We start from the raw sequence: 56,592 nt of genomic DNA, 5'->3' as shown, positions 1-56,592 counted from the left end.
GCTCCTTCGTCGCTCTCTCCTGCCGAGCTCCTCCGCTCGTGTTCATGGTCGCGGCCGCTTCGGCACTCGTTGGCTCCTTCGTCGCTCTCTCCTGCCGAGCTCCTCCGCTCCGGGGTCCAGCGCGTTGCGCAGCCCCTCACCCAGCACGTTGAACGCGAACGCCGTCACCAGGATGGCCAGCCCTGGGAAGGTGACCACCCACCAGTTCGTGGTGAAGAGCGTCTGCCCCTGCTGCACCATCAGCCCCCACTCCGCCGTCGGCTCCTGCGCGCCCAGCCCCAGGTACGACAGCGCTGCCGCGGTCAGAATGACCCCGCCCGCGTCCAGGGAGATCTGGACGAGGACGGGCGTGAGGGAGTTCGGGAGCACGTGCCGCAGGATGATCAGCGGCGCGGGCACACCGAGGCAGCGGGCCGCGTCCACGTAGCTCCGGGTGGCGATCGACGCGGCCGAGGCGGCGGCCAGCCGGGCGTACCACGGCCACCACGTCACCGCGATGGCCAGCACGACCGTGCTGACGCCCGGCTGCAGCACGACCGCCAGCGTCAGAGAGAGCAGCAGCGCGGGGAAGGCCAGGAACACGTCCGTGACCCGCATGATCACGTCTCTGAGCCAGCCGCCCGCGTATCCGGCCACCACGCCCAGCGTGACGCCGGCCAGCGCCGACACCGCCAGCACGGCCACGGCGATGAACAGCGAGGTGCGGCCGCCGTACAGGATCCTGGTGAGGACGTCCCTGCCGACCAGGTCGGTGCCGAACCAGTGGGCGGCGCTCGGCGGCTGGAGCTGCTCGGCCGGGTTCAGCTCGTCCACCGGGTACGGCGCCAGCCACGGCGCGAGGACGGCGGCCAGCACCACGACCACGATCAGCACGGCGCCGAACGCGGCGAACCTGTCGGGGATCCGCGGCAGCGTGCGGCGCAGTGGCGCGGCCGCCTGGTTCACCTCTGTCATCGGGACCTCGCTCGCGGGTCGACGAAGCCCTGGAGGACGTCCACGACCAGGTTGGCCAGGGTGTACACCAGGGCGACCAGCAGGGTGACGCCGGCGATGGCGGGCGTGTCCAGCGACCGGATCGAGTCGGCGGCGTAACGGCCCAGGCCGGGCCAGTTGAACACCGCCTCGACCAGGAAGCCGTTGACGATCGCGTACGCGAAGACGAGGGCGATCAGCGACAGCACCGGGCTCAGCGCCGGCCTCAGGGCGAACTTCGTCAGGATGGACGTCTCGCCGAAGCCGAGCGCGCGTCCGAGCCTGGCGTGGTCCTGGCCGGACTCCTCGATGAGCGCGGCCCTGGTCATCTGGGCGATGACCCCCATGGGATAGGCGGCCACGACCAGGGCGGGCAGGACCAGGTGTTCGAGGGTGCTGGTGAAGATGGGCCAGTTGCCGGTGATCAGGGCGTCGACGACGGTGATGTTCGTCCAGAGGGTGAGGGGGCTGGTGGTGTCGAGGGAGGAGTCGTACTCACCGGCCACCGGGAACCAGCCCAGGTTGCTGGCGAACACCACCTGCAGCGTCAGTGCCAGCCAGAAGACCGGTACGGAGACGGCCAGCATGCTGGTGAAGCGTACGCCGAGGTCAGGCAGCCGCCGCTGGTGACGGGCGGCGAGCACGCCGACCGGGACGCCGACGGCGACCGCGAGGACCAGGGCCGTGCCGACCAGCTCCAGCGAGGCGGGGAAGGCCAGATAGAGGTCCTCCCGCACCGGCTGCCTGGTGTGCAGGCTGGTCCCCCAGTCGCCGGTCAGCAGGTCGCGTACGTAGTCGAGCAGCTGCACGGGCAGCGGGTCGTCCAGCCCGAACCGCTCGCGCGCCGCGGCGAGCTGCTCGGGCGTGGCCTTCGGCCCGGCGAACGCGACCGCCGGGTCCCCAGGCACCAGCCGCATGATCGCGAACGTGAGCACGACCACGCCGGCCACGACCAGGAGGGCCTGGCCGAGCCGCTGGGCCAGATAGCGGAGCATGGTCAGCTTGCGCGCTTGAGGTCGTAGAAGAAGACCACGTTGGGATAAGCGGGATTGTCCACATATCCCTGCACATCGGCAGTCAACGCGCGCTGGTATGTCTGCACGTACGGCACCGCCACCGCCGCCTCCTCCTGGATGATCTTCTTCTGCAGGTCCTCGTACTCCTGATCGGCCGCGAGCTTGTCGGTGGCCGTGAGCTCGGGCAGCTTGTCGATGGCCGCGTCGATGTCGGCGTTCTTCAGGTACGACAGGTTGAACTGCGGCTCGTCAGCGCTCTTGAACACGTTGAGGAACCAGGAGTAGGCGTCCGGATAGTCCGGATACCAGTACATGACGAAGATGTCCTGGCCCTGCTTCTTGCCCAGGTCCCACTGCGCTCCCCAGGTCATGGGTCGGGCCCGCAGGGTCACGTTGAGGCCCTTCAGCGCCGTGCTGAGCAGCGTGACCAGCAGCTTCTGGTCGTCGTCACCCTGGGCGTAGGTCAGGGTCAGCTCCAACTCGGGGTTGTCGGGGCCGTACCCGGCCTCCTGGAGCAGCGCCTGGGCCCTGGCCAGGTCCTGCTTGGGCGCCAGCTCCGCGGCATGGCCGAGCAGCCCCTGCGGCACCAGGCCGCTGGCCTTCTGCCCGGAGCCCTTGAGCGCCGCCGCCAGCCCGTCGTAGTCGATCGCGAGCTGCAGCGCCTGCCGCACCCGGACGTCCTTGGCCGGCCCGTCGGCGGTGTTGAACAGCAGGAGCAGGTTCTGGAACGACGGCGACTGCGTGGTCTGCACGCCCTCGGTCGTCCCGGCCTGGGCGTAGAGCTGCGGGTTCAGCCGTTCCACGAAGTTCACCTCGCCGCGCTGCAGCAACTGCCACGCGGTGGTGATCTCGGGCGTGACCCGGAAGGCGACCTTCTTGTACTGCTCCGGCTTCCAGCCGCCCCAGTAGCCCTCGAACGCCTTCAGCGTGAGCTCGGTCTCCTTGCCCTTCTGCCAGGAGTCGATCGTGTACGGGCCGGTGCCGGCGGTCGTCTTCCCGTCCGCGTCCACGGCGTCGACGTCGTAGATGTAGGCGGCGTAGCCGGAGGAGGCGACCAGGTCGAGCGGGGCGGCGTACTTGAGGGTGAACCTCAGCGTGGCCGCGTCCACCGCCTCGATCTCGTCGACCGGGTCCCAGATGTAGGCCGCGCCGCCCTTCTTCTCGATCGTCCGCTCGATGGCCTTCTTGGCGGCCTCGGCGTCGAGCGTGGCGCCGGAGTGGAACTTCACGCCCTGCCGCAGCTTGAACGTCCACTCCTTGCCGTCGCCCGAGGAGGTCCACTCGGTGGCGAGGAGCGGCACGGCCTCTCTGGCCTCGGCGTCGTACCTGGTCAGGCCCTCGTAGATGTTCGACATGGCGACGATCTCGTTGGAGTAGGAGGTCGCCGGGTCCCAGTCGGTGACCACGTCGAGGTTGGGCGCGTAGACGAACGTGCTGTCGTTGGCCTGCCCGGCCTGGGTGGCCGCGCTGCCGGCGGTCTGCGGCTGGGGCGTCCCGCCGGCGCCGCGTACCTGGCCGCCCGCGCACGCGGTCGCGGTCAGGGCCAGGGCGCCGGTGAGCCAGGCGACGAGCAGGCGCTTGTGCCAGCGCATGGTGGGGGGATCCTTTCGATCTGTCACCGGGCGAGGGGTCCGGCGGCTTTGACGTGTACCCGCACGGCGGGCTCGGAGAGGTAGCTCAGCGGCACCTCGAGGAGATCGACGATCTCGACGCCGGAGGGATCCGCTCCCGCCGCGACGGCCCGCGCCGCCGCCTCCTCCTTGACCTTTCTTATCGCTTCCGACCGGCTTTCTCCCGCCGGCAAGATCGTATCGACTCTGCCGCTCGCGAGGGCGATGGCGGCGCCCACGGCGTTGGCCACCTCGGCGTGCTCAGGACGGATCACCTCACTCGCCCCCGGGATGCGGCCTGGCAGCAGGAACGCGCCGCCGCCCACGGCGACCAGCGGTCTGCCCGACCTGCCGAGCGCCATCCTGTCCACGGCGTCGATGACCATCTCGTCGGCGACGGCCACCGCCTTCTCCATCCCCGGTGCCCTCTCCAGGCGCCACTCGGGGGCGTCGCGCGGGATCCGGCCCACCGCCACCGCCGCGTCCGTCATCGTCGTCGTACGCCCCCCGAACACCAGCGCCTCGTTGACGATCCGGTAACCCACGGAGTCCGGGCCGATGCCGTGCTCCCGCACCACGGTGCCGCCGCCGAGCGCGATGGCCAGGATGTCCGGCATGCGGAAGTTCGTCAGCACGCCGCCGATCTCGACGGCCGCCGCGGACTCGCGCGGGAAACCCCCGGTCAGCACGCCCAGGTCGGTGGACGTGCCGCCCACGTCGACCACGATCGCGTCCGCCACGCCGGACAGGAACGCCGCTCCGCGCAACGAGTTCGCCGGGCCGGAGCCGATCGTCGAGACCGGCAGTCGCGCGGCGTGCTCCACCGTCATGAGCGTGCCGTCGTTCTGCGCCAGGTACGGCGTCGCGCCCAGCCCCCGCTCGGCCAGCGCGGCGACCAGGGCGCCGGTCACGTGGGCGGCGACGCCGTAGAGGGCGGCGTTGAGCACGGTGGCGTTCTCGCGTTCGAGCAGGCCGAGCGAGCCGATCTCGTGGCTCACCGAGACCGGCAGCCCGTACTCGGTCCTGATCAGCTCCTCGACGCGGCGTTCGTGCTCGTCGCCCGCCGGGCTGAACACGCTGGTGACGGCGACCGCATCCGCGCGCACGCCGTCCAGGAAGCGGCGGACCGCGCCGAGGTCCGGCGGGCTGATCTCGCGGCCGTCCACGTAGTGACCGCCGGGCACGATCGCCTCGCCGGCGGAGACGGCCTCGCGCAGGTCGTCAGGCCAGTCGGAGAGCGGGGGCACCGAGGTGGTCGCGGGCGCGCCCAGCCGCAGCACGGCCACCCGGCCGAGGCTCCTTCGCTCCAGGATCGCGTTGGTCGCGTGCGTGGTGCCCAGCATGACCCGGGCGATCCGCTCCTGTTTCGTGTCCAGCGCCGTCAGCACCGCGTCCAGCGCGGCCGTCAACCCCTCGGTCACCTCGGGGGTCGTCGGCCGCTTGGCCTTGGCGACCACCCTGCCCGCGGCGTCGAGGACGACCGCGTCGGTGTTCGTGCCGCCGACGTCGATCCCGATCCGCAGATCACCCATGCGCCATCAGCTCCTCGACGGGAACGTAGTCCAGGTCGTACCCGAACGCGCGCGGCCCGGCCGTCTCCAGGCCCCTGGGGGTGCGCCAGAGCGGGTCGCACGGCCAGGCGAGCACCGTGACGCGCTGGCCGTACCTGAGGCTCTCGGTCTGTACGGCCCCGGCGGTCTCCGTGTCGACGACCGTGATCAGGTCGGGCACCATGGCCAGCGTCCTGCCCTGCTCCCTGGCCACCAGGTTCTCGTTCTGGAGCTCCATGGTGAGCGTACGGCCGCGGTCGTCACCGGTGCCCTCGATCGTGGCCGTCCCCCGGACGAACCCGCCCGTGGTGCGCCGCTCCACGTCGGTCAGCTTGCCGGTGATCAGCCTGGCGGCCCCCAAACGGGCCTGGAGCGCCCCGAGCGGGTCCCTGGCGCCCTCGGTGGCCCTGCCGATCTCGAGAGCGCGCGTGACCGTGCCCTCGATGACCGCCCCGCGAGCCTGGGCGGCGGTGAGCACGTAGTCGGCCATCAGCGCGCTCGAGCCCGCCGCCACGCACACGGCCCTGGCAAGCCGTTCCGACCAGAGCCCGTCGACGGGGCGGATGGTCACCACGTTCCCCGCGACGTCGGACATGATCACCAGGTCCGCGGGCAGCCCCGCCACGTACATCGACACCATCTGGACCTCGGGGAACGCCCGGCCCATGCCGTCGGCGTCGAGCAACGGCAACCCGAGCCCGGCGGCCCAGGCGACGGGCGCGACCCCGTTGGAGCCCCCGATCTCGGAGGACATGACCGCGCTCGGCGGCCGGCCGAACAGCCGCTCGATCTCGTCCGCGATGCGTCCGGGCTCGTCCACGCTGTGGATCATCTCGTGGCTGACGGTCGGCGCCCCGATCCCGGACAACGGCACGACGAGCGCGTCTTCGGGCAGATCTCCCAGCCCGACCAGCTCGACCGCGCCATGCTCCCTGATCGCCCGTACGGCGGCCAGCGACCCGGTACGCACGTCTCCCCCGCCCCCGGTGCCCAGGACCGCGCATCCCCGGGCGAGGGCCGGAATGTCGCTCACATCAATAGTCATATGGCGACACAACCAAGCACATACCACCTCAATGCGCTAGTCCCGGCTCCTGTGGCCAGGAGTAAATCCGTTGCGCCACCCGATCTGCCACGGGCAAGATCGGATTCGGCAAAGGACCTCATCTCGGAAGGACATCCCATGGACGGGCGGCGAATGCGCATGCGGCGCCGTACCGGCGTGTCCTGGGATGCCCGAGCCTGACTCTCGGCGCCAGCCCAGGACGTTTCCTGAGGCGGGTGAGGGTGCTGGTGTGCCCGGCTGTTTCATACGCAGCTCCAGGCGGGTTCGATCCCCGCACCCGCCACGAGTCCCGTTTTCGGGTAGATGTGGGGGCGAGGAAGGGAGCGCGGATGCGGATCTCGGTGGCGGCCGACAGCAAGGACGGGGTGGCCGAGCTGGTCGTGGCGGAGTTGCGGCGCCGGGGGCACGAGGTGGTGGCGCACGGCGCGCTCAGCGACGACGAGCGCGACGACTGGGCGTGGGCCTGCGAGCTCGCCGCCAGGGACGTCGGCGAGGGGCGGGCCGACCAGGCGGTCGTCTGCTGCTGGACCGGGACGGGCGCGTCGATCGCGGCGAACAAGGTGCCCGGCGTGCGCGCCGCGCTGTGCGTGGATGCGTACACCGCCGACGGGGCCCGCAAGTGGAACGACGCCAATGTGCTGGCGCTCAGCCTCCGGCTCACCTCCGACGTGGTGCTGGCCGAGATCCTCGACGCGTGGCTCGCCGGCCGGCCGAGCGCGGACGCCGCCGACATCGCGAACATCATCCACGTGGACGAGATCTGACTACACTCGTGCGGCATGTCGTCATTAAGGTGTACGCATTGCGGGGAAGAGTCGCTTGAGACCGGGTTCATACTGGACACCGGCCAGAGCGCCTCGGGTTTCGCCGAATGGGTCGAAGGGCCGCTCCAACGCGGCGTCTTGGGCGGCGCCAAGATATTCCGCCGGCCGAAGTGGGAGATAGACGCCTACCGCTGCCGCCACTGCCACCACCTTGAGCTCTTCGCGAACCACCCGGCCTGATCCCGCCTCCCGCACCTCCCGACCCAGCACCAGCCTTGGCCCCGGTTTCGTCCCAGCCACCGGCCTTCGTCCCAGCCCCAGCCGCAGCCCCAACCCAACGAATGGGACCACTTTTTCGCTTTTGGGGCGCGCCGTTTGTCTGGATGGCTTGACGGATTGGGCACCGTCGCAGTTGACGCGCCGAAATCGTCGGTGCCGCCGTTTAGGGTGCTGGGCATGACCGACGTACTGCTCCGCGGCGGACGCCCCTGGGGCCTCGACGCGCCCGCCGACCTCCTGGTGCGCGGCGCCCGGATCGAGCGCGTCGCCCCGGGCATCGACGCGCCAGGCGCCCAGGTCGTCGGCGTCGAGGGGCAGCTCGTCCTGCCGGGCCTGGTCGAGGCGCACTGCCATCTCGACAAGACCCTCTACGGCGGGCCGTGGGTGCCCCACTCGGCCGACGACACGCTCGCCGGCCGGATCGGCGACGACCTCGCCCGCCGGGCCGAGCTGGGCGTCCCGAGCGTCGAGCGGATCGGCGCGCTGCTGGCGCGGATGAGCGCGGCGGGCACCACCCACGTCCGCACGCACACGGACATCGACCCCCTGGCCGGGCTGCGGGGTGTCGAGGCCGTGCGCGAAGCCGCCGCGACCTCCCCCGTGGACGTGCGCCAGGTCGCCTTCCCCCAGCACGGCGTGCTCACCAACCCGGGCACCGCCGAGCTGCTCGAAGAGGCGCTGAAGAGCGGCGTCGAGGCGGTCGGCGGGCTGGATCCCGCGGGCATCGACCGCGATCCTGTGCGCCACCTCGACCTGATCTTCGCCCTGGCCGAGCGCTACGGCGCGCATCTCGACATCCATCTGCACGACGGCGGCTCGCTGGGCGGGTGGGAGCTGGAGCTCATCACCGAGCGCACCAAGGCGCTCGGGCTGGGCGGCAGGGTGACGGTCAGCCACGCCTACGCGCTGGGCCAGCTCGACGAGCCCTACCAGGACCGCCTGGCCCAGGGCTTCGCCGAGGCGGGCGTCGCGCTGGCGACCGCGGCCGTCTACAGCTTCCCGGTGCCGCCGATCAAGAAGCTGCGGGCCGCGGGCGTCACGGTCGCCTGCGGCCACGACGGCATCCGCGATCTGTGGGGCCCCTATGGCAGCGGCGACATGCTGGAGCGGGCGATGCACGTGGCCTACCGCAGCACGTTCCGCAGGGACGAGAACATCGAGCTGGCGCTGGAGGCCGCCACCTACGGCGGCGCCCGCGCGCTCGGCCTGGAAGACTACGGCCTGGCCGCCGGCGACCGGGCCGACCTGGTCGTCGTGCCGTGCGGGGGGCCGGCGGAGGCGGTGGTCGTTCACCCTGCGCGCACTCTGGTCATGAAGGATGGCGTTGTCCTGCACAATTGACCGGCGGGACCATCGAAAGGCAGGCAAGTGCTCTCTATTCACCAGCGAATCGCGGAAGAGCTCGGCGTACGCGACGGGCAGGTGCGGGCGGCCGTCGAGCTGCTCGACGGCGGCGCGACCGTGCCGTTCATCGCGCGATACCGCAAAGAGGCCACCGGCACTCTCGACGACGCGCAACTGCGCACGCTCGAAGAGCGGCTGCGCTACCTGCGCGAGCTGGAGGAGCGCAGGACGGCGATCCTGGAGTCGATCGAGTCCCAGGGCAAGCTCGACGACGAGCTGCGCGAGCAGATCATGGCGGCCGAGACCAAGGCCAGACTCGAGGACATCTATCTGCCCTTCAAGCCCAAGCGGCGCACCAAGGCGCAGATCGCCCGCGAGCTGGGCCTGGAGCCGTTGGCCGACCAGCTGCTCGCCGACCCCTCGCTGGATCCCGTCGCGACGGCCGAGGGCTTCGTCGCCGAGGGCGTGGCCGACGCGGGGGCCGCGCTGGAAGGCGCCAGGGCCATCCTGATCGAGCGCTTCGCCGAGGACGCCGACCTCATCGGCGGGCTGCGGGAGCAGTTGTGGAGCCGCGGCCGGCTGGTGTCCAAGGTCCGGGAGGGCAAGGAGGAGGCGGGGGCCAAGTTCTCCGACTACTTCGAGTTCGGCGAGCCGTTCACGAAGCTGCCCTCGCACCGGATCCTGGCGATGTTCCGTGGCGAGAAGGAGGAGATCCTCTCCGTCGCGCTGGAGCCGGACGACAGTCCCGACTACGAGCTGCGCATCGCCTCCCGGTTCGGCGTCTCCGACCAGGGGCGGCAGGCCGACCAGTGGCTGGGCGAGACCGTACGCTGGGCCTGGCGCACCCGCATCCTCGTGCACCTCGGGATCGACCTGCGGATGCGGCTGTGGCAGGCGGCCGAGGACGAGGCGGTCAGGGTGTTCGCGGCCAACCTGCGCGACCTGCTGCTCGCCGCGCCGGCCGGCACCCGGGCGACGATGGGTCTCGACCCCGGGCTGCGCACCGGCGTGAAGGTGGCCGTGGTCGACGCCACGGGCAAGGTCGTCGAGACCGCGACGATCTACCCCCACGAGCCCAAGCGGCAGTGGGACAAGTCGCTCGCCGTGCTGGGCGCGCTCGCGCAGCGGCACGGGGTCGAGCTGATCGCCATCGGCAACGGCACCGCTTCCCGCGAGACCGACAAGCTGGCCGGTGAGCTGGTTCAGCACATGCCGTCGGTCACCAAGATCGTGGTCTCGGAGGCGGGGGCCTCGGTCTACTCCGCGTCGCCGTACGCGTCGCAGGAGCTGCCCGAGCTGGACGTGTCGCTGCGGGGCGCGGTCTCCATCGCCCGCCGCCTGCAGGACCCGCTGGCCGAGCTGGTCAAGATCGACCCCAAGTCGATCGGCGTCGGCCAATACCAGCACGACCTCGCCGAGTCCAAGCTCTCCCGCTCGCTCGACGCGGTGGTCGAAGACTGCGTCAACGCCGTGGGCGTCGACGTCAACACCGCGTCCGCGCCCCTGCTCACGCGCGTGTCCGGCATCGGGTCCACGCTGGCGGAGAGCATCGTCCGCCACCGTGACGCCAACGGCCCGTTCAGGACGCGCGGCGCGCTCAAGCAGGTGCCCAGGCTCGGCCCCAAGGCGTTCGAGCAGTGCGCGGGCTTCCTGCGCATTCCGGGCGGCGACGACCCGCTCGACGTGTCCAGCGTGCACCCGGAGGCCTATCCGGTGGTCCGCCGCATCCTCACCTCGGTCAAGACGGACCTCAAGTCGCTGATCGGCAACACGGGGGCGCTGCGCACGATCAGTCCGGAGGAGTTCACCGACGACACGTTCGGCCTGCCGACGGTCACCGACATCCTGCGCGAGCTGGAGAAGCCGGGCCGCGACCCGCGTCCCGGCTTCAAGACCGCCACCTTCAAGGAGGGGGTCGAGAAGCTCTCCGACCTGGTGTCGGGCATGATCCTCGAAGGCGTGGTGACCAACGTGGCCGCCTTCGGCGCCTTCGTGGACGTCGGCGTCCACCAGGACGGCCTGGTCCACGTTTCGGCCATGTCCCAAAATTACGTCAAGGACCCCCGAGACGTGGTCAAGCCCGGCGACATCGTGCGCGTCAAGGTGCTCGACGTCGACATCCCGCGCAAGCGCATCTCCCTGACCCTGCGTCTCGAGGACGAGACCGCCGCACAGGCTTCGGGCGACGGCCGCAAGGGGCCCGCCCGCCAGGGCGCTGGTCGCGGCGCGGACGGCCGCGGAAACGGCGCTCGCGGCGAGGGCCGCGGAAACGGCCCGCGCGGTGACGGCGCCCGTGGTGACGCGACTCGTGCTGACGGCGCCCGTGGCAATGGCGGTCGTGGCGAAGGCGGTCGTGACGGCGGTCGTGGTGACGGGCAGCGTGGTCGTGACGGCGGTCGTGGTGACGGGCAGCGTGGTGGAGGCCAGGGCGGTGGAGGCCAGGGTGGTCGCGGGGGCCGCGGTGAGGGTCAGCGCGGCGGCCAGCGCCGCCAGGACCGGCCGGCTCCGACGGGCGCCATGGCCGAAGCCCTCCGCAAGGCGGGCCTGACCGGCGACGACCGTTAGTCCGGCACACGCCCCTGGGCCGATGGTGTCCCTTGCGTGGCCGCTCGTTCGTCGTTCAGATGAGAGTCCACTGCCCCGGAGGTAGCGATGCAGTACGCCCTGATGATCTACAACGAGTCCGGCTACTTCGAGGCGCTGTCGGATGCGGAACGTGACGCGGTATACGCGGAGTATTTCGCGTTGGCCGACGACGAGCGCCTCGTCAGCGGCGCGCAGCTGCAGCCCGCCGAGACGGCCACCAGCGTGCGCGTGGCCGGCGGCCGGACGCTGATGACCGACGGCCCGTTCGCGGACACCAAGGAGGTGCTCGGCGGCTTCTTCCTGATCGAGGCGGCCAATCTGGACGAGGCGATCGAGCTGGCGGAGCGCATCCCGGCCGCCAGGCTCGGCGGGGCGGTGGAGATCAGGCCGGTGGTGCGGCGCTGACCACGCTGGAGGAGGTCTTCCGCGACGAGTGGGGCCGGGTGCTGGCCTCGCTGGTCGGGTTCCTCGGTGACTTCGACCGGGCCGAAGAAGCCGCGCAGGAGGCGTTCGCGATCGCGGCGGAGCGCTGGCCCGCATCGGGCATGCCGGCCAACCCGGGCGCGTGGCTGGTGACGACGGCCCGCAACCGGGCGATCGACCGGATCCGCCGGGAACGCACCCTTGCCGAGAAAATCCACCTGCTGCCGGTGCCGGAGACCGCCATGGAGGAGTTCGACGACGGCGTGATCAAGGACGAACGGCTGGAGCTGATCTTCACCTGCTGCCACCCGGCGCTACCGCTGGAGGGACAGGTGGCGCTCACGCTGCGGGCCCTCGGTGGCCTGGAGACCGCCGAGATCGCGCGCGCCTTCCTGGTCTCGGAGGAGACCATGAAGCGGCGCCTTTCGCGGGCCAAGGCCAAGATCAAGGCGACCGGGATCCCGTTCGCGGTTCCCGGCACGCATCTGCTGCCCGACCGCCTCGACGCGGTGCTGGCCGTGATCTACCTGATCTACAACGAGGGCTACCGCGGCCGGGTCGACCTCGGCGCCGAAGCCATCGGCTTGGGGCGAGTGCTCGCCGCGCTCATGCCGGACGAGCCGGAGGCGCACGGGCTGCTGGCGCTGATGATGATCCACCACGCCCGGCGGCGGGCCCGCTTCTCCGGCGAGGACCTCGTCCTGCTCGACGACCAGGACCGGTCGCTGTGGGACATGCGCCAGATCGCGGCGGGACGCGCGGTGCTCGACCGGGCGCTGGCGCTGGGCGGGCGCGGCGCCTATGTCGTCCAGGCCGTGATCGCGTCGCTCCAGACGCACGAGCGGATCGACTGGCCGCAGGTCGCCGCGATGTACCGGCGGCTGGTCGAACTCACCGGCTCCCCGGTGGTCGAGCTCAACCGCGCCGTGGCGATCGCCCAAGCCGGCGACCCCGCCGCGGCGTTGCACGCCGTCGACCGCCTCGACCTGGACGGCTACCTCTACTTCCACTCGACCCGCGGCGAGCTGTTGCGGCGTCTCGGTCGTGACGCCGAGGCCCGAGCGGCGTACCGCCGGGCGCTCGAGCTGACCACCTCGACCCCTGAGCGGCGATTCCTGACCCGGCGGCTCGAACAACTGTGACCCGGGCTGTCCCCCGGGCGGGTGCTCGTTCGTCGCCTGGGTGTGAGCGACAACCGTTCCTGCCTTCCGCCGGCCCGACGACGGCTGGGTCATCGGCCGCGAGCTGACGTCGCGCGGCGTCAGCAGGCCGATGGACGCCGTGGCGTCACGGCCGGCGACAAGGTGCCGATCAGCCTCGAGATCGAGGCTGTCTTCCAGAAGTGACCAGGCCCGGACGGGCTGCCGCAATCACCCGAATGTTCATCTCGCCCCGAGGAAGTCACATGTCAACAGCCCAGGCAGCAAGCAACAAAGCGACGTTCAGCCGCTTCCATGACGCCACGAACTCCCGCGATCTGGAGATCATCTCGAAGACGATCGACGAGCTCGTCGAGCCGGACGTGCTGTTCCACGCGCCGGTACCGAGTGATGTGACGGGGGCAAAGGCGCTCAAGCACGTGTGGACGGTGCTCCTTCGCGCGTTCCCCGACATTCACGTCGAGATCGAGGATGTGATCGCGGAGGGGGACAAGGTCGTCTGCAGGAACACGGTTACCGGGACCCACCAAGGCGAGTACCGGGGCCTCCCGCCGACCGGCAAGTCCGTCGCGTACAACGAGATCTTCATCGCCCGCTTCGCCGACGGCCGGATCGCTGAGATCTGGGGGGTTGTCGACGTCTTCACACAGCTGCGGCAGATCGGCGCCATTCCGGCCTAGCGCGGCCGGACTCGAGGTGACACAGATCACATTCCTTCCGTCCCATCGTGCGAGCTGTCTCGTCGGTGGGCTGTAACAACGAACACAACAGAGGAGTTCACCATGGACGCCCGTCTCGACTACTCCAGCAACCCGGTCATGGCCAAGCTCGTGAAGCACCTCGTCTCCATCTCCGCGAGCAAGGTCGTGCATGATTCGGCCCTGCCCGTCACGACGCAGGAGCTGGTGTCGCTCCGCGTCAGCCAGATCAACGGCTGCGCCGCCTGCATCGACATGCACACCAAGGACGCCGCGCACGCGGGGGAAACGTCGGTGCGCCTCAACCTGGTCGCGGCCTGGCGGGAGGCGACGGTCTTCACCGACGCCGAGCGGGCCGCCTTCGAGCTGGCCGAACAGGGCACCCGCATCGCCGACGCCGCCGGTGGTGTCACCGACGAGGTCTGGGCCAACGCCGCCAAGCACTACGACGAGGACCAGCTCGCCGCCCTGGTGGGCGTCATCGCCCTCATGAACACCTGGAACCGCCTGAACGTCATCACCCGGCAGCCCGCCACCGGCGACTACCAGCCCGGCCAGTGGGGATAGCGACACCGATCCGCGTAAGGCTGGGTGGGACGAGCTCCAGCAGCCCAGTCCCACCCCGCCTGACGCGCCACCGTTCAACGCCTCGGGCCTGCGTCAACGCCGTCGTCGGGGCCTTCGAGCACCTGCTGCGACCGGGCTGACCGTCGAGCGTGCCACCGACATCCATCGGGGGACGTTCAGCGTCCAGCCCGCGGACGCGTTCACGACCGACCTGGGGTGGACCGAACTGTCTGGTCGACGCCATGAACCGGCTCCTGCCGCGCCGATCCCGCGCCGCTGCGGCGTGTCGCTGTGGCGATACGGTTGAGGTGTGAGCACGACGACGTTCGACACGGCGGTCACCCAGGCGCGCGACCTGCTCAGGTGGCACTCCCCCTTGCGGACGGAGCTCTGGGCGGCACGGCTCACGGCCGATCTGGAGCCGGACCAGGTGAGGCCGTTCCTGGGGCGGCTGACGCAGGACGGCAGCCCGGAGGCACGCCTGACCCTGGCCGCCCTGGCCGCCGTCAACCAGCCCGCAGAAGCGGCCATCACCACGCCGGCCGAACCCGACAGCCAGCCCGCCATCGCAACGCCCACCGAACCCGGCGGAAGGCCCGCCGACACGACGCCGGCCGAACCCGGCGGAAGGCCCGCCGACACGACGCCGGCCGAACCCGGCGGCAGGCCCGCCGGCGGCACCACGGCCGATGGCCGGCTCGCCGAGGCCGGCGGCACGGCACCGGTCGGGGGCGGCGAGGTGGACGCGGGGGTGCGGCCGTACACGGTGGCTGGGAGTGGGATGGCGGCGACGCTGGCCGGGTGGGTACGGCGAATGGGGCGGGTGAGGTGCGAGGGCGCCTGGTACGGCAAGGCCGACCCCTACGGCGAGCAGACCCTGGCCGTCCTGTCCTTCCGGTACGAGAACGGCAAGGAGCCGCACATCCTCGTCGTCGGCATCGACCAGCCCAACGGCGGCCTGGCGGTGGACGCCCTGGTCGAGGAGGTGAAGTTCCTCGACGACCTGGGCCTGCGGGCGGCGGACCCCGGGGTGGTGGGCGGCCGGATCCTGGACGCGTTCGAACTGGGCGACCAGATCATGGGGGCGATGGTGGCCGACACGCTCCCCGCCGTGCGGGCGCTCGCGATCGCTCGGGCGTACGCGGTGCCCGGCCTCGTACGCGGCGCGGCCGATGACACGGCGGCGCGGTTCGACGACCTGCCGGACCTGCCGGGCGCGCGTGAGGCGTTCGAGAAGCTCACCGAGTTCGTCGGCGATCGGCCGTTGTGGTGGAGCCCGGGCCGGGTCTCGCAGTTCTTCACGTCGTGGCTGCCCCGGGAGGCGATCCTGACGGACGAGGCGATCGCGGCGATGCCGGCGGTGGTCCGGGCCTGGAGCAGGTTCTCCGGCGACCACCCGGCGGTGCGGCGGCAGATCGACGAGGACGCCCCCCGCCTACCGGCCCTCATGGCCGACGACTCCCTGCCCAGCCTGGCCAAGCGCATCGCCCAAAACCGCCTCTGACACCCTCTCCCACCGCACCACCGACCGGCGGGGTGGAGGCGGGGAAGCGGGGCTCTAGTCGGTGAGCTGGGCGGAGGCGCTGGACAGGAGCATGTCGAGGGCCGTGGGGTAGGCGCTGTCGTTCATGCAGGCGACCAGGAGCGGTGCCGTCGCGGCGATGTTGGGGTGCGTGGCGGCGGGCAGCCGGGCGTACGTGGCCTGCCACACCTCCTCGTCCGCCTCCCGCGCCGCCCTGGGCAGGGCCAGGGTGGCGGCGTCGAGGATGGCGAAGGCGAGACTCTGGTCGATGAACGCGTGATAGATCCGTACCGCGTCGGCGTCCGCGAAACCGGCCCCGCGCAGGACGCCGAGGATCGCCTCGTCGCTGGCCACCTCGTTCGGCCGCCCCGTGACCCGGCTCGCGGTCAGTACGGCGGTCTGCGGGTGCGTCAGGTACGCGTGATGAATGCGCAACCCGAGGTCCCGCAGGTCGGTACGCCAGTCACCGGTGGACCGCCAGCCGGCCATCGCCATACCGAACAACTCGTCCGCGATGGCCAGGATCAGGTCATCCATACAGCGGAAGTACCGGTAGACGGTGCTGGCGTCGGCGCCGAGTGCGAGGCCGAGACGCCGGGCGGTGAGGCCGGCCGCGCCGTGCTCGCGCAGCATCCGCAGCGCGGTCTCCACGATGAGCCGGTGCGTCAGCACCTGCCCCTGCTTGGTCGGACGCCGCCGCCTCCGTCCCGTCTCCGGCACCACCCGCTTGGCCATGGACCGACCCCTTATGCCAACGCCATTGACGTTGACGAGCATAGTCACGTTGGATGAGCACAACACCCCCAAAACACCCCCAAATGCGTATAAAAGGGGACTCATCGGTATGCGTATCCTTCTCGTCGGGGCCGGCGGCGTGGGCACCGCCATCACCCGGATCGCCGCGCGCCGCCCGTTCTTCGACCACATGGTCGTCGCCGACTACGACCTCCCCCGCGCCGAGGCCGCCGTCGCCGCGCTGGGCGTGCGCTCGGACAGGTTCACCCCGGTCAGGGTCGACGCCGCCGACCAGGCCGCCGTCACCACACTGCTGGCCGAGCACCGCTGCGACGTCCTGCTCAACGCCACCGACCCGCGTTTCGTGCTGCCGCTGTTCGAGGCGGCGCTGGCCGTGGGTGCCGACTATCTCGACATGGCGATGTCGATGTCCAAGCCGCACCCCGAGCGGCCGTACGAGGAGGTCGGCGTCAAGCTCGGCGACGACCAGTTCGCCCGCGAACGCGAGTGGGCCGCGTCGGGACGGCTGGCGCTGGTCGGCATGGGCGTCGAGCCGGGCCTCGCCGACGTCTTCGCCAGGTACGCCGCCGACGACCTCTTCGACGAGATCGACGAGATCGGCATCAGGGACGGCGCGAACCTGACGGTCGACGGCTACGAGTTCGCCCCGTCGTTCTCCATCTGGACCACGATCGAGGAGTGCCTCAACCCGCCGGTCGTCTACGAGCGCGACCGCGGCTGGTACACCACCGAGCCGTTCAGCGAGCCCGAGATCTTCGACTTCCCCGAGGGCATCGGCCCGGTGGAGTGCGTGAACGTCGAGCACGAGGAGGTCCTGCTGGTCCCCCGCTGGGTGAACGCCGGCCGGGTCACCTTCAAGTACGGCCTCGGCGAGGACTTCATCGGCACACTCAAGACCCTGCACGCGCTCGGCGTGGACAGCACAGAACCGGTCACCGTCAGGACCGACCAGGGCACCGCCCGGGTGTCCCCGCGTGACGTGGTCGCCGCCGTACTGCCCGACCCGGCGGAGCTCGGCGACCGCATGCACGGCAAGACCTGCGCCGGCACCTGGGTGAGGGGCGTCAAGGACGGCAGGCCGCGCGAGGTGTACCTGTACCACGTGGTGGACAACCAGTGGTCGATGAGCGAGTACGGCTCCCAGGCCGTCGTCTGGCAGACCGCCGTCAACCCGGTCATCGCCCTGGAACTGCTGGCGAACGGGGCCTGGAAAGGGACGGGCGTGCTGGGGCCCGAGGCGTTCGAGCCGGTACCGTTCATGGACCTGCTGGTCGAGTTCGGCTCACCATGGGGGATGCGCGAACATTGAGGGCCGGTGAAAGCCGTCCCGACATGTCGCAGGATTATGGGAGTCGCCAGACCTGTGACACCGGAGGAACCTCTTGAGCATCGCCGACGATCCCGACCGCGCACCGGCCCGCTCCCACCTGTACGCCATGGGCATGTCGGAGGAGGAGATGCGCCGCCCCACGGTGGGCATCGCCACCACCTGGACCGGCACCATGCCGTGCAACCTGACCCACCGCGAGCTGGCCGCCCACGTGGCCGACGGGGTACGGGCGGCGGGCGGCATGCCGATGGAGTTCAACACCATCGCGGTCTCCGACAACCTCACCATGCACACGCCCGGCATGCGTACGTCCCTGATCAGCCGCGAGGTGATCGCCGACTCGATCGAGCTCATGGGCCGCGCCCACGGCTTCGACGCCCTGGTGGTGATCGTGGGCTGCGACAAGACCGTACCGGCCGCGATCATGGCGCTGGCCCGCCTGGACGTGCCGTCCGTCGTCCTCTACAGCGGCACCATGATGCCGGGCCGCTGGCGTGGGCGGGACGTCACCATCCAGGACATGTGGGAGGCGCTCGGCGAACGCGCCGTCGGCCGTCTGGACCAGTCCGACCTGGACGACCTGGCCAGGCACGCCTGTCCTGGTGCCGGCACCTGCGCGGCCCAGTACACCGCGAACACCATGGGCAGCGTCGCCGACTTCCTCGGCCTGGCGCCGTTCGGCCTGGGCGACATCCCGGCGGTGGCCGAGGGCAAGAACGCGGCGGCGCGGCGGGCCGGCGAGATCGCCATGGAGGCGCTCGCCCGCGACGCCCGCCCCTCGCGCGTCCTCACGCCGGACGCGCTGCACAACGCGATCGTCTCGGTCGCGGCGATGGGCGGCTCCACGAACTCCGTGCTGCACCTGCTGGCCATCGCCCGCGAGGCGGGGCTGCCGCTGCGGATCGACGAGATCGGCGAGGTCTGCCGCCAGGTCCCGATCATCACCGGGCTCAAGCCGAGCGGCGGCGACTTCACCGCCGCCGACCTGTGGCGGGCCGGTGGCACCGCGCTGGTCGCGCGCCGCCTGCTGGAGGCGGGACTGCTGCGGGAGGACGTCACGCTGGTGGACGGCCGTACGCTCGCCGACGTCGCGGCGGATGCCGAGGAGGCGCCGGGCCAGCAGGTCGTGGCCGGCGTGGACAAGCCGTTCAAGCAGCGCGGGGCGCTCGCCATCCTGCGGGGCTCGCTCGCCCCCGACGGCTGTGTGCTCAAGCTGGGCGGCAAGGACGACTTCCGCCACGAGGGCCCGGCCAAGGTGTTCGACTCGGAGGACGAGTGTTACACCGCCATCCAGGAGGGCCGCATCGTAGCCGGGGACGTGATCGTCGTCCGGTACGAGGGCCCGGCGGGCGGCCCCGGCATGCGCGAGATGCTCTCCATCACGGGACCGCTCGTCGGCCGCGGCCTCGGAACCTCGGTGGCGCTGGTCACCGACGGCCGGTTCAGCGGGGTCTCCCATGGGCTGGTGATCGGTCACGTGACTCCGGAGGCGTACCACGGAGGGCCGATCGCGCTGGTGCGGGACGGCGACACGGTGGTCGTCGACAGCGCGGCGGGGACGCTCGACCTGGTGGTGCCCGAATCGGAGCTGGCGGAGCGCCGCGCCTCCTGGCGGCGGCTCGAGCGGACCGTCGAACGGGGCGTGCTCGCCAAGTACGTCGCCACGGTCGGCTCCGCCTCGGACGGCGCGATCACAGTCTGACCACGGCCGGCTCCGCCTCGGACGGCGCGATCATGGTCGGACCACGGTCGGCGCGATCATGGTCGGACCCTGAGCGGCTCCGCCCCAGGACGCCGCGATCACAGCCGACCGCGACGGACCGACCAGGAGGTGGGGGCGGATATGCTGCGCAATGACGTTTGCGCTGCCCGACCCGGGCGTTCCAGAGGGAGACTCACGCGATGTACAAGGAGTTCGCTGTCGAGGTAGTGATGTGGCTGGTCCCGGTCGTCGTGCTGATCGGGCTGGCCCTCCTCGTCACCGCGTGACGCCGGGGGCCCGAGCCGGCCCCCGGCTGTCAACCTCAGCGGTAATACCGGTAGGACACGTTCGTCCTGGCGTGCCGGTAGTAGCGACCATGGTGGTCGATGAAGTTCGACCACATCCGGGTCAGGGTGCGCGTGCGTACGGTGCAACTCGCCCAGCGCACCTTACGCGCGTTGATCCTGCCGACGTTGTCGTAGCAGGCCCCGGCCTTCCTCCCGTTGATGGTGAGGTTGACGTTGAGCTTCACGTTGAACAGGTTCTTGCGCGAGACGTTCGTGATCCGCACCCTGACGCGGCACGTGTCCTCGCAGTGCCCCCAGTAGCTCTTGGTACGGATCAGCTGCGCCTGGGCGGCGGCTGTTTCGGCCGCCACGGACATGCCTGACGACGCCGCCACTGACGTGCCCGAGGACGCCGCCACGGATGTGCCCGACGACGCGGTGGCGGGCGACGCCATGAGCGTGGCCGCGGCCGCCGCCACTAAGACCGTGCCGGCAAGACTTCTCATCATTGAGCCCCCCAAAGTGGAGTGAGCCGCTCCCCCCTGTCGGCAGCGGCTCATAGATGATCGAGTACACCAGGGCACGAAAAATCATCGTTTGCCGCTGAAGATCCGATACGAAATGGTTACTCGGTTATGCGTGGCTTATATGTCTAGGAGGCCCACGCCATCAGGGGCCCGCCCTCCCTGAGTCGTTTCAGCGCCTGCTTCTCCAGCTGCCTGATGCGCTCCCTCGTCAGCCCGAGATGTGCCCCTATTTCGGCATAAGTCATGATCTTCTGGCCCGCGAGGCCGTACCGGAGCCTGATGACGAAGGCTTCGCGTGGGGGAAGAGTCTTGACCAGCCGGTTCAGCTCGGCGCTCAGGGCGCGCCGCTCGGTGATCTCCTGCACCTGCGGGCCGTCCTCGTCGGCGATCATGTCGCCGATCCGGCCGCCCTCGCCGTACTCGCCCACCGGGAGGTCCAGGCTGACGATCTCCCGGCTCAGCGCGCGTAACGCGGCCACCCGCAGGGGCGACCACCCCGCCACCGCGCCGAGCTCGGCGTCCGTCGGGTCGCGCCCCAGGTCGGCGCCCAGGTGCCGGGCGACCCTGGCCAGCCGCGACACGTCCTCCGCCACGTGGATCGGCAGGCGTACGGTACGGGTCTTGTCATGGAGGCCGCGCTCGATGGCCTGCCGAATCCACCACATCCCGTACGTCGAGAACTTGAAGCCCCGCGTGTAGTCGAACTTCTCCACAGCCCTGATGAGTCCGAGGTTCCCCTCCTGGATGACGTCGAGCAGGGGCAGCCCCCGGTGGGAGTAACGCCTGGCGGCGGACACCACCAGCCGGAGGTTGGACCTGATGAGCAGGTCCTTGGCACGTTGCCCGTCTCGGACGATCTGCTCCAGCTCCGGCGTGCCCGCGCCGCGCTGAACCAGATGGGCCGCGTACAGGCCTGCCTCGATCCGCCGGGCGAGGTCGACTTCGTCCGCGGCGGAGAGCAAGGGGGTCTTTCCGATCTGCTCCAGGTACATGCCGAGCAGATCGGGCGCTTCGGCCGACATGCACGGGGACTACCCGGTAAACGGCGGCGAATTCCCCGCGTCGTTGAGTTCGGCGATGGCCAGCTCGGCCGTGGTCCTGATGTCGAAGAACTTGTCCAGCGCGGTGATCGCGAACAGGTGCTTGCACCTGCCGTTGAGCCCGGACAGCAGCAGCCGCCCGCCCGAGGCGGTGACCGCCTTGTGCAGGTAGACCAGCACGGAAAGGCCCGAGGAGTCGCACACGCTCACGGCCTGCATGTCGATGACGAGCAGCGGTGGCTGAGTGAGATCGAGCGCCTTGGTGACGCGGTCGCGGACCTCCGCCGCGGATCCGAAGTCGAAGTCCCCCGTCAGCCGCGCGATGACGCAGGGTCCCTGGAGCCCGAGGCTTATCGACAAGGCCTGCTCCGAAGTCACCCAGCTCCACCTACCCGCATTGCTTTCCCGATCCACCCACTTTACGAGAAGTAGCGCTTCGGGTTGAACACCAGCATCTGCTCAATCTGGTCGTCGGTCACACCCGAGTCCAGGAGTGCGGCCAAGACGTCGTCGTGAATGTGATCGTAGCGCCAGTTGGGCGCGAGCGTTGGCCGGGTCTCGTCCCAAGTGCCGCCGAAGTAGTCCATGAAGCAGGCGGCGTCGTGGCTGAGGACCATCCGGTCGGCGTAACCCCGCTGGCACAGCGCCGCCACCGTGGCCACGCGGCGCGCGGTCGTGTTGTAGGCGTCCAGGCCGAACCGGTCCATGCCGAGCGTCGCGCCCGTGTCGGCCAGCCGCATGAGGTAGTCGAGGTCGTTGCTGTCGCCCGCGTGCCCGACGACCACCTTCGCCAGGTCGACGCCCTCCTTGGCGAACAGGTCGAGCGCGAGCAGCCCACTCTGCGTGTACGCGTGCGTGTGCACGGTGATCGGCGCACCGGTGCGGACGTGCGCCTGGGCGACGGCCCGGCAGATGCGCTCGACGCCGGGCGTCAGCCCCTTCTGCTCGACCACGCACTTGAGGAAGGCCGCCTTCACGCCGGTGTCGGCGATGCCGTCGGTGAGGTCGCGGACGAAGTCGTCGACCATCGGCTCGGGCTGGTCGATGACCAGGCCGGGGCCGCGGTGCTCGTACTGGTGGGGTAGTTCCTCGAAGCAGTAGAGGCCGGTGGCGACGATGATGTGCAGGCCGGGCACCTGCTCGGCGATGCGCTGGATGCGCGGCAGGTATCTGCCCAGCCCCCACACCGTCGGGTCGACGATCGTCCGCACGCCCTTCGCGGCCACCGCGCCGAGCTTGGTGACCGCGTCCGCGACCCGGAACTCCTCGTCCCACCAGGCGCCTCTGCCGTAGTTGTCCAGATGCTCGGTGGACACGACGAACACGTGCTCGTGCATCAACGTCTGGCCGAGGTCGTCCACGTCGACGGGGCCGCGGACGGTGTTGACGGTGGGCATGAGGCGCCTCCATACCGGGTGGTCTGTGGTGGCCAACCCTAGGCTTACCCACAACCGCCGTCTACAGGCCCGCTCATGCGGCCACGGTCTACTCGGCCGGGCGGGCCGCGCCGTCGGACAGGCGTCTGAACAGCGGCTCGGGAGCCGGCAGCCGTTCCCCGCGCACCGCCGCCGCCACCCGCGCCGCCGCCGTGGGCAGGAAGGGCTCCAGTTGTACGGCCAGCGTCCTGCACGCCCCCACCAGCGCCCAGCGACACCTCCCGGTCCGCCGGGTCCTGCTGCCACGGCCGGGTCCGCTCGACGTATTTGTTGGCCTGCTCGACGACGCCCCACACGGCCGCCGCCGCCCGCCGGAAGTCGAAGTCCTCCAGCGCCTCGTGCACCGCGGCCTCGACCGCCCCCGCCTCCTCCGGGGGGCCGGCCGGGCTCCTGGGCGGCCGCGGGAACCCGGCCGTCCAGGAACCGGTGGACCATGGTGACGACCCGGTTGACCAGGTTCCCGATCCCGTTGGCCAGGTCCTCGTCGGCCCGCGCGACCAGCCGTTCCACGGTGAAGTCGGCGTCCCCCACGCGCGGCACCTCCCGCAGCAGCCACCACCGCACCGCGTCCACCCCGTACGCCTCCACGAGCGCCACGGGGTCGGCGGTGACCCCCGACGACTTGCTGATCTTGCGACCGCCCACCGTGAGGTAGTCGTGTACGAAGATCTCCGTCGGCAGCGGCTCCCCCGCGGACAGCAGCATCGCCGGCCAGTACACCGCGTGGAACCGGATCACACCTTTGCCCATCAGGTGCGTCTTACGCCGCTCTGAGACCCACCATCGCTCGTAACCGGCGTCGTCGAGCGCGGTGACGTAGTTGGCCAGCGCGTCCCACCACACGTACACGACCTGCGCGGGATCTCCGGGCACGGGGATCCCCCACCCGCGGGCCCGCGCGGCCGATCGCGAGACGCTGATGTCCGCCAGTCCCGCCTCGACGAACGCCAGCACCTCGTTCCGCCGCGCGACCGGCTCGATCCTGAGCCGTCCGCTCCTGATCAGCTCCAGCAGCGGCTCCTGGTAGCGGGAGAGCCGGAAGAACCAGTTCTCCTCGGACACCCGCTGCAACGGCGGCTCGTGCCCGTCGGGACAGGGCCCTTCTGGATAGAACTGCTCGCAGCCCACGCAGTAGAGCCCCTCGTAGTGCCGCGGGTACAGATCGTGCTCGACGGCCCGCCAGATCCGCTCGACCCCGGGACGGTGCCCGGGATGACCGCTCGTCCTGATGAACGCGTCGAACGACAGGTCCAGTCGCTCCTTGAGCCCCTCGAACGCGGCCGCGTTCCTGTCCACCAGCTCGCGCACCGGCACGCCCTCGGCCTCGGCGGCCAGCACGTTCTTCAGGGAGTTGTCGTCGGTCCCGGTCTGGAACCGTACGGGCTCACCCCGCCGGCGGTGGTGCCTGGCCAGCACGTCCCCCTGGACGATCTCCAGGGCGTGGCCGAGATGCGGGCGGGCGTTGACATAGGGGATGGTCGTCGTGATGTACATCGGATGCCTCCCAAAGGGGCCCCGAACACGACGAGAGGCCCCGGTTCGCAGGGCCTCAACGCGACGTCGCCGAAGAACCCCCTAGGGGGCCATCGTCTTCAGGCAGGTCGTCATGCCACCCATGCTATCCGGTCCGGTACGGGTCGCGCAGCGACGCCTCAGAGGCCCGCCCAGCGCGCTCAGGAAGGTGGGGCGGTGGAGGAGCGGACGATCAGCTCGTGGGGGAACAGGAGCCGTTCCGGCTTCGCCACGCCCCCCGACAGGAGCAGCCGCCCAGCCTTCTCGCCGATCTCCTGCTTGGCCTGCCGGACCGTGGTGAGCCCGGCCTCCTCGGCCGCGCTGTCGGAGAAGCCTACCACCGACAGGTCCGCGGGCACCGCCAGGCCCAGGTCGGCGGCCGCGTCGAGCACCCCCAGCGCCAGCACGTCGGTGTTGGTGAGGATCGCGGTCGGCCGCGGCTCCCGCCCCAGCAGCGCGTGCCCCGCCTTCCTGCCGGCCTCGCGTGAGTTGCGCGCCACCTCGTAGAACGGCACGCCCGCCCAGTCGAGCCCCGCCTCCTCGCACGCCCGCTGGTAGCCGCCGCGCCGTGCCCGCATCGCCTCGAACGTCGCGCTCTCCTGCCGCGCCCGATCCGACCAGCCGGTGTGTCCGTCCTCGTGCAGGCCCACCATGGCCACGCCCAGCCGCCGATGCCCGAGCTCCAGCAGGTGCCGCGCGGCGGCCGCGCCGGCGGCGGGCTCGTCGATGCCGACGAACGGATGGCCGGGCACGTAGGGCTCGTCGACGACCACGACGGGCAGCCTGCGCGCGAACACCTCCGCCAGCGCCGGATGCCCGTCCGGCAGCGACATCACGCAGAACGCGTCGACCACCGCGTCCCTGACGGTCTCGCTGCGCCGGTCGCCGTGCGGCAGCGGCAGGATGAGCAGCCCCACCCCCGCGTCCTCGGCCGCCGTGGCCAGCCCCTGGAAGAAGCCGACCGCGTAGGGGTCGGCGAACGCGTACGCCAGCGTCTCGCTGAAGATCAGGCCGAGCGCGCCGGCCCTACCCAGCCGCAGCGAGCGGGCCGTCGGGTTGGGCCCCGCGTAGCCGAGTTCGTCGGCCACCTCCATGATCCGCTGCCGCAGCGCGTCGCTGAGCTGGTCGGGGCGGGAGAAGGCGTAGGAGACGGTGGCCCGGGACACGTCGCGGGCGAGGGTCCGGATGCGGCTCGCGTACTCGCTCAGGTGGACCGCCGACCGGCTGGATCCGGCGTGCCGTACGATGTGATGCCGCACAATGTGAGCGATCGATTACCCACCGCAGCATCGGCCGGAGGACCCCATGTACGTCGCCTGGATCGTCGCCGCCGTGGTCGCGACGGCCCCCCTGGCACCGGCACCGGCCAGGCACAGCTCCCTGACCTGTGCCGTCACCACCCCCGCCGGGCGGCCGCTGACCTTCACCCCGAGGATCGGCCTGACCGTCCGGCACGTCACCGCGCGCGGCAACCTCCAGCTCACCGGCTGCACGGGTGCGGCCACGCAGCTGAGCTCCGGCTGGGTCAGCGTGCGGGCCACCGCGCAGGCGTCGTGCACCAGCGCCAGGCACGTACGCGGCCGGGCGATGATCACGTGGTTCGGGGCGACCGGGCGCCCCCTCGGCACCTCACGGCTGCGGATCAGGGCTGACCGCCTCATCGCCCAGCACCCGGCCGACACGCTGCTCACCGGCACGATCGCCAGGGGGGCGCTCTCGGGCGTGCCCGTGCGTGGCAGCATCACACCGCCCACCGCCCTCCTCGGCTGCGCCACCCAGGGCATGGGCACCCTGCCGGGCGACGGCCACATCACCTTCGGCTGAGCGACCGGCGAGGCAGGGCCGCCGGGTCAGGACGCCCGGCGGCTTCCGACGCCGAGTGACGAGCTCGACCGGCCCGCTCCGCAGTCCGCCGACAAGCAGTCGAGCAGCCGCCCCCAGTCAGCCGAACGGCAGGCGGGCAGCCGCCCGCGGTCAGCCGAACGGCAGTCGAGCGGCCGCCCGCGGTCAGCCGAACGGCAGTCGAGCAGCCGCTCGGCGGTCAGGCGAGGGTGATCTGCCTGCCGGCGTGGTCGAGCAGTCGCTCGGCGGTCGTGAAGCGGCGATCGTCCGCGGACTCGCCGAGCAGCACGCCCACGACCAGCCTGCCGTTCCGCTCGCCGGCGAACAGCAGGCAGTAGCCGGCCGCTCTGGTGTAGCCGGTCTTCACGCCGAGCACCCCGTCCGCCCGCGAGAGCAGCTTGTTGGTGTTGCGCCAGGTGTGCGCCCGGTGCACCGCCGTCTTGGCGACCTTGTGCGTCTCCTTGCCGACCACGGTCATGAACGTGCCGCTCCCCAGCGCCCGGTACGCCAGCCTCGCCTGGTCCACGGCCGTCGAGTAGCCGCCGTTGGCGGGCGTGGGCATGCCATCGGCGTTGGTGTAGCGGGTGTCGGCGAGGCCGAGGTCGTGGGCGGTGCGGTTCATCTTGGCGACGAAGGCGGTCTTGCCCGGCCCGTAGCGCCGGGCAAGCGCGTTGGCCGCGTCCGCGCCGGAGGGCAGCATGAGGGCGTACAGGAGGTCCCTGACGGTGAAGCGCTCCCCCGCGCGCAGGCCCGCCGTGGCGGCGCCGCCGGAGGCCGCGTACCTCACGTCGGTCGCGGTGATCTTGATGGTGTCGGACAGCCGGGCTTCGCGCAGCACGACGTACGCCGTCATGATCTTGACCAGGCTGGCCACCGGCGCCCGCTTGGTCTCCCGCTTGCCGAAGTGGATCGTTCCCGTCGAGTCGACGACGTACGCCGACCTCGCCCGCACGGAAGGAGCGTCCGCGGCCACGGCGGGGGACGAGACCCCCACAAGAACGGCGACCACGGCAGAGCCAATGAAACCCCCAATACGCATGGGAAACATGGTGGCAGCTGATCAAGGGTTCGTTTGCTGAACTCGGCCATAAGGCACCATCAGATGGGGGTAAATCATTAATGGATCCGATGAGGCGGGGGGCGGCGGCCATGGCAGGCAGGTTCGTCATCAGCAGGGACGAGCGGGGCGGGTTCCGTTTCGCGCTCGTGGCGAACAACGGGCAGACACTCGCGGTCGGCGAGGGCTTCCCGACCAAGATGGCCTGCGTGAACGGCATCGAGACCGTACGCAGGAACGCCCCGGAGGCCGTCATCGACGACCAGAGCAGGCAGCCGCAACAGAAGGAGGTCTAGGAGACCAGCGCTTCCTTCTCCTCGGAGGCGCGCCGCTTCCTCCTGCGCCGCACGGCGAACCACGACACGCCCGCGACCGCGACAACGGCGACGACCGCCGCCGTGACGGGTGAGCGCGCGGCCAGTTCCAGCCATCCCCACACGATCGCCGTGAGGCCGAACCACCAGATCGGCGCCCAGGTCAGGCAGCCGAGCGCGCTGGCGACGACGTACCAGGGGTAGGACACCCGCAGGGCCCCCGCCACCCACGGCAGCGTGTGCCGGAGCATCGGCACCCAGAAGCAGCCGTAGACGGCCAGCGCACCCCACTTCTCGACGACCCGCTCGATCTTCGCGATCCGCTCGCGGCCCAGTCTGACGCCGACGCGCGAGTCGTAGAGCCTCTCGCCCAGCCTGCGCCCCACCCAGTAGTAGACCTGGAACGCGCCGAACAGGGCGAGGATCAGCACCGCGCCCACCAGCCAGTACGGCAGGCCGAACCAGGACGGCCTCGCGGGGTCGGGGATCATCCGCGTACCACCAACCCTTCTCGAAGCCTTAGGTCAGGCTTACCTTAGTTCAGCCTGCAACCGTTCGCCAGCAAGGCCCCCGCAAAAGGTGCAAGCGCCTGACAACCAGGACTCAATCACCCTGTCTCACTCTAAGGGTGAGCCAAGAGGGGTGTTGCAGATGCCGACGAGAAGCGCAGCCGTCCTTACCAGCGGGACCGCGAACGCGGCCAGGCTGTTCGTCGCCGCCCTCGCTTTCACCAGCGCCTACGTCGGCTTCTCCGCCTACAACAACGCCGGCTCCGCCGCCGCCGAGCCGCCCCGCACGGTCACTCTGGCGGCCCGCGACCTGCCGATCACCGAGCAGATCACCGAGCCGATCACCGTGCCCGCCAAGGCAGGCGAGGTCTTCGTCAGCCTCGTGACGGGCGGCGCCGACTGCCTCAAGACGTACGTGGCCCGCGGCGTCGTCGTCAACGCGGGCCAGAGCGTCGCCTACGGCTGGAAGCTCACCCGCTGGAGCCCGGCCACCAAGACCTGGCGCACCTACCTGGTGGAGTACGACGGCTTCGCGGGCGACGCGAAGACCGTCGAGTGGCGGCCGCAGGTCACGGGCAACCCCGGGTGGTACCGCGTCGAGCTGACCGCCGAGGGCGCCAAGACGGTCAGGAGCGAGCGTTTCCAGGTCAGTTGCTGACCGACCGCTGCGCCGCCTCCACCCACCGCGGCACGCCGACCCGCTCGGCCACCTCCAGGGCCTTCTTGTAGTGGTCGCGCGCGGCGTCCAGCTGCCCCAGGCGCACGGCGAGGTCGCCGAGCGTCAGCGCCACCGGCCACAGCGCCACCACGCCGGTGCCCGCGCCCGCCACCCGGTCGGCGAACGGCTTGAGCTTGTCGTAGCAGTCGACCATCCGCTCCCGGTCGTCGAGCAGCATCCCGGCCAGCGCCCGCCAGGTCATGGCCAGCTCGTAGAGGAAGTCGGGCCGCACCGGCGGCCGGGTGGCGGCCACCGCCTTGGCGTCGCTGATGTGCCCGGCAGAGGCCAGCGCCAGCGCGTAGGCGTCGAGCGTCCACTTGGCGCCACTCAGATGCTTCTCGGACAGCAGGTCGACCGTCTCCGCCGCCCGGCCGTCCACCAGGGCCAGGCAGAACGTGGTGATCAGCTGGAGGTCCTGGCGCCCCTCCAGCATGCCCGCCCTGGCGGTCATCCTGGTCGCGTCGCGGTAGGCCCGCTCGGCGCCCGCGTAGTCGCCGGCGATCATGAGCCGCTGGCCGGTGTACCAGACGACGACCGCGGCGGGGGCGGACAGGTCGTACTGCTTGGCCAGGCGGTCGGCGGCGGCCGCGTGCTCGTCGGCGACCGCGAACTCGCCCCTGGCCGCCGCGCACTCCAGCAGCACCAGGTGCGCGAGCGCCTGGGTGGCCATCTGCCCGGAGCGCTGGGCGACCTCCAGCAGCTCCCTGCCGATGCTCTCGCGCGTGTCCACGGCGGGAATGTCGTACGACTGCCGCAGCCGCCCGCTCAGCGCCGCCGCGATCAGCGTCGGGTCGCCGCTCTGCCTGGCCAGCTCCAGCGCCTCCAGCGACGCCTGCCGCCCGCGCTCGGGCGAGGAGGAGCCCTCCAGCTCCAGGGCCAGCGTGGTCAGCAGGCTCGCCCGCAGCCGCTGCTCGCCCGCGGGCAGCTCCATGAGCGCCCGCTCGGTGACGTCCACGATCTCCCACGCGGTGCGGGTGAAGTCGCGTGCCATGCCCTTGTGCGGCACGGCCAGCGACGCCGCCACCTTCGCGGTGATCTCCAGGTCGCCCAGCGGCAGCGCCGCGTCCATGGCCTGGCGGCGCAGCAGCCGCGCCGCCGTCATGTCGCCGCACAGCGCCAGCGCCCTGATCTGGCGCAGCATCAGCCGCAGGCGCTCCTTGGCGCGCTCCGGCTCGTGCTCGCCGCCCGGCTCGTCGCCCCGCGAGCGGTCGAACGCGGCGATGGCCTGCTCCCACAGCGTGGCCGCCTCGCGGTGCGCGAAGCGCCGCTCGGCCTGCTCGGCCGCCAGGCCCGCGTAGTGGACCGCCTTCGCCGCGGCGTCGGCGAGGAAGTAGTGGTGGGCCAGCGCGGCCACGTCGGACGGCGTGCGCTGCTCGATGACCGCCGCCACGGCCGCGTGCAGCCTCGTGCGGCGCAGCCTGGAGGCGTCGGAGTAGATCGTGTCGCGCACCAGGTCGTGGTCGAACCTGAGCATCCCTGGACCCGGCTCGGTCACCAGCCCGGCCAGCAGCGCCGCCTCGACCGCCTCGATCACCGCATCCTCGTCGCCCGCCACGGTGACCAGCACGTCGAGGTCGACGTCGCGGCCGATCACGGCGGCCTGCAGCAGAATCTGCTGCGCGCCCGCGGGCAGCCGCGAGATGCGCCGCCGCAGCACGTCGCGCACGCCGGAGGGCACCCGCGAGAGCACCTCGGTCGCGCTGGCCTGGTCGGCCGCCGCCTCGGAGTCGAGCAGGCGCACGGTCTCGCGGACGAAGAACGGGTTGCCGCCCGTGCGCTCGACGATGGACTCGACCGCGTCCTCGTCGATCTCGCGTACGCAGGTCGCCCTGACCAGCTCGGCCACGGCCTTCGGATCGAGCCCCGACAGGCCCACCCGCAGCGGGCCCAGCCTGGCCAGCGCGGCCAGCACGTCGGACTGGCGGTCGTCGAGCTCGCTCTCCCTGCACGTCACCACGAGCAGGACCCGGCTGGTCGCCAGCAGGCTGGGCAGCGCGCGCAGCAGCGCGAGCGTCTGGTCGTCGGCCCAGTGGAGGTCTTCGAGGGTCAGCAGCACCGGCGCGCGGCGCGCGACCCCGGCCAGGTAGCCGCCGACCGCGCGGTGCAGCCGGAAGCCGCCGGACACCTCGTCCTCGTCGGGGTCGGGGGCGGCGTCGTCGAGCAGCGGCGCGAGGAGCTGGGCGTATTCGCCCGCGCCGGTCATGCCGATGAGCGCGCGCAGGATCTCCACCCAGGCCCAGCCCGGCGGGGTGGCGCTGGAGTCCGGGCAGGCGCCGGACGCGGTGATCCAGCCGTCGCCGCCGAGCCTGCCCTCGAGCTGGCGCAGCAGCGTGGTCTTGCCCGCGCCGGCGACCCCGGTCACGATCGCGACCTGGAACCTGCCCGTGCGCGAGGCCGCCGTGGTCAGCCGGGTCAGCTCGGCGTCGCGGCCGACGAACGGCTCGGGCTCCAGCGGCGGCGGCTCGACGGGCGCGGCCGGCCTGGGCGGCCAGGTGTCGGTGACGGGCGCGGGCCTCGGGCTGCGCGCGGGCACGGCGAGCTCCAGCTCGGGCGCCTGGGCCAGGATGTCGGACTCCAGTTTGCGCAGCGCGGGACCGGGGTCGATGCCGAGCTCGTCGGCCAGGATGTTCCTGGCCCTGCGCAGCGCGGCCAGCGCGTCGCCCTGCCGGCCGCAGCGGTAGAGGCCGAGCGCCAGCAGCCGCCAGCCCTCCTCGCGCAGCGTGTGCTCGGTGGTGAGCGCCTCCAGGTCGGGGACGGTCTCGGCGTGCATGCCGAGCCGCAGCCCGGTGTCGGAGTGCCGCTCGCGGGCCACGAGGCGCAGCTCGGTCAGCCGGTTGACCTCGGCCTCCGCCCACTGCTGGTCGGCGAAGTCGGAGTAGGGGGTGCCGCGCCACAGGCCGAGCGCCTTCTCCAGGCGGGCCCGGGCCGACTGTGGATCGCCTTCTTCGAGGTGCTCGCCGGCGGCTCGTACGAGCTGCTCGAACCTGAGCGCGTCGACCTGGTCGGAGGCCACCCGCAACGCGTAGCCCGACGCGACCGTCACCAGCAGCCGGTTGGGCCCGCCGCGCGGGCGTCCTGGCTCCAGGACCCGGCGCAGGCGCGAGATGTAGACCTGCAGGCCGGACTGCGCGCCCTTGGCCGCGTCGTCGTCCCACAGATCGTAAAGAAGCGTGTCAACGGGCACGACCTGCCCTCTGGCCACGAGAAGGCGGGCGAGGACGGCCCGCTGCCGCAAGCCGCCGAGGTCGAGTTCGTCGTCGTGTTCGTACGCCTCGACTGGCCCCAGAACTCGGAACGCCACCATGTCAGCCGCCACGCTATGCGGGCCTGCGAAACATGCACAAGTCCCGTGGTTGATTAACATGCGGGGGCTTCGGGATTGTCACTGAGGGGCCTTCGAGATCGCGGACGTGGACTCCGCGGCGGCGTTCCGGCCGTTGCGCCTGCGCAGGAACGCCCATGCGCCCAGGGCCAGGCCGCCGAACGGGATCTCGATAGTGTAAGTCCAGAAGCCGAAGACGAGTGCGGTCGCGATCGCCGGAGCGTCCGGCACGCCGAACGCGGAGATCAGCAGGGCCGCCACCCCGCCCTCCATGATCCCGGCCCCGCTCGGCGTGATCACGGCGCTGGTGAGGACCCTCGACAGGGCGAAGACGGCGATCGACTGGGCCAGGCCAGGCCAGGCGCCGATGGCCTGCATGCAGACGGCCATGATCGACCACTGGAAGCCGAGGAAGAACACCATGCCGAGCGACAGCCCGAGCCACCTGCTCCTGACGACCCCGGCGGTGTCGGCCCGCAGCCGGTGGAACGCCTCGGAGGCGTGGAACCTCAGCCGCAGCAGCCGGGTGATCCCGTCGAGCGCCCGGCCGAGCAGGACGGCGGCGCGCTCCCAGTAGAGGGCGACTGCCATGATCAGGCAGAGCACCAGGATGGAGATCGCGCCCGTCCAGGCCGCGTTGGCGACCGTCCCGTTCGGGACCTCGCCGGCGATCAGCAGCGCGATGATCCCGACGGCCGGCAGGGCGAATCTGAACAACGTGTTCCAGATGCCGCTGACCAGCGCCATGACCACGATCGACCGGCTGCCGAACCCCCAGCCCTTCGTCATCGCGAACGACACCGCCACCCCCACCGCCCCGCCGAACGGCAGCAGGTTGCTCACCGCGCTGCCCGCCGCGTTGAGCGTGAGGCCCTGCAGGTTGTTGAGGCCGGGCAGCGAGTTGGTCAGCACGAAGGTGTAGGCCAGCAGGCTCAGCAGCCACAACGCGGCCATCATGGCGACCTCGCCGAGGCCGAGCGAGCCGAACACCGCGCCGATCTCCGCCCAGGAGACCGGTTTGCCGGTGAGCGCGCGGACGATCTGTGGCAGGAAGACGACGAGCAGCACGGCCAGTCCGAGCGACAGCACGGACAGGGTGATCTGGAGCCACTTGTTCTTCATCGGGTCCAGTCTGCCGCGTCATGGCACGCGGGCTCGTCGTTCTGAGGTATCAGGGAGGCCACCGGTCGAAGGGATGAGAGAGCCGCGCGCCCGGGGGAAGGTCGCGGCGGACGTACCACTCGGTGCCGAAGACCAGGCGGTAGAGCGGTCCTGGGACCTTCAGCATGACGGCGAGTGTGCGGTCGCTGTCGCCGCCGCTGGCCTGGGAGACGTGCGCGGCCATGGCCGCCCGCTTCTGCCTGGTGTATTTCCGCACGTTGACCCGGTGGGTGATCGTCTCACTCGGTGAGTACGCGCTCTCGAACGCGCGTACGTCGAACTCGGGCGGGAACTTGTAGACCCTGCCCCCCACCCGCAGCAGCCGGACGAGCGGATCGCGGTTGACCGTCGCCTCCAGGACGATCTCCGTGCCCGCGATCTGCGCGGCCCGCTTGCCCACCCGGTGCACCTGGACGTGGTCGGGATGCCCGTAGCCGCCGGCCGGGTCATAGATGGTCAGCAGGTCGGCCTGCTCCTCGTGCAGAATCGTGGCCAGCGCCTTGGCCGCCGACTCGCTGTCGGCGTCGATGAAGGCGTTGTCGGGCCGCTCCTCGGCGCTGCCGCCCTTGGGCCGCAGCCCCGAGTCGCCGTAGCCGAGACACTCGACGCGGGCGCAGCCGAGCGCCGCGGCCGAGGTGTAGAGCTCGTCGAGCCGGGTCCGGCCCAGCGCCTCGCCCGGCTCCATCTCGGCCAGGCCACGCTCCCCCGCGGTGGCCACCACGAGCACCACGCGGTGTCCCTCGGCCGCGAGCATCGCCATGGTGCCCGCCGTCAGCAGGGCCTCGTCGTCGGGATGGGCATGGAAGAACACTGCGGTACGTGGAGGCACACGCCCAGATTAGTCTGGGAGGGGTGCGGATCTTTCACGTGAGTGACTGTTACCTGCCGCGACTCGGAGGGATCGAGGTCCAGGTGGCCGATCTCGTACGCGTGCAGCGGGAGGCCGGGCACACAGTGTCGGTGGCCACGGCGACCCGGGGCGAGGAGTTGCCCGGAGTGCACAGGATCGTCGCGAGGATGCCGTTCGACCTGCCGGTGCACCCGTTCGGGGTCGGGCACATCACGCGCCGGCTCACCTCGGTGCGTCCGGACGTGGTGCACGTGCACATGGGGGCGGTCTCGCCGTTCGCCTGGATGGGCGTGCGGGCCGCGACCCGGGCCGGCGTGCCGTGCGTGGTGACCGTGCACAGCATGTGGGATCCGCTCACGCGGGCGGCGTACCGGCTGTTGCGGCTGGCGTTCGGCTGGCAGGGGTGGGGCCTGGTGGCCACCACGGTCAGCAACGCCGCCGCGGCGCCCATCCGCGGGGTGGCCGGTCCCGGCGTGCCGGTGCGGGTGGTCTCCAACGGCCTCGACCTGTCCGGCTGGGCGCCGCCGCCGGGCGAGCCCGACCGGCGTGCGGAGGTGCACCCAGATGTGCACATCGTGGCCGTGGGGCGGCTGGCGCCGCGCAAGCATCCGGTACGCCTGCTGAAGCTCCTGGAGGCGGCCCGCGCGCGGGTGCCCGCCCGGATCCCGATGCGCGCCACGATCGTCGGCGACGGGCCCGCGCGCGGTCAGATGGAGCGCTTCCTCGCCCGGCACGGGATGACCGGCTGGGTCTCGCTGCCCGGCCGCCACTCCAGGGAGCAGATCGCCAAGGTCCTGGAGACGGCGGACGTGTTCGTGGCGCCCGCGCCCAGGGAGTCGTTCGGCATCGCGGCGCTCGAGGCGCGCGCCGCCGGGCTGCCCGTGGTGGCGAGGGCGCAGAGCGGGGTCGCCGACTTCGTCCGCGACGGCACCGAGGGGCTGCTCGGCCGCACGCTCGGCGACCTGGCCCGCGCGGTGGCCCGCCTGTGCGTGGACTCCGGGCTGCGCGAGTCGATCGCCGCCCACAACCGCGCCACGCCGCCGTCCGCGGGCTCGTGGCCCACGGTGCTGGGCGGGTTCGAGCGGGCGTACGAGCAGGCTCAGCTGCGGCGCAGGACCACGTAGCCGTCGCGCTCGTACACCGTCACGTAACCCTGCGCCCGCAGCTCCTCGACCTCGGCGAGCTGCTGGCCGGGCGAGCCGAAGGGAAACTCCCAGCGCGCGGTGTCCGCCACCACCCACGGCGAGCCGTGCGACTCCCCCGTCCACAGCAGGACCGTGGCGCGGGAGGACAGGGCGGGCCCGAGCGAGTTGACCGCCTCGACGGTGACCCCTGAGGGGACCCTGCTCAGCGCCTCGGCCGCGGCGGCCGCCTTGGGGTCCTGGTAGAAGGCGGGATGATAGAGCTGGTCCAGCGCGAATTTGGGCACCAGCGTGAGCGCGACCGCCAGCACCGCCGCCGACCAGGCCAGCCTGAGCGAGGCGTGTTTGTGGTCGCGGCCGCTTCGGCACTCGTTGGCTTCGCTCTCTCCCGCCGAGCTCCTCCGCTTGTCGTCGAAGCGCTTGATCAGGCGCAGCAGCCTGGCCAGGCCGTCCACGCCCGCGCAGAAGAGGATCATCACGGTGAACGCGCTGTACTGGAAGTCGGCCTGCCACCACTGGCCGCGGTCGGACAGCATGCGTTCGAGCACGTGCGGCAGGGCCGCCAGCGACAGCGGCGAGAGCAGGCACAGCAGCAGCGTCGGCCACACCATCAGGAACAGCGTGTCGACCTTGGCCTCCTCGCTGAACGGCAGCAGCACGGCGGCGATCGGGTCGCGCAGCAGTGTCAGGATCGCGCTCGTCATGTCGGGCCCGAGGTGGTTGTAAGCCCAGAAGTCCTTCGCGTCCCCGCCGGCGTACGTGATCAGCATGCCGCGGACGAGCAGCACCGCGCCGAGCCCGAGCATCACGCACAACAGGCCGCGCCACCGGTCGCCGATCACGACCAGGCACAGCCCTGCGCCGATCACCATGAGCCCCATGTCCTCCTTGACCAGGAGGAGCGCGAGCATCGCGAGGAACGCGGGCAGATTCCGCCCGGCGTGGTAACGCTCGATCATGATCGCGGTGAGCACGGGGACGAACATGACCTCGTGCGCGTCGAAGGCGACCGCCTGCGCCACGGGCCACGACAACGCGTAGGCCAGAGAGACCAGGTAGGCGGGCCCGGCGCCCAGCACCCGCCTGGTGTAACGCCACAGGAACGGGACGGCGGCGGCGAACAGCACCGCCTGCGCGACGATCAGCGTCTCGGGCCCGTCGTGGATCCAGTAGAACGGCGCGAGCAACGCGTAAATGGGCGAGAAGTGGTCGGCGAGCTGCAGGTAGTCCATGCCGCGCCCGTGGAACACCCCCAGCACCGGGATGTACGGCGGCCGCAGGTTCGCGTAGCTGCGCACGGCCTGGTCCACGATCACCAGGTCGAACGTGGTCGCCCGGTAGGTCGCCAGCTTGACCAGGCCGAGCAGGGAATAGACCGCCGCGGCGGCGAGCGCGATCGCGCCCACGCGCACGCGGTGGCCGGAAACCAGGAACCGCCAGGGAGGTGCGGCGCTCTCCCCCGATCGCGCCACAAGCGTGTCACCCGTCACGAGAGGTAACCCTAGAACGATTCCGTACGAACGCGACGCGGCCGCCGCGCCAGCCTGCCCCCCACAGGTGGCACGGCGACCGCGAGTCCGTCAGGAGCAGGCAGACGTGATCTTGCTCACGAAGCCGTTCGCCTTACCGCTGAACTCCGTGACGCTGTTCAAGTCGCCACCCTCCATGGACTCGAACCCAGTGGCGAGGTCGTTCAGCGCGGCGCCGACTTCGCCGTCGTATTTGCCCGCGAGCTCCTTGGTCTCGTCGGCGGCCGTCTTCGAGGCCGTCTGGATGGCGTCCTGGTTGGACACGTCCTTCGTGACTGCGGTGCTCCACTCGGTTGCGATCTTGCTTGCCTCCGCGGCAGCGGTGTTGCAGTCAACGGCCTGGCCGAGCGCGCCGCACGCGGTAGTGAGGACGGCAAGAGTCAGCGTCGCGGCCGCGACGGCCAGACGACGACGAGGGGGAGTCATTTCCGTGCCCTTCGTAGGTTTAGCGAACGAAGGGAACATTATGGGTCCGGACTTGATCGTCACTTGCACCCCACTAACACCACAGGCATCAGCTCGGCGTAAAGCCATGCAGCAGGACCTGCACGATCTCCTCCGGTTCCGGCAGGGGAAGATCCAGGAGCCCCCGGTAGGCGACGAATCCGGTGAACAGGTCGGTAAGTAGCCAAAGGTCTGCATTCGGGGGCAACTCACCGCGTTCGATGGCGCGCTCGTACACCACCCACGAGCGTTCCATCCTGGTGCGCATGCCGGTGCGGATGATCTCGGCGACCGCGGGGTCCCGGCCGGCCTCGCCGAACACCTGTTTGGCCATGCCGGCCACGCCGGGGCGCCGCCAGAGGGCGAGGGTGTCTGCGACCACGACGCGCAGGTCGCCTTCCAGCGAGCCGGTGTCGGGGATGGCGACGTGCGCGTTCATGAATCCGCCGATGGTCTCGAGGAGCATGTCACGCTTGGTGGCGTAACGGCGGAACACGCTGGCCCGGCCCACGCCTGCGGCCGCGGCGACGTCGTCCATGGTGAAGTCGAACCCGCGGGAGAGCACCAGAGCGGTGGCGGCCTGCCTGATGCGGTGGTCGACCGTGGGATCGGGCTTGCGGCCGCGCGCAGACATTGTGATACTCCTAGTATCTGATATCGAGAGTCTCAAAAATAGGGAATGCTATGAGGGTAATCGTGGTGGGGGCCGGTGTCGCGGGGCTCGCCGTCGCACGCGGCCTGCTCGGCGCCGGTCATGACGTGGAGGTGTACGAGGAGGCCCCCGAGCTGCGTACGGCCGGCGGCTCGGTCACGCTCTGGCCCGGCAGCACGGCCATACTCGACGAGCTCAAGGTCGGCTACGCGGGGATCGGGCACCGGCTGGAGACCATGGAGTCGTGGGACCGCGACGGGCGCAGGCTGCTCACGGTGGACCTGACGGCCGCCGAGCGCCGCTACGGCCATCCGACCGTGCACATCGCCCGCGGCGAGCTGGTCGAGTTACTGGCGGACGGCATGCCGGTGACCTACGGCATGCCGGTCGAGCGGGTGGTGCCCGAACGGGCCGAGGTGCGGCTGGCCGACGGCCGTACCGTGCGCGGCGACGTGCTCGTGGGCGCCGACGGCCGCTGGTCCGCGGTGCGCAGGGCGATGTGGGGCGACGATCCGGCCAAGCTTAGCGGCTGGGCCACCTGGCAGGGCTTCACGACAGTGCCGACCGCGCTGACCGAGCAGCACAGGGCCGTGATGATCAGCGCCATGCCGGGACTCTGCGGGCTTATCCCGGCGGGCGCGGGCCGACTGCTGTGGTGGTTCGACGTCAAGGCCGCGCCGGGCGGGCCGTACTGGAGCGACGACCCCGGCATCGTGGACCGGCTGCGCGAGCGGTTCGGCGGCCTGGCGGACCCGGTTCCCGGCATCCTGGAGACGATCACGGACGTCGACTTCTTCCCCCACCACCGGCACGCGATTCCCACCGTCTGGGGCAAGGGGCCGGCCACGCTGGCCGGCGACGCCGCTCACACCATGCCGCCCACCATGGCCCAGGGCGCCAACCAGGCCCTGGAGGACGCCTGGCTGCTCACCTGCTCCATCGGCGACCTGCGGGCGTACGAGCGGGCCAGGTCGAAGGTCGCCCGCAGGCCCGCCAGGCTGGCCGCGACCGAGGTCACCAACATGCAGAGGCCGATCGTCGGACTGGTCTCCGACGGGAGCGCCACCAGGCTGTACACGGCGTTGCTCCGCAGCTTCAGCAGCTACCTCTTGACAGCGTCCTGAGGGCCGCCGCACCATGTCGCATATAGAGCAACTCGGTGCGTAATACGCAACAAGAGGTGTTGGTTGACCACCACGTCGAGCTTGATCTCCACGCTTCCCGGCCGCTCGTACACCGACCACGAGGTGTTCGAGGAAGAGCAGGCCGAGATCTTCGAAAAGCTCTGGTTCTGCGCGGTCCGGGCCGAGGATCTGCCGACGCCGGGGGCGTTCAGGACGGTCCAGGTCGGCAGGGAGAGCGTGATCGTCGTACGCGGCCGCGACGACCGGCTGCGCGCCTTCCTCAACATCTGCCGGCACCGCGGCGCCCGCCTGTGCGCGGAACCGGCCGGCGAGGTCAAGCGGACGATCAGGTGCGCCTACCACGCCTGGTCCTACGACCTCGACGGCCGCCTGGCCGCTGCCCCCAATCTGGTCAAGATGCCCGACGTCGACCGGGTGGCGTACGGCCTGGTGCCGGTGCACCTGCGCGAATGGCTGGGGTACGCGTGGGTGTGCCTGGCCGCCGAGCCGCCCTCGTTCGAGGAGACCGTGACGCACGCGGCGACGGAACGCCTCGGCGACCCCGCCGCCATCGAGCGCTACCACGTCGACGAGCTCGCCCTCGGCCGCCGGATCGTCTACGACGTCAAGGCCAACTGGAAGCTCGTGGTCGAGAACTTCATGGAGTGCTACCACTGCGCCACCATCCACCCGGAGCTGACCGCCGTGCTGCCGGAGTTCGCGGGCGGGTTCGCGGCGCAGTACTACGTCGGCCACGGCGCGGAGTTCGCGCAGCGCGTGGAGGGTTTCACCGTGGACGGCAGCGCGGGGTTCGGCAGATTACCCGACGTGTCCCAGGACCAGGACAGGCGCTACTACGCGATCACGGTGAAGCCGCAGGTGTTCGTGAACCTCGTGCCCGATCACGTGATCGTGCACCGGATGTTCCCGATGGCGGCCGACCGGACCGTGATCGAGTGCGACTGGCTCTACCACCCCGACGTGGTGGCCTCAGGAGCCGACCTGTCGGCTTCCGTCGAGTTGTTCCACCGGGTCAACGAGCAGGACTTCGACGCCTGCGAGCGGACGCAGCCCGGCATGTCGTCACGGGCCTACAGGGACGGCGGGGTGCTCGTGCCCAGCGAGCACCACATCTCGATCTTCCATCAGTGGGTGAACCAGCGCTTACGCGGATAGCGCACCGTGAGCCCGCCGTACTTCGCCCGGCCGCTGATCACCACGTAGAGCGCGCCTGGGCGGGGCCTGCTCGGCACGCCGGAGGTCGAGCTGCTGCCCCAGTCGCTCTGGAACCCGTCCACGTTCGCCACGCCGCCCTCGGGCAGGACGATCTTGGCGGAGCCGTACGTGAGGTCGAGTTCGACCTCCACGACCGGGTGGGTGGTGACCGCCTCGGAGAAGTCGAGGTCGACGCTGCCGTACTTGGAGGTCACGCGCAGCCGGCGCGGCACGGCCCAGTCACCGGAGCGCTTGACGTGGCCGTTCTTGCTGCCCAGCTCGAGCACCTCGTCGGCGCGCGGCTCGACCGGCAGGTCACTGATCACGGCGAGCAGGTCGCCGTAGGTCTTCGCGGCCAGTGCCGTTCCGAGCCGGTCTTCGAGCTCCAAGGGGTTGAGACGACCTTCACTGAACGCATGCTGCAACTGCTGCGTGGTGCGCTCCCGGTCCTCGTCGGAGACCCTCATCTGCATTTCCGACATGTACCGAGCATAGTTTCATAATGCTCAGAACGGGAGGCGCCTGCCTGAAGGCGTACGCAAATCGAGCGGGAGTTGCCGGCGTCCCCGGCGCGGACGGCGGATGACCTGGACTCTCTTCACACTGTTCAGGTACCCAGCGAGTGGCCTCGAAGTCGCCATTCTTGGGTAGCGTGAATGCTGATGTTGGCGCAACCGTTCGCGCACCCGGCCCTCTTCTACCGAAGCGACCGGGAATACGCCGCTGCCACCAGCGCCTTCGTCCGCGAGGGGCTGGCCGCCGGCGAGCCGGTCGCGGTCATCGTCCCCGCCGCCAACCTCGCCCTCATCCAGGCCGAGCTCGGCGCGGCCGCGGAGTCCGTCCTCATGGCCGACATGCGGGAGGCCGGGCGCAATCCGGGGCGGATCATCCCGGCCGTGCTGTGCGACTTCGCCGACCGGCATCCCGACGACCACGTGCGGATCATCGGCGAGCCGATCTGGCCCGAGCGCACCGCCGTGGAATATCCCGCGTGCGCGCAGCACGAGGCGCTGATCAACCTGTCCTTCGCGGGGCGGCGGATCACGATCCTGTGCCCGTACGACGCCGTGGGGCTGGCGCCCGAGATCATCCGTGAGGCGGCCCGTACCCATCCGGTGCTGCGCGACGCCTCGGGGGAGCGGCCGAGCGCGGACTACGCGCCCGGCCTGGTGGTCGACGGGCACAACCGGCCGCTCGACGAGCCGGACAGGCACGTCTCGGTGCGGTTCGACCGGGACAACCTGTCCGAGGCGCGATGCCTGGCCGCGCGGGAGGCCGCCGCCATGGGGTTCAGCGGCGACCGGCTCGACGACATCAGGCTCACGGTGTCCGAGCTCGGCGCCAACAGCCTCGACCACGGCGGCGGCGCCGGCACGATCAGGGTGTGGGCCGCGGACGGGCGGCTGGTGTGCGAGGTCAGCGACGCGGGGCACATCACCGATCCGCTGGTGGGCCGCAGGCCGGTCGATCCGCGCTCCGCCGGCTCGCGGGGGCTGCTCATCGTCAACCTCCTCAGCGACCTCGTACGCGTCCACACCCGGGCGGGCGCGACCGCGGTCCGCGTCTACTTCGACGCACCCTGACCACTACTTCGACGCCCTGACCCCAGATCAGTGCCCGATCTCCGACATGTCGGGATAACGAGCGCCGCGTACCGCGTCCGCAGGCACCGCCGCCGCGAGCGCGTCGAGCTGACCGGCGGTCAGCGTGATGCCTGCGGCGGCCGCGTTCTCCTCCAGGTACTTCAGCCGCTTCGTGCCCGGGATCGGCACCACGTCGTCGCCCTGGGCGAGCACCCAGGCCAGCGCGAGCTGCGCCGCCGTGACGCCCGCCGCGTCGGCGATCTTCCGCACCTCCGCCGCCAGCGCCGCGTTGTGCTCGGCGTTCTCGCCGACGTTGCGCGGCATCCGCTTGCGTACGTCGTCGTCCGGCAGCTCGGCGGCCGGCGGCAGCGTGCCGGTCAGGAAGCCCCTGCTGATCGGCGAGTACGCCACCAGCGCGATGTCGAGCTCCCTCGCCACCGGCCGGATCTCCTCCTCCACATCTCTGGCGAACAGGGAGTATTCACTCTGCAGCGCCGCGATCGGGTGGACCGCGGACGCCCTGCGCAGCGTCTCTGCGCTCACCTCCGACAGGCCCAGGTGGCGCACCTTGCCCGCGGCGACCAGCTCCGCCATGGCCCCGACCGACTCCTCGACCGGGACGTCCGGGTTGCGGCGGTGCATGTAGTAGAGGTCGATGTGATCGATGCCGAGGCGGCGAAGGGAGGCGTCGCAGGCGGCCCTGATGTACTCGGGGCTGTTCTCGACCGTGCGGGATCCGCTCGCGTCGCGCTTGATGCCGAACTTGGTGGCCAGCACGACCTCGTCACGCCGATCCTTGATGGCCCGGCCGACGAGCTCCTCGTTCGCCCCCAGACCATACGCATCCGCCGTGTCCAGAAAATTCATGCCAAGGTCGAGAGCGCGATGGATGACCGCTATCGACTCTTTCTCATCGCCTTTTCCATAAAAGTCGGACATGCCCATGCAGCCGAGGCCCAGCGCGGAGACCTCAGGGCCGCCGTTTCCAAGAACGCGCCTCTTCATGTCTGCTCCTCCAGGTAGCACCTGACCGCTGCGCGGCCTCTGGATCGTCATGGATCCAGCGTCCCTCTTCGAGCGCGCTCTAAGTCAAATCGGGTCCCCCTGACGGAAACCCGTACCGACCCTGAGGGGGTGTGCCCTACTCAGGGTTGTCATGGCACAGGTCACCGGGTTGGTGAGGGTTCGCTCAGTCCAAAGTATTAAGGGATACTTCAGGGCCGGTTGGGGCTGATCTCCGATACTCCGGAAGCTCGCGTTCCACGAGCTTTGAGGCATGAAGGGATTGCTTGTCAGTGGATTCACGGCCATCGGCACCGGGACCGGCGCCATGCTCACCCTGCACGCGGAAGCCGGCCTCGACCCGATGCACAGCGTCATCAGCGAGTACGCCTTCCACGCGGGCGGCTGGCTGCTGCCGGCCTCACTGACGCTGTTCGCGATCGGCTCGGCGCTGATCGCGGAGGCCGTGCGCCGGGCGGGCATGAGCCGCTGGGCCGTCGCGCTGCTGCTGGGCTGGGGGGCCAGCATGTTCATGATCGGCGCCTTCCCCACCGACCGGCCCGGCGTGCCGCTCTCCCTGTCAGGCGGTATCCACCGCTACGCCGCCTTCGCCGCCTTCCTGATGATGCCCCTGGTGGGACTGCTGCTGGCCAGGGCCGAGATCCGGTACGCCAAGGCGATGCGGATACTCAGCGGCCTGGCGCTCGGGGCGCTGCTGCTGGTCGTGATCCCGTACGTGGTGCGGATGGCGGGCATCCCGCTCGCCGACGACGACATCCCGGCGGGACTGACCCAGCGAGTCGTGGTCGTCACCGAGCTGGGCGTGCTGGCGCTGGCCGGGTTGTCACTGCTCAAGCCGTCGGCCCGGCGCTCCCAGGTCTCCGCCGTCCTGGCCTAGACGCTTCAAACGGGCCGCTCGGGTAAGGGGTACTGATCCTGAACCCGTCAGGGGAGTGGCTCGAATGACGATTCTGATCGCGTACGACGGTTCCGACGACGCCAAGGCGGCCATCGCCTTCGCCGGCGAGCTCCTTCGCGGAGAGTCCGCCGTGGTGCTGACCGTCTGGGAACGGGTGGCGACGACCTCCGCCCGCGCCTCGGCCGGGCTCATGATGACGCTCGACCACGCGGGAGCGGAGGACGAGGCGATCGGGGAGGCGATGCGCGACCTGGCCGAGCACGGCGCGGACCTCGCCCGCCAGGCCGGTCTGGCCGCCACGTCGCGCTGCGAGGCGGACTCGGTGGCGGTGTGGGCGACGATCGTGGACGTGGCCGACGAGATCGACGCCACGCTCGTCGTGACGGGGACGCGGGGGCTCGGCGGGATGCGTTCGCTCCTGCTCGGCAGCACGTCCGACCGGGTCCTGCACCACACGCACCGCCCCGTCCTGGTGGTCCCCTGCTCCAAGCCCGACGACGCCTAGCGCTCCCACGCCTCCCCGCCCCGCCGTGCGCACCCACTGATCGGAGCCCGACCGGTCATCGGCTCCGCATCAGACCATGGCAGGCGATCGCCGCGGCGGCCACCACGTTCAGCGAGTCGACACCGGCGGCCATCGCCGCCGGGCTCATCGGGATGCAGACCGCCTCGTCGGCCTCCTCCAGCCAGTGCGACGACAGGCCGTCGCCTTCCGAGCCCAGCAGGAGCGCCACCCTGTCGCCCAGCTTGACGGCGTCCATGGGCGTCGCCCGCTGGTCCGGGGTCAGGGCCAGGGTCCGGTAGCCGGTCTGCCGGACCTGGGCGAGTCCGGCGTACCAGTCGTCCATCCGCGCGTACGGGATCGAGAACACCGCCCCCATCGACACCTTCACCGCCCGCCGATAGAGCGGATCCGCGCACCGGGGCGACAGGACGATCCCGTCCACCCCCAGCGCCGCGGCCGACCTGAAGATCGCGCCGACGTTGGAGTGGTCGACGAGGTCCTCCAGGACGAGGATGCGTCCTCCGGCCGCCTTGAGCAGCGTCTCGACGGAGGGCAGCGGGGTGCGGCGCATCGAGGCCAGCGCGCCCCGGTGAACCGGGAAGCCGGCGACGCCCGACATGATCTCGTCGGTCACCACGTAGACGGTCGCGTCACCGAGCACGTCCTCCAGCTGCGTCAGCCAGCGGCGCGTGGTGAGGACCGAACGGACGGGGTAGCCGGCGCCGATGGCCCGCCTGATCACCTTCTCGCCCTCGGCCAGGAAGAGGCCGCGCTCGGCTTCGAGGCTCTTGCGCAGCTCCACGTCCCGCAGCCGGGTGTAGTCGGACAGGCGCGGGTCGTCGGGGGCGGTCACGTACTCAAGCACCTTCTGATACTGCCATGCGCCGCCTGACCTGCCAGACCACCGCATAGCAGGTGAGCACGAGGCACAGGCCGATCAGCGTGCCCGCGCCCGTCTTGGTGAGCACGCTGGGGATGCCGAGGGCGGGGGTGGGCTCGTCCACTAGGGGCCACAGGAACGCGCCCGCGACCGTCCCCACTGAGCAGCAGGCCAGAACGGTCCATCGCACCCGCGGCGAGATCCGCAGCCGGTCCGGTACGGCCCCCGCCGCCATCCTGGACAACCCACGCCACGCCCACCACACCATGACGGCCAGCCCGATCGCGGACGAGACGTACTGCAGCAGGCGGAAGAGCCTGATCACCCCGAAGACGGACACGGCCAGCCAGCCGCCCCACTGCACCGGGCCGGAGGAGTGCGTGAAGGAGTCCCAGAAGATGTGCGTCGCGGTGCCGATCACGGAGCCGACGGCCATGGGCAGCAGTCTGAGCCTGGCCGGGCTCAGCAGGGCGGCGCGGCCTCCGAGCGACGGGGGCAGCAGCGAGATCAGCGGGTCGCGGAAGACGCCGTGGAACAGGGGCAGCAAGATCAGCACGGCGGCGAGGTCGATGGTGACCACGCCGCGCCAGGAGTGCCAGATGTCGTAGTCGGGCATGAACGGCAGGAAGACCGGCAGGTCGGGCACCATCGCGCCCATCGCCAGCGCCCATGGATCGATGAACCTGCGTACCGCCGGTGACGACATCAACGGCACCACGGCGGCCATGTGGCTGGGCGTGAACGGCACGACGACTCCCCCCTCGATGATCACGCACATTATGCGGGGAAGCTTGTCCTTCCTTTACCGAAGTGATCCGAAGTGACTCTCCGTAGTGGGTACGGTACGTATCGCTGTCGACGGCCGGATAGCCGGAGATTCGGGGGGTCATGGTGCCTGACCAGCGAATTCATGAGCGTCCGGCCGCGTCAGCCGAATGGCTGCGCGCCGCCCGCGCGGCCCGCTCACTCTCCGTGGTCACGCTGGCCTGGCTCGGGGTGGAGAGCGCGCTCGGCCTCGCGGCCGGCCTGTCCGCGCACTCGGTCGCGCTGATCGGGTGGGGACTGTCGGCGCTCGTGGAGGCGGCGGGCAGCCTCATCGTGGTGTGGCGGTTCACCGGCGCGCGCACGCTGTCGCCGAACGCGGAGAGCACCGCCAGACGGGCGATCGCGCTGAGCTTCTGGGCGCTCGCGCCGTATCTCGTCGCGCACGTCGCGTACGACCTGGACGCCGGGCATCGAGCCGTGCCGACCGTGCTGGGGATCGTGGTGACGACGTTCAGCCTGGTCAGCATGCCGGTGCTGGGGTTGGCCAAGCGGCGGCTCGGCAGGCGGCTCGCGTCACGGGCGACGACCGGCGAGGGGACGCAGAACCTCATGTGCGCCGCCATGGCCGCCGGCGTCCTCGCGGGTTTGTGGCTTAACACCGTGGGGTGGTGGTGGGTGGACCCGGCCGTGGCGGTGGCGGTCGCGGTGGTCGCCGTACGGGAGGGCTTCCGGGCTTGGCGCGGTCACGCATGTTGCCACTGAACGCCACAGTACGTAGTTGCTGCACCAAAAGGACTGTTTTGCCACGGTGACTACACCGAGTATCGTTCCCGGAGTATTGCGGAGCATCTCCCGCTAGGGTCTCCGGAAGGTCTCAACACACCTAAGAGGACATTGTGGGGCGACACCGCACAGACGAGCTGGACGGCGGCTACCGAGCGAATGAGCCACCACCCCGCAGACGGTCCAGGGGAAGCGGCCGGGGCCGGGTGCTCGTACCGCTGGCCGGCGCCGTCGCGCTGGCCGTGCTCCTCGGCGTCGCCGCGTTTGTGATCTTCAACCGCAACCACGACTGCTCCGGCGGCAAGCTGGCGCTGCGCGTGGTGGCGACCCCGGACATCCAGCCCGCGCTGAACAAGATCGCCGGCAACTACAACAAGGCCATGCACTCGATCGACGGCAAGTGCGTCGAGGTGACGGTGGCCAAGGAGGCGGCGGCCAGGACCGCGAACGCCGTGGTCGCGGGCAAGGCCGACGCCGACTTCTGGGTGGCGGACTCCAGTCTGCTCCTGGAGAGCGTGCGGCAGAGCGCGGGAGACGCGCTGCCGCAGCCCGAGGGCTCGGTCGCGGCCTCCCCCGTGGTGCTCGCGGCGGCCAAGTCGGTCGCGTCGAAGCTGTCGGGCAGCCTCAAGCCGAGCTGGGGATCCATGGTGGCGGCGGCGAACGTGGCCGACCCCGACGGGCCGGGCAGGAAGCTCCGCGTGCTCGCCCTCGACCCGCAGCAGAACTCCGCCGGTCTGGCCGCGCTGCTGGCCGCGGCGGGCACGGCCAAGGAGACGGGACAGGACAAGGCGCTCGTGGGCGCACTGAAGGAGCTGTCCGGCCAGCTCGCCTCCGACTCGACGGCGCTGCTGGCCAGCCTGACCGTGAAGTCCGGCAGCAGGACGCCGGTGGGCGTCACCTCCGAGCAGTCCATCCATGCCCACAACGCGAAGAAGCCGGAAGCGCCGGTGGTCGCCCTCTATCCGGAGGAGGGCACCCTGAGCCTCGACTACCCGGTCACGATCCTGGCCAAGGACACGGCGGTGCTGAAGGCGGCCGCGGACTTCAAGCAGGACCTCGCCACGGAGTCGGCCAAGAAGGTGCTGCGCGCCGCAGGCTTCCGCAGCCCGGACGGCAAGGCGGGCGACGCCCTGTCCAAGGACAAGGGGTTCGCGCCGGAGACGCCGCCCGCCTTGGAGCCGCCGGACGGCGCGACCGTGGCCAGGATGGTGCAGACCTGGTCGCGGATGAACCTCGGCTCCCGCCTGCTCACCCTGCTCGACGTCTCGGGAACGATGGCGCTGCCCGTACCAGGGACGGGCATGACCCGCATGCAGGCCATCAACAAGATCGCGACGGAGGGTCTCTCGCTCTTCCCCACGACCTCCGAGCTGGGGCTGTGGACGTTCTCCACGCATCTGGACGGGCAGGGCAAGGACTGGAAGGAGCTCATCTCCATCGGGCCGGCCAGCGAGACGGTCAACGGGGAGCTCCGGATGGAGTCGCTGGTCAAGGCGTTCGCCTCCACCCAGGCCAAGGCCACGGGCGACACCGGGCTGAACGACACGGTCAAGGCCGCCTACACGGAGATGACGAAGACGTACCAGGAAGACAAGATCAACACCCTGCTGATCCTCACGGACGGCGCGGGCAACGACGACCCCGACGGCGGGGTCACGAACGCCCAGCTCCTGCAGTTCCTCAAGAAGACGTACGATCCGAAGCGGCCCGTCGCCATCCTGCTCATCGCGTTCGGCCCGGAGGCCGAGCAGGGCAAGCGGCAGATGGACGCGCTGGCCAAGGCCGCGGGCGGCGAGGCGTACATCGCCAAGGACATCCTCCAGGTCCGCGACTTCTTCCTCCAGGGCATGGAACGCCGCCTCTGCCAGCCCAACTGCGACGGCTGAGTTCATGGCCTCCACTGAGTGGAGGCGGGCTGGTACGCCCGATGCCGCCTTCAACACCTCATGCCTGTTGGGCATGGGCGGTTAACCCGGTTGGGTGAGGGGGCGTCCTCTTCGCGTGGGGCTTGAGTGCCCGTTCCACCCGCGGGGAGGGAATCCGTGCCTGGATGGCCGACCGTCGATCGTGCCGGTGATCACGAGCTGGTCGCGGCTCTGCGACGCGCGGACGCCGACGCTCCCGCCCGGCTGTACGACTCCTACGGCGAGCGGCTGCACGACTTCGCCTTCTCCCTGGCCGGGGACGGGAACGTGGCTGCGGACGCCGTACACGACGCGCTCGTCACCGCGCAGGGGTGCGTCGACCGGCTGAAGGAGCCCGGCCGGCTGCGGGCGTGGCTGTACGCGCTGACCAGGTTCCAGGTGCGGGCCAGGATGGCGCACCGGGGCGGCACCCCGGCCGACGGGCTGCCCGAGCCGGTGCTGGAGGAGCTCGACGACCCCGAGTTGGCCGACCTCGTCGGCGAGACGCTGCGCGACATGAACGGGCACGACCGTGAGGTCCTGGAGCTGTCGCTGCGCCACCGGCTGACCCCGTCCGAGGCCGGCGCGGTGCTGGCGCTGACCTCGCGGCAGGCGGCCACCAGGCTCGGCCGGGCCCGCGACCAGTTGGAGAACGCCGCCGCGGCCGTGGTGCTGGCCAGGATCGGCCGGGCGCACTGTCCCGACCTGTCGGCGATGGTGGACTCGTGGGAGGGGCCGCTCACCCCGCTGCTGCGCCGGCGGCTGTCGGGGCACATCGGCGGGTGCGAGGTGTGCACAGAGGGGCGGCACCGGCAGGTCTCGGCGGGGCGGCTCCTGGACATGGTGCCGGTGGCGTTCCCGCCGATCTCGCTGCGCCACCGGGTGATCGACACGTGCGTCAACCCCCAGCGGGACCAGACCCGTACCCTGATCACGGATCGCGGGGACAGCTTCGACCGGACCGGCTTCCCCGTGCCGGCCGAGCGGGGCTCGCGCCGGCGCAGGCCGCGCGAGAGCCGGCGCCGGCCGCGCCGCCTGGCGCCGGTGGTGCTGGCGGGCGCGTGCGTCCTGGCCGCGACCGGCGCCATGGTCGCGATCAACGGCCGCGCCGCCTCCAACGGCACGGAGCTACGCCCCGACCCCGCTCCCACGGCCGCTCAGAGCCCGGCGCCGGAGGGCGTACCCGAGGCGGACGAGCCGACGCCGCCGCCCACCCCTACGCCAACGCCAACGGCGAGCCGTACGCGGTCCGCCGCGGTCGCGTCGCGGCCGCCGGCGGCGCGCCCGGCCAGTAGGCCGGCCACTGGGCCCACGGCCACCCGCCGCCGTCCGGCGCCGCCGCCCGCCAGACCGGGCGCCAGGCTGGGCGCCTCGTGCCCGCGGGGCATCGAGGGGGTGGCCAAGATCGGGCTCAGCGCCCGCAACGCCGCGGTCTCCTGGGTGGCGACCGCCTCGCAGGGGCTGGACGTGTCCCCGGCGAGCGGATCGATCAAGGCCGGCGGCTCCGTGGCGATCTGGCTGACGGTGATCGACCCGACGAGCTCCGGCAGCGGCCGCGTCGCCTTCACCTCGAACGGCGGCACCGCGACGTGCTCGCTGTCCTGGGACGGCGACCTGCCGCCGATCTCGGAGCCGCCCACCGACCCGCCGACGAACTCCGCCGAGCCGACCGTGTCGCCCACCGGCACGGATACCTCTTCCGGTGCCTCTTCGGTGAACACCGCCGAGGCCGAGGCACTCACAGAGTAAAGTCAGCGTAAAGTAAGGAAGATCGACATATTTAGTCGACAAACGGGGATAAATCGGACCCCGACTCGAAGACACTAGGCCACATAGGGCATTCTGGTGTGCTTGGGGACCACATCCGGGCCGGAGACCACTTGACCGTGTGTTGAACCTCACACGAGAAATCTTTGTGTGCCGGTAAACCGGAGCGGGTCACCAAGCGTCGGCATTGACGTGTCCGGGCGCGGATTGATCCCATGAAGTGCGATCATTCGCGCTTTCACCAGCAAGAGCAGGAGAGAAACAGGAGATGCTCAAGCACCGCAGAGCGCTGGCATGGCTGCTGGCGTTCGCCTGCATAGCGGGAGCGGCGGTCGCGCTGTTCGACATCGAGACGCCGCTGCGCCCCTTCCTGATCTCTCTGTTCCTTCTGGTGGTGCCAGGGGCCGCGGTCGTCGGACTGTTGCGTGATCGTGATCCCCTTGCCGCACTATCAGTAGGAGCCGCGGCAAGTCTCGTGATGAACGTGCTTCTGGCACAGGCCATGTTGCTGTTCAACGCGTGGTCGCCGCGGGCCGGGGTGGCGACGGTCGCCGTGCTCGGCGGGTTCATGTACGTGCTTCGCGTGTTGTACCGGGGGAAGAGCATGAGGACCGAGGGGGCCAGGGCAAGGTGAAGATCCAGGTAGTTCGGCCGAGAGAACTCGGAGACTCCGAACGTGCCCGGTGGCGCGAGTTGCAGAAGTCCGACCCGAGTCTGGACAACCCCTTCCTGTCGGTCGAGTTCGCCGTCGCGATGGACCGCTTGCGCGACTACGTGAGGGTGGCGGTCATCTCCGACGGCAGCGGCATCGCCGGGTTCTTCCCGTACGAGCGGCACAGCTTCGGCATCGGCAAACCGCTCGGCGGCTTCCTCACTACGTGTCACGGTTTGATTTCACTTCCGGAGCTCAAGCTCGACGCCAAGGTCCTGTTGCGGGCCTGCAAGCTCAGTGTGTTCGACTTCGACCACCTCGTGGCGGGTCAGCCCACCTTCGCCCCGTACGAAGCCGATGTCCGGCCCGCGCCGGTCATGGACTTCACCGCCGGCTTCGACGCCTGGATCGACCAGGTGAAGTCCAACTCCCCGAAGAACCTCAAGACCGTCCGCTACAAGGAGCGCAAGCTCGGCAGGGAGCAGGGTGAGCTGCGCTTCGAGTGGGCCTCGGCCGACCCCGAGGTGCTGCGCACGCTGCTGGCCTGGAAGTCCGACCAGTACCGCCGTACCGGCCGGGTGGACAGGTTCGCCCAGCCGTGGATCGTCGAGCTGACGGACATGATGCATGCCGAGCAGTCATCGGACTTCGGCGGTGTCCTCACCATGCTCTATGCCGGGGACGTGCCGGTGGCCGGGCATTTCGGCCTCCGTACGGCGACCACGCTCGTCGGGTGGTTCCCCGCCTACGACACCGAGTTCGGCCGTTATTCGCCGGGCATCGTCCATCACCTGCAGATGGCCGAGGCCGCCGCGAACGACGGTCTGCACATGGTCGACATGGGCAAGGGCGGCAAGGAGTACAAAGACTGGCTCAAGAGCGGGGTCCTGTACGTCGCGGAAGGCCGCATCTCGAGACCGTCCCCCACGGCGGCGGTTCACTGGATGGGCCGAACTCCTTTCAACAAAGCCCGAACAATTGTCATGGAGCGACCGTCTCTCTATAGGGCGGCCGACCGTGTGCTCAAGGGCTTTGGTCGGGTGCGCGCCTCAATGCAGCAACAGGAGTCACCCAACGCAGTCAAGGAACCAACCGGAGCACGCTGAGCGCTCCACCCCGGCAGATACACCCTCACTCCACAGGACCCTCTACATGCACAGCTCACCGGCTTCGCCGTTCCCGCAGCACCCGGGAGCGGCCGCGTCCGGTTCGCATCGCGGGGGTCTCGGAAGGATTTCCCTCGCTATGAGTCCCGAGATCACCAAGCACAACGGCAAGCACCAGAGCGCCCCACTGCGCTCGATGCCGCCGCCATCCAGCTTCACGCCCGTCACGCCGCACCTGGCCATCTCGCCCACGGTGAGCGTGGTCGTGCCGGCGATGAACGAGGCCGAGAACCTGCCCCATGTCTTCGCCACGATCCCGCAGTGGGTCGACGAGATCGTGCTCGTCGACGGCAACTCCGTTGACGACACCGTGGCGGTGGCCAAGCGCCTGCGGCCGAACGTGAAGGTGATCATGCAGACCGGAAAGGGCAAGGGCGACGCCCTGTCCGCCGGTTTCGCCGCGTGCACCAGCGACATCATCGTGATGATCGACGCCGACGGCTCGACCGACGGCCGCGAGATCATCTCGTTCGTCGGAGCGCTGGTGACGGGCGCCGACTTCGTCAAGGGCAGTCGCTACGCCGCCGGCGGCGGCAGCGACGACCTGACGCTCAACCGGCGCCTGGGCAACAAGGTGCTCACCGGCATGGTCAACGTCATGTACAACACCAAGTACACCGACCTGTGCTACGGCTACAACGCCTTCTGGGCCCGTCACCTCGACGCGCTCGACCTCGACTGCGACGGCTTCGAGGTGGAGACGCTGATGAACGTGCGCGCGGCCAAGGCCGGGCTGAAGGTGCACGAGGTGCCGAGTCACGAACGCAACCGCATCCACGGCGAGAGCAACCTGCACGCCGTACGAGATGGCTTCCGCGTGCTCAAGACCATCCTGAAGGAGTGGCGACGCCAGCCCTCTCCCCCTCAGCCTGAGCCGACCGCCACTCCCGCCGCTGACCGAGGCGTCGCTTAAAAAGGACCGTTGTGAACACGTCTGTTGTCATCTGCGTCTACACCGAGGAACGGTGGGAGGACATCAGGCAGGCAGTCGAGTCGGTCGAGAACCAGACACGCCCGGCACACGAGCTGATCCTGGTAGTCGACCACAACCCCGACCTGCACCTCAAGCTCAAGCACGAGTATCCACAGGCCATCGTGGTGGAGAACACGCACGAGCAGGGGCTGTCCGGGGGCAAGAACACCGGCGTGGCCACGGCCAACGGTGAGGTCGTCGCGTTCCTCGACGACGACGCGGTCGCCGATGCCGGGTGGCTGGAGGCTTTGGAGGAGGGCTTCCAGGAACCCGGCGTGGTGGGCGTGGGGGGCCGTACCGAACCCCTGTGGGCGTCCGGCACGCGGCCGCGGTGGTTCCCGTACGAGTTCGACTGGACGGTGGGGTGCACCTACCGCGGCATGCCCGCGGTGCGCGCCCCGATCCGCAACGTGATGGGCGGCAACGCCGCCTTCCTGCGGGACGTCGTGTCCGAGGTCGGCGGGTTCCACAGCGGCATCGGGCGCAGCGTCCAGGGCCGCAAGTCGCGCCCGCTGGGCTGCGAGGAGACGGAGTTCTGCATCAGGCTGAGCCAGCGCAAGCCGGGCTCGGTCATGCTGTTCGAGCCGCGCGCGCTGATCGGGCACAAGGTGTCCGGGCAGCGCGAGCGGTTCGCCTACTTCAGGTCCAGGTGCTACGCGGAGGGGCTGTCGAAGGCCCTGGTGACGCGGGAGGTCGGCACCCAGGACGGGCTGGCCAGCGAGCGGGCGCACGCGTTCAAGACGCTGCCGCTCGGCGCGCTGCGCGGGGTCGGCGAGACGCTGCGCGGCGACGTGGGCGGGCTCGGCCGGGCCGCCGCGATCGTGGTCGGCCTGGCCTGGACGGCCTGGGGTTACGCAGTGGGGTCCGTACGACTGAGAGGGGCGGCGCGATCATGATCCGGGTTCCGATCCTGATGTACCACTCCGTCACCGACGGCCCCAACGACGACACGCGGCCGCACGCGGTGCGGCCCGGCGACCTGGCCGAGCAGCTGGCGTACCTGTCGGAGAACGGCTTCACCCCGCTCACGCTGGGTGACCTGGTGGCCTCGCTCAACAAGAACAAGGGCCGCTCGGTGCCAGACAAGCCGATCGTGGTGACGTTCGACGACGGCTACGCCGACTTCCACAGCCACGCGCTGCCGCTGCTCGAGCGCTACAACTTCCCGGCCACGGTCTTCCTGACCAGTGGCTGGGTGTCAGACGCGGGCGGCGACGCGGCGGGCCGCCCGCTGGACGACATGTTGTCCTGGGGGCAGGCCCGCGAGGCCGCGCAGACCGGCATCGAGATCGGCGGCCACAGCCACAGCCACCCCCAGCTCGACCAGCTCCGCACCGAGGACCTCCGGCAGGAGCTGCGCAAGAACAAGGGCCTGCTGGAGGAGAAGATCGGCGCGCCGGTGGCCACCATGGCCTACCCCTACGGCTACTCCAGCGCCCGGGTCCGCCAGGAGGTGCGCAAGGCCGGCTACTTCGCGGCCTGCGCCGTGGCCAACACGATCGCCGCGGACCGCCACGACATGCTCGCCATCCCCCGGTTGACGGTCGGCAAGGGCACGACCATCAACATGTTCAAGCGCGCCGTAGAAGGCAACGGCGTACCTCTCATCTACCTGCGCGAGCGCATCCTCACCAAGGGGTACGCGGTCGTGCGGCGGACGAGGTACGGGCTGCAGCGGGTGCGCGGAAATGTCTAGGATCTGGAGCAAGATCCTGATCGACCTGCGTAACCCGCTCTTCCGCCAGGGTTACGCGCTCATGTCGAACACCGTCATCACCGGCGTGCTCGGCATGGGCTACTGGCTGCTGGCCGCCCACTTCTACACGCCAGAGGAGTTCGGCCGCGGGCAGGCGGTCATCACGGCGATGCGCCTGTTCGCGTCGCTGACCGCGCTCGGGTTCGTCGGCGCTCTGGCCCGCTACCTGCCGGTCGCGGGCCGCCGCACACCCGAGCTCATCCTGCGCGGGTACGGCCTGGCCGCCGCCACGGGCGGGGTCGCGGCCCTCGGTTTCCTCCTGACGTTGCCCATGTGGGGCAAGACCTACTCGGTGCTGAACGGATTCGGGCCCGGTCTCTTCTTCCTGGGCTCGGTGGTCGTGTGGGCCGTGTTCACGCTGCAGGACGTGGTCCTGACGGGGCTGCGCAGGGCCACGTTCGTGCCCATGAACAACCTGATCTTCGGCCTGGTCAAGATGGGGCTGCTGGTCGCACTGGCTGGAGCGCTCCCAGCAGGCGGGATCTTCGTGTCCTGGGTCATCCCGACCGCGCTCGCGCTGATCCCGGTCAACTGGCTGATCTTCGGCGTGGTGGTGCCCAGGCACATCAGGCAGGCCGACGCCGTCCAGGAGCCGCCCAGGCTGCGCGAGATCGGCCGGTTCCTGGCCGGGGACTTCCCCGGGGCGCTGTCCATCCTGGCCATCGTCTACCTGGTCCCCGTGGTGGTCGCGACGCAGGTGGGCGAGGCCACCTTCGGGCGCTTCTCGATGGCGTTCACGCTGGCCAGCATGATCGAACTGCTGGCCATGAACATGGCGGTGTCGCTGACCGTCGAGGGCTCTTTCGAACGGTCCAAACTGGCCCAGAACTCCCGGCGGGCGCTGCAGCGGGCCTTCCTGATCGTCACGCCGATCATCGCGGTGTCGATCATCGGGGCGCCGCTGATCCTGACCATCTTCGGATCCGCGTTCGCCGAGGAGGGCACGACGCTGCTGCGGCTGATGTCGCTGGCCGTGCTGCCCCGGGTGCTGATCGAGGTCTATCTCAGCGCGCTGCGGGCGCAGAGCCAGGCACGGCGGCTGGCGGTCGTCCAGATCGGGTTGGCCGTGATGGTGCTGGTGTCCACTGTGGCGCTGTTCCCGTACGCGGGGGTGAACGCCGTAGGCTACGGACTGCTCTCCAGCGAGCTGCTGATGGCACTTTTGATCTTTAGAAATCTGCGTAGAATTCTCAAATTCGGCGAAACCGGGAAGTCGATTGTCACCCAGGGGTCGCCCGGGGCCGCATGATGGTCAACGTGAGGCAACGGGACGGCGATGGCATGACAACGGGGATCACCGGATCCTCGAACGTGCGCGGGGACAAGGAGGAGTCAGACGTGCCCTTCGATCCGGAGGCTACCGGGGTCATCCCGAAGCTGACGTTCGAGACCGACGAGCCGCCCGCGAAGGGCTCCGACTCGTCCGAGGGCTCTTCTGAGCGTGCTGAGGGCGCCGCCGAGGAGGCCGAACGCCCCGAGCCGACCGTGGACACGACCACGGCCTTCCGGCTCCCCCTCCCGCCGACGGAGAAGGGCGGGACCACACCCACCCAGTCCCCAAGCCCCCAGCCCAAACGGGGCACCCCAACGCCCAAGCCGGGCACCTCCAGCACCAAGCCGGGCGCCCCAGGCACCGCGCCGGGCGCCTCTGGACCCGCGCCGGACACTCCGGGATCCGCGCCGGGCACCTCTGGAGCTGTGCCGCGCACCTCTGGAGCTGTGCCGGGCGCCTCGGGAGCGGCGTCCAAGCCGGGCGCCCGGGACACCGGACCCAGGCCGGGCGCTCCGGAGACCACGCCCCAGCCGCGCGTTCGAGCACAGCCCGCCAGCGGCCCTCATTCGGGCGTTCGGCCGCAGCCTGCCAGCGGCGCCCAGCCGACCGCGCGGCCACAGCCCCCGAGCGGCCCAGGG

At 70.6% G+C, this 56,592-nt stretch carries 53 protein-coding genes, 1 tRNA gene and 1 pseudogene; 32 read left to right on the top strand and 23 right to left on the bottom strand.

Features of this window, described 5'->3' with window-relative positions; all coding sequences use genetic code 11:
* Positions 1 to 42: 42 nt before the first annotated feature.
* The 5 genes from ITP53_RS09390 to ITP53_RS09370 are packed head-to-tail and all read right to left on the bottom strand — an operon-like array spanning position 43 to position 6,181.
* Positions 43 to 954 carry an ABC transporter permease gene (locus ITP53_RS09390; RefSeq protein WP_195894934.1) on the bottom strand — a complete coding sequence of 304 codons (912 nt, stop codon included), beginning with the start codon at positions 952 to 954 and terminating at the stop codon, positions 43 to 45.
* Entirely contained in the window at positions 951 to 1,967 is a 1,017-nt protein-coding gene (locus tag ITP53_RS09385; RefSeq protein WP_195894933.1) for an ABC transporter permease, read from the bottom strand. The genes ITP53_RS09390 and ITP53_RS09385 overlap by 4 nt, the downstream gene beginning before the upstream one ends.
* Positions 1,968 to 1,969: 2 nt before the next feature.
* Complete coding sequence (locus ITP53_RS09380; protein ID WP_195894932.1) at positions 1,970 to 3,580, bottom strand: ABC transporter substrate-binding protein; 1,611 nt, start codon at positions 3,578 to 3,580, stop codon at positions 1,970 to 1,972.
* A 23-nt stretch (positions 3,581 to 3,603) separates the two neighbouring features.
* The gene (locus tag ITP53_RS09375; protein ID WP_195894931.1) at positions 3,604 to 5,130 is read right to left on the bottom strand and encodes an ROK family protein; all 1,527 of its coding nucleotides are present in this window, start codon (positions 5,128 to 5,130) and stop codon (positions 3,604 to 3,606) included.
* Positions 5,123 to 6,181, bottom strand: coding sequence for a DUF917 domain-containing protein (locus ITP53_RS09370; protein ID WP_328814328.1), 1,059 nt, complete (start codon positions 6,179 to 6,181; stop codon positions 5,123 to 5,125). The genes ITP53_RS09375 and ITP53_RS09370 overlap by 8 nt, the downstream gene beginning before the upstream one ends.
* Positions 6,182 to 6,424: 243 nt before the next feature.
* Here ITP53_RS09370 and ITP53_RS09365 point away from each other — a divergent pair.
* The 9 genes from ITP53_RS09365 to ITP53_RS09325 all read left to right on the top strand — a co-directional run bounded on the left by ITP53_RS09365 (position 6,425) and on the right by ITP53_RS09325 (position 15,539).
* Positions 6,425 to 6,497 (top strand) — tRNA-Met (locus tag ITP53_RS09365).
* Positions 6,498 to 6,543: 46 nt separating this feature from the next.
* On the top strand, positions 6,544 to 6,978 hold the full coding sequence (locus ITP53_RS09360) for an RpiB/LacA/LacB family sugar-phosphate isomerase (protein ID WP_195894929.1): 435 nt from the start codon (positions 6,544 to 6,546) through the stop codon (positions 6,976 to 6,978).
* A 456-nt stretch (positions 6,979 to 7,434) separates the two neighbouring features.
* Positions 7,435 to 8,598: an amidohydrolase gene (locus ITP53_RS09355; protein ID WP_195894928.1), complete on the top strand. Its 1,164-nt coding sequence runs from the start codon at positions 7,435 to 7,437 to the stop codon at positions 8,596 to 8,598.
* A 27-nt stretch (positions 8,599 to 8,625) separates the two neighbouring features.
* Positions 8,626 to 11,166, top strand: coding sequence for a Tex family protein (locus tag ITP53_RS09350; RefSeq protein ID WP_195894927.1), 2,541 nt, complete (start codon positions 8,626 to 8,628; stop codon positions 11,164 to 11,166).
* An 87-nt stretch (positions 11,167 to 11,253) separates the two neighbouring features.
* On the top strand, positions 11,254 to 11,592 hold the full coding sequence (locus ITP53_RS09345; RefSeq protein ID WP_195894926.1) for a YciI family protein: 339 nt from the start codon (positions 11,254 to 11,256) through the stop codon (positions 11,590 to 11,592).
* Between the two features lie 38 nt (positions 11,593 to 11,630).
* Positions 11,631 to 12,752 carry an RNA polymerase sigma factor gene (locus ITP53_RS09340; protein ID WP_195894925.1) on the top strand — a complete coding sequence of 374 codons (1,122 nt, stop codon included), beginning with the start codon at positions 11,631 to 11,633 and terminating at the stop codon, positions 12,750 to 12,752.
* A 263-nt stretch (positions 12,753 to 13,015) separates the two neighbouring features.
* Positions 13,016 to 13,450, top strand: a complete 435-nt coding sequence (locus tag ITP53_RS09335; protein ID WP_195894924.1) for an ester cyclase — start codon at positions 13,016 to 13,018, stop codon at positions 13,448 to 13,450.
* 102 nt (positions 13,451 to 13,552) lie between these two features.
* Positions 13,553 to 14,035 carry a carboxymuconolactone decarboxylase family protein gene (locus ITP53_RS09330; RefSeq protein ID WP_195894923.1) on the top strand — a complete coding sequence of 161 codons (483 nt, stop codon included), beginning with the start codon at positions 13,553 to 13,555 and terminating at the stop codon, positions 14,033 to 14,035.
* A 310-nt stretch (positions 14,036 to 14,345) separates the two neighbouring features.
* Complete coding sequence (locus ITP53_RS09325) at positions 14,346 to 15,539, top strand: hypothetical protein (RefSeq protein ID WP_195894922.1); 1,194 nt, start codon at positions 14,346 to 14,348, stop codon at positions 15,537 to 15,539.
* Between the two features lie 54 nt (positions 15,540 to 15,593).
* On the opposite strand, the gene ITP53_RS09320 is transcribed toward ITP53_RS09325, so the two are convergent.
* Positions 15,594 to 16,292, bottom strand: coding sequence for a TetR/AcrR family transcriptional regulator (locus ITP53_RS09320; protein ID WP_195894921.1), 699 nt, complete (start codon positions 16,290 to 16,292; stop codon positions 15,594 to 15,596).
* Between the two features lie 109 nt (positions 16,293 to 16,401).
* Here ITP53_RS09320 and ITP53_RS09315 point away from each other — a divergent pair, with 109 nt between their 5' ends.
* The 3 genes from ITP53_RS09315 to ITP53_RS59125 all read left to right on the top strand — a co-directional run bounded on the left by ITP53_RS09315 (position 16,402) and on the right by ITP53_RS59125 (position 19,632).
* Entirely contained in the window at positions 16,402 to 17,622 is a 1,221-nt protein-coding gene (locus ITP53_RS09315; RefSeq protein WP_195894920.1) for a saccharopine dehydrogenase family protein, read from the top strand.
* 73 nt (positions 17,623 to 17,695) lie between these two features.
* Complete coding sequence (gene ilvD, locus ITP53_RS09310; RefSeq protein ID WP_195894919.1) at positions 17,696 to 19,345, top strand: dihydroxy-acid dehydratase; 1,650 nt, start codon at positions 17,696 to 17,698, stop codon at positions 19,343 to 19,345.
* 158 nt (positions 19,346 to 19,503) lie between these two features.
* Entirely contained in the window at positions 19,504 to 19,632 is a 129-nt protein-coding gene (locus ITP53_RS59125; protein WP_268960989.1) for a hypothetical protein, read from the top strand.
* 35 nt (positions 19,633 to 19,667) lie between these two features.
* On the opposite strand, the gene ITP53_RS09305 is transcribed toward ITP53_RS59125, so the two are convergent.
* A complete protein-coding gene (locus tag ITP53_RS09305) occupies positions 19,668 to 20,003 on the bottom strand; it encodes a hypothetical protein (RefSeq protein ID WP_195894918.1) in 336 nt (111 codons plus the stop codon).
* Positions 20,004 to 20,007: 4 nt separating this feature from the next.
* On the opposite strand from ITP53_RS09305, the gene ITP53_RS09300 reads away from it, so the two are divergent.
* Complete coding sequence (locus ITP53_RS09300; protein WP_195894917.1) at positions 20,008 to 20,163, top strand: hypothetical protein; 156 nt, start codon at positions 20,008 to 20,010, stop codon at positions 20,161 to 20,163.
* Between the two features lie 121 nt (positions 20,164 to 20,284).
* Here ITP53_RS09300 and ITP53_RS09295 read toward each other — a convergent pair whose 3' ends face one another.
* The 4 genes from ITP53_RS09295 to ITP53_RS09275 form a co-directional block, all read right to left on the bottom strand.
* Positions 20,285 to 21,181, bottom strand: a complete 897-nt coding sequence (locus ITP53_RS09295) for a sigma-70 family RNA polymerase sigma factor (RefSeq protein WP_195894916.1) — start codon at positions 21,179 to 21,181, stop codon at positions 20,285 to 20,287.
* A gap of 9 nt (positions 21,182 to 21,190) precedes the next feature.
* Complete coding sequence (locus ITP53_RS09290) at positions 21,191 to 21,577, bottom strand: STAS domain-containing protein (protein WP_195894915.1); 387 nt, start codon at positions 21,575 to 21,577, stop codon at positions 21,191 to 21,193.
* Between the two features lie 41 nt (positions 21,578 to 21,618).
* A complete protein-coding gene (locus tag ITP53_RS60165) occupies positions 21,619 to 24,129 on the bottom strand; it encodes a phosphotriesterase family protein (protein WP_328814327.1) in 2,511 nt (836 codons plus the stop codon).
* 179 nt (positions 24,130 to 24,308) lie between these two features.
* A complete protein-coding gene (locus ITP53_RS09275) occupies positions 24,309 to 25,406 on the bottom strand; it encodes a LacI family DNA-binding transcriptional regulator (RefSeq protein ID WP_195894913.1) in 1,098 nt (365 codons plus the stop codon).
* A 46-nt stretch (positions 25,407 to 25,452) separates the two neighbouring features.
* Between ITP53_RS09275 and ITP53_RS09270 the strand changes: the two genes are divergently transcribed.
* Positions 25,453 to 25,971 carry a hypothetical protein gene (locus ITP53_RS09270; RefSeq protein WP_195894912.1) on the top strand — a complete coding sequence of 173 codons (519 nt, stop codon included), beginning with the start codon at positions 25,453 to 25,455 and terminating at the stop codon, positions 25,969 to 25,971.
* Between the two features lie 217 nt (positions 25,972 to 26,188).
* Here ITP53_RS09270 and ITP53_RS09265 read toward each other — a convergent pair whose 3' ends face one another.
* Positions 26,189 to 27,028: a D-alanyl-D-alanine carboxypeptidase family protein gene (locus ITP53_RS09265; RefSeq protein WP_236050630.1), complete on the bottom strand. Its 840-nt coding sequence runs from the start codon at positions 27,026 to 27,028 to the stop codon at positions 26,189 to 26,191.
* A 110-nt stretch (positions 27,029 to 27,138) separates the two neighbouring features.
* Between ITP53_RS09265 and ITP53_RS09260 the strand changes: the two genes are divergently transcribed.
* Positions 27,139 to 27,342, top strand: coding sequence for a YegP family protein (locus ITP53_RS09260; protein ID WP_195894954.1), 204 nt, complete (start codon positions 27,139 to 27,141; stop codon positions 27,340 to 27,342).
* Here ITP53_RS09260 and ITP53_RS09255 read toward each other — a convergent pair.
* The gene (locus ITP53_RS09255) at positions 27,339 to 27,851 is read right to left on the bottom strand and encodes a DedA family protein (RefSeq protein ID WP_195894910.1); all 513 of its coding nucleotides are present in this window, start codon (positions 27,849 to 27,851) and stop codon (positions 27,339 to 27,341) included. The genes ITP53_RS09260 and ITP53_RS09255 overlap by 4 nt on opposite strands.
* Positions 27,852 to 28,011: 160 nt before the next feature.
* Between ITP53_RS09255 and ITP53_RS09250 the strand changes: the two genes are divergently transcribed.
* A complete protein-coding gene (locus ITP53_RS09250) occupies positions 28,012 to 28,527 on the top strand; it encodes a hypothetical protein (protein ID WP_195894909.1) in 516 nt (171 codons plus the stop codon).
* Here the strand turns inward: ITP53_RS09250 and ITP53_RS09245 are convergent.
* From ITP53_RS09245 to ITP53_RS09235, 3 genes are all read right to left on the bottom strand, one after another.
* Positions 28,517 to 31,891: a BTAD domain-containing putative transcriptional regulator gene (locus ITP53_RS09245; RefSeq protein WP_195894908.1), complete on the bottom strand. Its 3,375-nt coding sequence runs from the start codon at positions 31,889 to 31,891 to the stop codon at positions 28,517 to 28,519. The two genes, ITP53_RS09250 and ITP53_RS09245, sit on opposite strands and share 11 nt — an antisense overlap.
* A 78-nt stretch (positions 31,892 to 31,969) precedes the next feature.
* Complete coding sequence (locus ITP53_RS09240; RefSeq protein ID WP_195894907.1) at positions 31,970 to 33,031, bottom strand: lysylphosphatidylglycerol synthase domain-containing protein; 1,062 nt, start codon at positions 33,029 to 33,031, stop codon at positions 31,970 to 31,972.
* Positions 33,032 to 33,080: 49 nt separating this feature from the next.
* Positions 33,081 to 33,899 carry a PIG-L deacetylase family protein gene (locus ITP53_RS09235; protein ID WP_328814326.1) on the bottom strand — a complete coding sequence of 273 codons (819 nt, stop codon included), beginning with the start codon at positions 33,897 to 33,899 and terminating at the stop codon, positions 33,081 to 33,083.
* Between the two features lie 38 nt (positions 33,900 to 33,937).
* Here ITP53_RS09235 and ITP53_RS09230 point away from each other — a divergent pair, with 38 nt between their 5' ends.
* Positions 33,938 to 35,044 carry a glycosyltransferase gene (locus ITP53_RS09230; protein WP_328814325.1) on the top strand — a complete coding sequence of 369 codons (1,107 nt, stop codon included), beginning with the start codon at positions 33,938 to 33,940 and terminating at the stop codon, positions 35,042 to 35,044.
* Here ITP53_RS09230 and ITP53_RS09225 read toward each other — a convergent pair.
* From ITP53_RS09225 to ITP53_RS09215, 3 genes are all read right to left on the bottom strand, one after another.
* Complete coding sequence (locus tag ITP53_RS09225; protein WP_328814324.1) at positions 35,020 to 36,552, bottom strand: DUF2079 domain-containing protein; 1,533 nt, start codon at positions 36,550 to 36,552, stop codon at positions 35,020 to 35,022. The two genes, ITP53_RS09230 and ITP53_RS09225, sit on opposite strands and share 25 nt — an antisense overlap.
* Before the next feature lie 90 nt (positions 36,553 to 36,642).
* Entirely contained in the window at positions 36,643 to 37,080 is a 438-nt protein-coding gene (locus ITP53_RS09220) for a hypothetical protein (RefSeq protein ID WP_195894905.1), read from the bottom strand.
* A gap of 25 nt (positions 37,081 to 37,105) precedes the next feature.
* Positions 37,106 to 37,669, bottom strand: a complete 564-nt coding sequence (locus ITP53_RS09215; protein ID WP_195894904.1) for a TetR-like C-terminal domain-containing protein — start codon at positions 37,667 to 37,669, stop codon at positions 37,106 to 37,108.
* 50 nt (positions 37,670 to 37,719) lie between these two features.
* On the opposite strand from ITP53_RS09215, the gene ITP53_RS09210 reads away from it, so the two are divergent.
* Positions 37,720 to 38,811 (top strand): FAD-dependent oxidoreductase, encoded by a 1,092-nt coding sequence (locus ITP53_RS09210; protein WP_195894903.1) that lies wholly within the window; start codon positions 37,720 to 37,722, stop codon positions 38,809 to 38,811.
* A 63-nt stretch (positions 38,812 to 38,874) separates the two neighbouring features.
* A complete protein-coding gene (locus ITP53_RS09205) occupies positions 38,875 to 39,987 on the top strand; it encodes an aromatic ring-hydroxylating oxygenase subunit alpha (RefSeq protein WP_195894902.1) in 1,113 nt (370 codons plus the stop codon).
* On the opposite strand, the gene ITP53_RS09200 is transcribed toward ITP53_RS09205, so the two are convergent.
* Positions 39,957 to 40,508 carry a DUF1707 SHOCT-like domain-containing protein gene (locus ITP53_RS09200; protein WP_236050629.1) on the bottom strand — a complete coding sequence of 184 codons (552 nt, stop codon included), beginning with the start codon at positions 40,506 to 40,508 and terminating at the stop codon, positions 39,957 to 39,959. The genes ITP53_RS09205 and ITP53_RS09200 overlap by 31 nt on opposite strands.
* Positions 40,509 to 40,688: 180 nt before the next feature.
* Here ITP53_RS09200 and ITP53_RS09195 point away from each other — a divergent pair, with 180 nt between their 5' ends.
* Positions 40,689 to 41,609, top strand: a complete 921-nt coding sequence (locus ITP53_RS09195) for a sensor histidine kinase (protein ID WP_236050628.1) — start codon at positions 40,689 to 40,691, stop codon at positions 41,607 to 41,609.
* A 27-nt stretch (positions 41,610 to 41,636) separates the two neighbouring features.
* Here the strand turns inward: ITP53_RS09195 and ITP53_RS09190 are convergent, their stop codons facing one another.
* Positions 41,637 to 42,614: an aldo/keto reductase gene (locus ITP53_RS09190; RefSeq protein ID WP_195894900.1), complete on the bottom strand. Its 978-nt coding sequence runs from the start codon at positions 42,612 to 42,614 to the stop codon at positions 41,637 to 41,639.
* A gap of 271 nt (positions 42,615 to 42,885) precedes the next feature.
* Between ITP53_RS09190 and ITP53_RS09185 the strand changes: the two genes are divergently transcribed.
* Complete coding sequence (locus tag ITP53_RS09185) at positions 42,886 to 43,509, top strand: DUF998 domain-containing protein (protein ID WP_195894899.1); 624 nt, start codon at positions 42,886 to 42,888, stop codon at positions 43,507 to 43,509.
* 64 nt (positions 43,510 to 43,573) lie between these two features.
* Positions 43,574 to 44,035, top strand: coding sequence for a universal stress protein (locus tag ITP53_RS09180; RefSeq protein ID WP_195894898.1), 462 nt, complete (start codon positions 43,574 to 43,576; stop codon positions 44,033 to 44,035).
* Positions 44,036 to 44,090: 55 nt separating this feature from the next.
* On the opposite strand, the gene ITP53_RS09175 is transcribed toward ITP53_RS09180, so the two are convergent.
* Positions 44,091 to 44,900, bottom strand: a complete 810-nt coding sequence (locus ITP53_RS09175; protein ID WP_328814322.1) for a TrmH family RNA methyltransferase — start codon at positions 44,898 to 44,900, stop codon at positions 44,091 to 44,093.
* Positions 44,893 to 45,687 (bottom strand): DUF4184 family protein, encoded by a 795-nt coding sequence (locus tag ITP53_RS09170; protein ID WP_328814321.1) that lies wholly within the window; start codon positions 45,685 to 45,687, stop codon positions 44,893 to 44,895. Before ITP53_RS09170 ends, ITP53_RS09175 begins: the two co-directional genes overlap by 8 nt.
* Positions 45,688 to 45,803: 116 nt before the next feature.
* Here ITP53_RS09170 and ITP53_RS09165 point away from each other — a divergent pair, with 116 nt between their 5' ends.
* The 10 genes and pseudogenes from ITP53_RS09165 to ITP53_RS55895 all read left to right on the top strand — a co-directional run.
* Positions 45,804 to 46,442, top strand: a complete 639-nt coding sequence (locus ITP53_RS09165) for a cation transporter (protein ID WP_195894896.1) — start codon at positions 45,804 to 45,806, stop codon at positions 46,440 to 46,442.
* Between the two features lie 227 nt (positions 46,443 to 46,669).
* Complete coding sequence (locus tag ITP53_RS09160; protein ID WP_195894895.1) at positions 46,670 to 48,349, top strand: substrate-binding domain-containing protein; 1,680 nt, start codon at positions 46,670 to 46,672, stop codon at positions 48,347 to 48,349.
* 156 nt (positions 48,350 to 48,505) lie between these two features.
* Positions 48,506 to 50,116, top strand: a complete 1,611-nt coding sequence (locus ITP53_RS09155) for an RNA polymerase sigma factor (protein ID WP_195894894.1) — start codon at positions 48,506 to 48,508, stop codon at positions 50,114 to 50,116.
* A gap of 286 nt (positions 50,117 to 50,402) precedes the next feature.
* Positions 50,403 to 50,768 (top strand): hypothetical protein, encoded by a 366-nt coding sequence (locus ITP53_RS09150; RefSeq protein ID WP_195894893.1) that lies wholly within the window; start codon positions 50,403 to 50,405, stop codon positions 50,766 to 50,768.
* The gene (locus ITP53_RS09145; protein ID WP_195894892.1) at positions 50,765 to 51,892 is read left to right on the top strand and encodes a GNAT family N-acetyltransferase; all 1,128 of its coding nucleotides are present in this window, start codon (positions 50,765 to 50,767) and stop codon (positions 51,890 to 51,892) included. Before ITP53_RS09150 ends, ITP53_RS09145 begins: the two co-directional genes overlap by 4 nt.
* A 139-nt stretch (positions 51,893 to 52,031) precedes the next feature.
* Positions 52,032 to 52,865 (top strand): glycosyltransferase family 2 protein, encoded by an 834-nt coding sequence (locus ITP53_RS09140; protein WP_195894891.1) that lies wholly within the window; start codon positions 52,032 to 52,034, stop codon positions 52,863 to 52,865.
* Between the two features lie 11 nt (positions 52,866 to 52,876).
* Complete coding sequence (locus ITP53_RS09135; protein ID WP_195894890.1) at positions 52,877 to 53,821, top strand: glycosyltransferase family 2 protein; 945 nt, start codon at positions 52,877 to 52,879, stop codon at positions 53,819 to 53,821.
* Positions 53,818 to 54,621 carry a polysaccharide deacetylase family protein gene (locus tag ITP53_RS09130; protein WP_195894889.1) on the top strand — a complete coding sequence of 268 codons (804 nt, stop codon included), beginning with the start codon at positions 53,818 to 53,820 and terminating at the stop codon, positions 54,619 to 54,621. Before ITP53_RS09135 ends, ITP53_RS09130 begins: the two co-directional genes overlap by 4 nt.
* Positions 54,614 to 55,930 (top strand): lipopolysaccharide biosynthesis protein, encoded by a 1,317-nt coding sequence (locus tag ITP53_RS09125; protein ID WP_195894888.1) that lies wholly within the window; start codon positions 54,614 to 54,616, stop codon positions 55,928 to 55,930. The genes ITP53_RS09130 and ITP53_RS09125 overlap by 8 nt, the downstream gene beginning before the upstream one ends.
* 89 nt (positions 55,931 to 56,019) lie before the next feature.
* Positions 56,020 to 56,592, top strand: a pseudogene (locus ITP53_RS55895) (hypothetical protein); the annotation flags it as partial.

Source organism: Nonomuraea cypriaca (genome assembly GCF_015645445.1).
Lineage (GTDB): Bacteria > Actinomycetota > Actinomycetes > Streptosporangiales > Streptosporangiaceae > Nonomuraea > Nonomuraea cypriaca.
This window is presented reverse-complemented; position numbering and strand designations above follow the sequence as displayed.

Coding starts and splice junctions, on each gene's coding strand:
- ITP53_RS09390 (WP_195894934.1), bottom strand. CDS start 954: ATGACAGAGGTGAACCAGGCGGCCGCGCCACTGCGCCGCACGCTGCCG.
- ITP53_RS09385 (WP_195894933.1), bottom strand. CDS start 1,967: ATGCTCCGCTATCTGGCCCAGCGGCTCGGCCAGGCCCTCCTGGTCGTG.
- ITP53_RS09380 (WP_195894932.1), bottom strand. CDS start 3,580: ATGCGCTGGCACAAGCGCCTGCTCGTCGCCTGGCTCACCGGCGCCCTG.
- ITP53_RS09375 (WP_195894931.1), bottom strand. CDS start 5,130: ATGGGTGATCTGCGGATCGGGATCGACGTCGGCGGCACGAACACCGAC.
- ITP53_RS09360 (WP_195894929.1), top strand. CDS start 6,544: ATGCGGATCTCGGTGGCGGCCGACAGCAAGGACGGGGTGGCCGAGCTG.
- ITP53_RS09355 (WP_195894928.1), top strand. CDS start 7,435: ATGACCGACGTACTGCTCCGCGGCGGACGCCCCTGGGGCCTCGACGCG.
- ITP53_RS09345 (WP_195894926.1), top strand. CDS start 11,254: ATGCAGTACGCCCTGATGATCTACAACGAGTCCGGCTACTTCGAGGCG.
- ITP53_RS09335 (WP_195894924.1), top strand. CDS start 13,016: ATGTCAACAGCCCAGGCAGCAAGCAACAAAGCGACGTTCAGCCGCTTC.
- ITP53_RS09330 (WP_195894923.1), top strand. CDS start 13,553: ATGGACGCCCGTCTCGACTACTCCAGCAACCCGGTCATGGCCAAGCTC.
- ITP53_RS09320 (WP_195894921.1), bottom strand. CDS start 16,292: ATGGCCAAGCGGGTGGTGCCGGAGACGGGACGGAGGCGGCGGCGTCCG.
- ITP53_RS09315 (WP_195894920.1), top strand. CDS start 16,402: ATGCGTATCCTTCTCGTCGGGGCCGGCGGCGTGGGCACCGCCATCACC.
- ITP53_RS09300 (WP_195894917.1), top strand. CDS start 20,008: ATGCCTGACGACGCCGCCACTGACGTGCCCGAGGACGCCGCCACGGAT.
- ITP53_RS09295 (WP_195894916.1), bottom strand. CDS start 21,181: ATGTCGGCCGAAGCGCCCGATCTGCTCGGCATGTACCTGGAGCAGATC.
- ITP53_RS60165 (WP_328814327.1), bottom strand. CDS start 24,129: ATGTACATCACGACGACCATCCCCTATGTCAACGCCCGCCCGCATCTC.
- ITP53_RS09270 (WP_195894912.1), top strand. CDS start 25,453: ATGTACGTCGCCTGGATCGTCGCCGCCGTGGTCGCGACGGCCCCCCTG.
- ITP53_RS09265 (WP_236050630.1), bottom strand. CDS start 27,028: ATGCGTATTGGGGGTTTCATTGGCTCTGCCGTGGTCGCCGTTCTTGTG.
- ITP53_RS09260 (WP_195894954.1), top strand. CDS start 27,139: ATGGCAGGCAGGTTCGTCATCAGCAGGGACGAGCGGGGCGGGTTCCGT.
- ITP53_RS09255 (WP_195894910.1), bottom strand. CDS start 27,851: ATGATCCCCGACCCCGCGAGGCCGTCCTGGTTCGGCCTGCCGTACTGG.
- ITP53_RS09250 (WP_195894909.1), top strand. CDS start 28,012: ATGCCGACGAGAAGCGCAGCCGTCCTTACCAGCGGGACCGCGAACGCG.
- ITP53_RS09245 (WP_195894908.1), bottom strand. CDS start 31,891: ATGGTGGCGTTCCGAGTTCTGGGGCCAGTCGAGGCGTACGAACACGAC.
- ITP53_RS09240 (WP_195894907.1), bottom strand. CDS start 33,031: ATGAAGAACAAGTGGCTCCAGATCACCCTGTCCGTGCTGTCGCTCGGA.
- ITP53_RS09215 (WP_195894904.1), bottom strand. CDS start 37,669: ATGTCTGCGCGCGGCCGCAAGCCCGATCCCACGGTCGACCACCGCATC.
- ITP53_RS09210 (WP_195894903.1), top strand. CDS start 37,720: ATGAGGGTAATCGTGGTGGGGGCCGGTGTCGCGGGGCTCGCCGTCGCA.
- ITP53_RS09200 (WP_236050629.1), bottom strand. CDS start 40,508: ATGTCGGAAATGCAGATGAGGGTCTCCGACGAGGACCGGGAGCGCACC.
- ITP53_RS09195 (WP_236050628.1), top strand. CDS start 40,689: ATGTTGGCGCAACCGTTCGCGCACCCGGCCCTCTTCTACCGAAGCGAC.
- ITP53_RS09190 (WP_195894900.1), bottom strand. CDS start 42,614: ATGAAGAGGCGCGTTCTTGGAAACGGCGGCCCTGAGGTCTCCGCGCTG.
- ITP53_RS09185 (WP_195894899.1), top strand. CDS start 42,886: ATGAAGGGATTGCTTGTCAGTGGATTCACGGCCATCGGCACCGGGACC.
- ITP53_RS09180 (WP_195894898.1), top strand. CDS start 43,574: ATGACGATTCTGATCGCGTACGACGGTTCCGACGACGCCAAGGCGGCC.
- ITP53_RS09165 (WP_195894896.1), top strand. CDS start 45,804: ATGGTGCCTGACCAGCGAATTCATGAGCGTCCGGCCGCGTCAGCCGAA.
- ITP53_RS09150 (WP_195894893.1), top strand. CDS start 50,403: ATGCTCAAGCACCGCAGAGCGCTGGCATGGCTGCTGGCGTTCGCCTGC.
- ITP53_RS09140 (WP_195894891.1), top strand. CDS start 52,032: ATGAGTCCCGAGATCACCAAGCACAACGGCAAGCACCAGAGCGCCCCA.
- ITP53_RS09130 (WP_195894889.1), top strand. CDS start 53,818: ATGATCCGGGTTCCGATCCTGATGTACCACTCCGTCACCGACGGCCCC.
- ITP53_RS09125 (WP_195894888.1), top strand. CDS start 54,614: ATGTCTAGGATCTGGAGCAAGATCCTGATCGACCTGCGTAACCCGCTC.